The organism is Alcanivorax sp. (assembly GCF_002726155.1).
Taxonomy (GTDB): domain Bacteria; phylum Pseudomonadota; class Gammaproteobacteria; order Pseudomonadales; family Alcanivoracaceae; genus Alcanivorax.
On the sequence record NZ_PBSH01000005.1, the window covers coordinates 56452 to 113914 of the forward strand.

General features: G+C 57.3%; 57 protein-coding genes (1 of these 57 cut by a window edge). 33 read left to right on the plus strand and 24 right to left on the minus strand.

Features of this window, described 5'->3' with window-relative positions; genetic code table 11:
- Window positions 1-5: 5 nt before the first annotated feature.
- The 3 genes from CL546_RS01615 to uca all read left to right on the plus strand — a co-directional run bounded on the left by CL546_RS01615 (window position 6) and on the right by uca (window position 5090).
- Entirely contained in the window at window positions 6-737 is a 732-nt protein-coding gene (locus CL546_RS01615) for an urea amidolyase associated protein UAAP1 (protein WP_290492593.1), read from the plus strand.
- Between the two features lie 43 nt (window positions 738-780).
- A complete protein-coding gene (locus CL546_RS01620) occupies window positions 781-1422 on the plus strand; it encodes an urea amidolyase associated protein UAAP2 (RefSeq protein WP_290492595.1) in 642 nt (213 codons plus the stop codon).
- Between the two features lie 77 nt (window positions 1423-1499).
- The gene (uca, locus tag CL546_RS01625; RefSeq protein WP_290492597.1) at window positions 1500-5090 is read left to right on the plus strand and encodes an urea carboxylase; all 3591 of its coding nucleotides are present in this window, start codon (window positions 1500-1502) and stop codon (window positions 5088-5090) included.
- A gap of 99 nt (window positions 5091-5189) precedes the next feature.
- Here the strand turns inward: uca and CL546_RS01630 are convergent, their stop codons facing one another.
- The 7 genes from CL546_RS01630 to CL546_RS01660 form a co-directional block, all read right to left on the minus strand.
- Window positions 5190-8600 (minus strand): FG-GAP-like repeat-containing protein, encoded by a 3411-nt coding sequence (locus CL546_RS01630; RefSeq protein ID WP_290492599.1) that lies wholly within the window; start codon window positions 8598-8600, stop codon window positions 5190-5192.
- A 148-nt stretch (window positions 8601-8748) separates the two neighbouring features.
- Window positions 8749-9483, minus strand: coding sequence for a glutathione S-transferase family protein (locus tag CL546_RS01635; RefSeq protein WP_290492601.1), 735 nt, complete (start codon window positions 9481-9483; stop codon window positions 8749-8751).
- A gap of 80 nt (window positions 9484-9563) precedes the next feature.
- Entirely contained in the window at window positions 9564-10424 is an 861-nt protein-coding gene (locus tag CL546_RS01640) for an alpha/beta hydrolase family protein (RefSeq protein WP_290492602.1), read from the minus strand.
- Window positions 10411-10602 (minus strand): DUF1272 domain-containing protein, encoded by a 192-nt coding sequence (locus CL546_RS01645; RefSeq protein ID WP_290492604.1) that lies wholly within the window; start codon window positions 10600-10602, stop codon window positions 10411-10413. The genes CL546_RS01640 and CL546_RS01645 overlap by 14 nt, the downstream gene beginning before the upstream one ends.
- Window positions 10603-10615: 13 nt before the next feature.
- Entirely contained in the window at window positions 10616-10795 is a 180-nt protein-coding gene (locus tag CL546_RS01650) for a hypothetical protein (protein WP_290492606.1), read from the minus strand.
- Between the two features lie 59 nt (window positions 10796-10854).
- Window positions 10855-11202 (minus strand): DUF4345 domain-containing protein, encoded by a 348-nt coding sequence (locus CL546_RS01655; protein WP_290492608.1) that lies wholly within the window; start codon window positions 11200-11202, stop codon window positions 10855-10857.
- Window positions 11199-11606, minus strand: coding sequence for a hypothetical protein (locus tag CL546_RS01660; RefSeq protein WP_290492610.1), 408 nt, complete (start codon window positions 11604-11606; stop codon window positions 11199-11201). The genes CL546_RS01655 and CL546_RS01660 overlap by 4 nt, the downstream gene beginning before the upstream one ends.
- A 166-nt stretch (window positions 11607-11772) precedes the next feature.
- Between CL546_RS01660 and CL546_RS01665 the strand changes: the two genes are divergently transcribed.
- The 4 genes from CL546_RS01665 to CL546_RS01680 all read left to right on the plus strand — a co-directional run bounded on the left by CL546_RS01665 (window position 11773) and on the right by CL546_RS01680 (window position 16836).
- A complete protein-coding gene (locus CL546_RS01665) occupies window positions 11773-12558 on the plus strand; it encodes a helix-turn-helix domain-containing protein (RefSeq protein ID WP_290492611.1) in 786 nt (261 codons plus the stop codon).
- Between the two features lie 69 nt (window positions 12559-12627).
- Window positions 12628-15528 carry an RNA polymerase-associated protein RapA gene (gene rapA, locus CL546_RS01670; protein WP_290492612.1) on the plus strand — a complete coding sequence of 967 codons (2901 nt, stop codon included), beginning with the start codon at window positions 12628-12630 and terminating at the stop codon, window positions 15526-15528.
- Window positions 15529-15530: 2 nt separating this feature from the next.
- Complete coding sequence (locus tag CL546_RS01675) at window positions 15531-16190, plus strand: alpha/beta hydrolase (protein ID WP_290492613.1); 660 nt, start codon at window positions 15531-15533, stop codon at window positions 16188-16190.
- Between the two features lie 265 nt (window positions 16191-16455).
- The gene (locus tag CL546_RS01680) at window positions 16456-16836 is read left to right on the plus strand and encodes a hypothetical protein (protein ID WP_290492614.1); all 381 of its coding nucleotides are present in this window, start codon (window positions 16456-16458) and stop codon (window positions 16834-16836) included.
- 76 nt (window positions 16837-16912) lie between these two features.
- Here CL546_RS01680 and CL546_RS01685 read toward each other — a convergent pair whose 3' ends face one another.
- The 4 genes from CL546_RS01685 to coxB are packed head-to-tail and all read right to left on the minus strand — an operon-like array spanning window position 16913 to window position 21266.
- Entirely contained in the window at window positions 16913-17794 is an 882-nt protein-coding gene (locus CL546_RS01685) for a cytochrome c oxidase subunit 3 (RefSeq protein WP_290492615.1), read from the minus strand.
- Between the two features lie 28 nt (window positions 17795-17822).
- Entirely contained in the window at window positions 17823-18398 is a 576-nt protein-coding gene (locus CL546_RS01690; protein ID WP_290492616.1) for a cytochrome c oxidase assembly protein, read from the minus strand.
- 37 nt (window positions 18399-18435) lie between these two features.
- On the minus strand, window positions 18436-20043 hold the full coding sequence (ctaD, locus tag CL546_RS01695) for a cytochrome c oxidase subunit I (protein WP_007150287.1): 1608 nt from the start codon (window positions 20041-20043) through the stop codon (window positions 18436-18438).
- A 14-nt stretch (window positions 20044-20057) separates the two neighbouring features.
- Window positions 20058-21266, minus strand: coding sequence for a cytochrome c oxidase subunit II (coxB, locus tag CL546_RS01700; RefSeq protein WP_290492619.1), 1209 nt, complete (start codon window positions 21264-21266; stop codon window positions 20058-20060).
- Between the two features lie 397 nt (window positions 21267-21663).
- Between coxB and CL546_RS01705 the strand changes: the two genes are divergently transcribed.
- Window positions 21664-21999: a DUF1820 family protein gene (locus tag CL546_RS01705; RefSeq protein ID WP_007149300.1), complete on the plus strand. Its 336-nt coding sequence runs from the start codon at window positions 21664-21666 to the stop codon at window positions 21997-21999.
- Between the two features lie 600 nt (window positions 22000-22599).
- Here CL546_RS01705 and CL546_RS01710 read toward each other — a convergent pair.
- Window positions 22600-22875, minus strand: coding sequence for a twin transmembrane helix small protein (locus CL546_RS01710; protein ID WP_290492622.1), 276 nt, complete (start codon window positions 22873-22875; stop codon window positions 22600-22602).
- 260 nt (window positions 22876-23135) lie between these two features.
- Between CL546_RS01710 and CL546_RS01715 the strand changes: the two genes are divergently transcribed.
- The 8 genes from CL546_RS01715 to CL546_RS01750 all read left to right on the plus strand — a co-directional run bounded on the left by CL546_RS01715 (window position 23136) and on the right by CL546_RS01750 (window position 30543).
- A complete protein-coding gene (locus CL546_RS01715; RefSeq protein WP_290492624.1) occupies window positions 23136-23888 on the plus strand; it encodes an SURF1 family protein in 753 nt (250 codons plus the stop codon).
- Window positions 23888-24502, plus strand: coding sequence for a hypothetical protein (locus CL546_RS01720; RefSeq protein WP_290492626.1), 615 nt, complete (start codon window positions 23888-23890; stop codon window positions 24500-24502). The genes CL546_RS01715 and CL546_RS01720 overlap by 1 nt, the downstream gene beginning before the upstream one ends.
- Before the next feature lie 15 nt (window positions 24503-24517).
- On the plus strand, window positions 24518-25582 hold the full coding sequence (locus tag CL546_RS01725; RefSeq protein WP_290492627.1) for a COX15/CtaA family protein: 1065 nt from the start codon (window positions 24518-24520) through the stop codon (window positions 25580-25582).
- Entirely contained in the window at window positions 25579-26490 is a 912-nt protein-coding gene (cyoE, locus tag CL546_RS01730) for a heme o synthase (protein WP_290492628.1), read from the plus strand. The genes CL546_RS01725 and cyoE overlap by 4 nt, the downstream gene beginning before the upstream one ends.
- Window positions 26491-26640: 150 nt before the next feature.
- Window positions 26641-27096: an Mpo1 family 2-hydroxy fatty acid dioxygenase gene (locus tag CL546_RS01735; protein ID WP_290492629.1), complete on the plus strand. Its 456-nt coding sequence runs from the start codon at window positions 26641-26643 to the stop codon at window positions 27094-27096.
- Window positions 27097-27354: 258 nt separating this feature from the next.
- Complete coding sequence (locus CL546_RS01740) at window positions 27355-27942, plus strand: LemA family protein (RefSeq protein ID WP_290492631.1); 588 nt, start codon at window positions 27355-27357, stop codon at window positions 27940-27942.
- Window positions 27943-27954: 12 nt separating this feature from the next.
- Window positions 27955-29889: a M48 family metalloprotease gene (locus CL546_RS01745; protein ID WP_290492633.1), complete on the plus strand. Its 1935-nt coding sequence runs from the start codon at window positions 27955-27957 to the stop codon at window positions 29887-29889.
- Window positions 29890-30177: 288 nt separating this feature from the next.
- A complete protein-coding gene (locus tag CL546_RS01750; RefSeq protein WP_290492634.1) occupies window positions 30178-30543 on the plus strand; it encodes a hypothetical protein in 366 nt (121 codons plus the stop codon).
- A 22-nt stretch (window positions 30544-30565) separates the two neighbouring features.
- Here CL546_RS01750 and CL546_RS01755 read toward each other — a convergent pair whose 3' ends face one another.
- Window positions 30566-31615: a GNAT family N-acetyltransferase gene (locus tag CL546_RS01755; protein WP_290492636.1), complete on the minus strand. Its 1050-nt coding sequence runs from the start codon at window positions 31613-31615 to the stop codon at window positions 30566-30568.
- 213 nt (window positions 31616-31828) lie between these two features.
- Here CL546_RS01755 and CL546_RS01760 point away from each other — a divergent pair, with 213 nt between their 5' ends.
- On the plus strand, window positions 31829-32437 hold the full coding sequence (locus CL546_RS01760) for a cold-shock protein (RefSeq protein ID WP_082872292.1): 609 nt from the start codon (window positions 31829-31831) through the stop codon (window positions 32435-32437).
- Window positions 32438-32527: 90 nt separating this feature from the next.
- Window positions 32528-34081, plus strand: a complete 1554-nt coding sequence (locus CL546_RS01765; protein WP_290492639.1) for a sodium:solute symporter family protein — start codon at window positions 32528-32530, stop codon at window positions 34079-34081.
- Here the strand turns inward: CL546_RS01765 and CL546_RS01770 are convergent.
- Window positions 34009-34671 carry a hypothetical protein gene (locus CL546_RS01770; protein WP_290492641.1) on the minus strand — a complete coding sequence of 221 codons (663 nt, stop codon included), beginning with the start codon at window positions 34669-34671 and terminating at the stop codon, window positions 34009-34011. The two genes, CL546_RS01765 and CL546_RS01770, sit on opposite strands and share 73 nt — an antisense overlap.
- A complete protein-coding gene (locus CL546_RS01775; RefSeq protein WP_290492642.1) occupies window positions 34671-35972 on the minus strand; it encodes a sialidase family protein in 1302 nt (433 codons plus the stop codon). Before CL546_RS01775 ends, CL546_RS01770 begins: the two co-directional genes overlap by 1 nt.
- Before the next feature lie 388 nt (window positions 35973-36360).
- Here CL546_RS01775 and CL546_RS01780 point away from each other — a divergent pair, with 388 nt between their 5' ends.
- From CL546_RS01780 to CL546_RS01795, 4 genes are all read left to right on the plus strand, one after another.
- Window positions 36361-36987, plus strand: a complete 627-nt coding sequence (locus CL546_RS01780) for an START domain-containing protein (protein ID WP_366603354.1) — start codon at window positions 36361-36363, stop codon at window positions 36985-36987.
- A gap of 106 nt (window positions 36988-37093) precedes the next feature.
- On the plus strand, window positions 37094-37840 hold the full coding sequence (locus tag CL546_RS01785) for a lysophospholipid acyltransferase family protein (protein ID WP_290492731.1): 747 nt from the start codon (window positions 37094-37096) through the stop codon (window positions 37838-37840).
- A 326-nt stretch (window positions 37841-38166) separates the two neighbouring features.
- A complete protein-coding gene (locus tag CL546_RS01790) occupies window positions 38167-39006 on the plus strand; it encodes an SDR family NAD(P)-dependent oxidoreductase (RefSeq protein ID WP_290492644.1) in 840 nt (279 codons plus the stop codon).
- An 81-nt stretch (window positions 39007-39087) separates the two neighbouring features.
- The gene (locus CL546_RS01795; RefSeq protein ID WP_290492645.1) at window positions 39088-39678 is read left to right on the plus strand and encodes a DUF938 domain-containing protein; all 591 of its coding nucleotides are present in this window, start codon (window positions 39088-39090) and stop codon (window positions 39676-39678) included.
- Window positions 39679-39690: 12 nt separating this feature from the next.
- On the opposite strand, the gene CL546_RS01800 is transcribed toward CL546_RS01795, so the two are convergent.
- Window positions 39691-39954 carry a DUF1145 domain-containing protein gene (locus CL546_RS01800; protein WP_039926305.1) on the minus strand — a complete coding sequence of 88 codons (264 nt, stop codon included), beginning with the start codon at window positions 39952-39954 and terminating at the stop codon, window positions 39691-39693.
- A gap of 133 nt (window positions 39955-40087) precedes the next feature.
- Here CL546_RS01800 and rhlB point away from each other — a divergent pair, with 133 nt between their 5' ends.
- Together rhlB and glpE are read left to right on the plus strand one after the other, a co-directional pair.
- Window positions 40088-41374: an ATP-dependent RNA helicase RhlB gene (rhlB, locus tag CL546_RS01805; RefSeq protein WP_290492648.1), complete on the plus strand. Its 1287-nt coding sequence runs from the start codon at window positions 40088-40090 to the stop codon at window positions 41372-41374.
- Between the two features lie 2 nt (window positions 41375-41376).
- Window positions 41377-41697, plus strand: a complete 321-nt coding sequence (glpE, locus tag CL546_RS01810) for a thiosulfate sulfurtransferase GlpE (RefSeq protein WP_290492649.1) — start codon at window positions 41377-41379, stop codon at window positions 41695-41697.
- Window positions 41698-41864: 167 nt separating this feature from the next.
- Here glpE and CL546_RS01815 read toward each other — a convergent pair whose 3' ends face one another.
- On the minus strand, window positions 41865-42548 hold the full coding sequence (locus tag CL546_RS01815) for an OmpW/AlkL family protein (RefSeq protein WP_290492650.1): 684 nt from the start codon (window positions 42546-42548) through the stop codon (window positions 41865-41867).
- Between the two features lie 548 nt (window positions 42549-43096).
- On the opposite strand from CL546_RS01815, the gene CL546_RS01820 reads away from it, so the two are divergent.
- Window positions 43097-44101 (plus strand): hypothetical protein, encoded by a 1005-nt coding sequence (locus CL546_RS01820; protein WP_290492651.1) that lies wholly within the window; start codon window positions 43097-43099, stop codon window positions 44099-44101.
- A 128-nt stretch (window positions 44102-44229) separates the two neighbouring features.
- Here CL546_RS01820 and CL546_RS01825 read toward each other — a convergent pair whose 3' ends face one another.
- Window positions 44230-45696: a PhoH family protein gene (locus tag CL546_RS01825; protein ID WP_290492652.1), complete on the minus strand. Its 1467-nt coding sequence runs from the start codon at window positions 45694-45696 to the stop codon at window positions 44230-44232.
- Between the two features lie 395 nt (window positions 45697-46091).
- Here CL546_RS01825 and CL546_RS01830 point away from each other — a divergent pair, with 395 nt between their 5' ends.
- Window positions 46092-46553, plus strand: a complete 462-nt coding sequence (locus tag CL546_RS01830; protein ID WP_290492653.1) for a methyltransferase family protein — start codon at window positions 46092-46094, stop codon at window positions 46551-46553.
- On the opposite strand, the gene CL546_RS01835 is transcribed toward CL546_RS01830, so the two are convergent.
- Window positions 46453-47193, minus strand: coding sequence for a YiiX/YebB-like N1pC/P60 family cysteine hydrolase (locus tag CL546_RS01835; RefSeq protein ID WP_290492654.1), 741 nt, complete (start codon window positions 47191-47193; stop codon window positions 46453-46455). The two genes, CL546_RS01830 and CL546_RS01835, sit on opposite strands and share 101 nt — an antisense overlap.
- 295 nt (window positions 47194-47488) lie before the next feature.
- Between CL546_RS01835 and CL546_RS01840 the strand changes: the two genes are divergently transcribed.
- The 3 genes from CL546_RS01840 to CL546_RS01850 all read left to right on the plus strand — a co-directional run bounded on the left by CL546_RS01840 (window position 47489) and on the right by CL546_RS01850 (window position 50080).
- On the plus strand, window positions 47489-48535 hold the full coding sequence (locus CL546_RS01840) for a M14 family zinc carboxypeptidase (RefSeq protein WP_290492656.1): 1047 nt from the start codon (window positions 47489-47491) through the stop codon (window positions 48533-48535).
- 104 nt (window positions 48536-48639) lie between these two features.
- On the plus strand, window positions 48640-49122 hold the full coding sequence (locus CL546_RS01845) for a hypothetical protein (protein ID WP_290492657.1): 483 nt from the start codon (window positions 48640-48642) through the stop codon (window positions 49120-49122).
- Window positions 49123-49336: 214 nt separating this feature from the next.
- The gene (locus CL546_RS01850; protein ID WP_290492658.1) at window positions 49337-50080 is read left to right on the plus strand and encodes a TorF family putative porin; all 744 of its coding nucleotides are present in this window, start codon (window positions 49337-49339) and stop codon (window positions 50078-50080) included.
- A 148-nt stretch (window positions 50081-50228) separates the two neighbouring features.
- Here CL546_RS01850 and CL546_RS01855 read toward each other — a convergent pair whose 3' ends face one another.
- The 5 genes from CL546_RS01855 to CL546_RS01875 form a co-directional block, all read right to left on the minus strand.
- Window positions 50229-51167, minus strand: a complete 939-nt coding sequence (locus CL546_RS01855) for an endonuclease/exonuclease/phosphatase family protein (RefSeq protein ID WP_290492660.1) — start codon at window positions 51165-51167, stop codon at window positions 50229-50231.
- 128 nt (window positions 51168-51295) lie between these two features.
- Entirely contained in the window at window positions 51296-51703 is a 408-nt protein-coding gene (locus CL546_RS01860) for a hypothetical protein (protein ID WP_230457717.1), read from the minus strand.
- A 12-nt stretch (window positions 51704-51715) separates the two neighbouring features.
- On the minus strand, window positions 51716-52951 hold the full coding sequence (locus tag CL546_RS01865; protein WP_290492661.1) for a hypothetical protein: 1236 nt from the start codon (window positions 52949-52951) through the stop codon (window positions 51716-51718).
- An 83-nt stretch (window positions 52952-53034) separates the two neighbouring features.
- Window positions 53035-53490: a copper chaperone PCu(A)C gene (locus CL546_RS01870; protein WP_290492663.1), complete on the minus strand. Its 456-nt coding sequence runs from the start codon at window positions 53488-53490 to the stop codon at window positions 53035-53037.
- On the minus strand, window positions 53471-54043 hold the full coding sequence (locus CL546_RS01875) for an SCO family protein (RefSeq protein ID WP_290492665.1): 573 nt from the start codon (window positions 54041-54043) through the stop codon (window positions 53471-53473). Before CL546_RS01875 ends, CL546_RS01870 begins: the two co-directional genes overlap by 20 nt.
- An 80-nt stretch (window positions 54044-54123) precedes the next feature.
- On the opposite strand from CL546_RS01875, the gene miaB reads away from it, so the two are divergent.
- The 4 genes from miaB to cysW all read left to right on the plus strand — a co-directional run.
- The gene (gene miaB / locus CL546_RS01880; RefSeq protein ID WP_290492667.1) at window positions 54124-55461 is read left to right on the plus strand and encodes a tRNA (N6-isopentenyl adenosine(37)-C2)-methylthiotransferase MiaB; all 1338 of its coding nucleotides are present in this window, start codon (window positions 54124-54126) and stop codon (window positions 55459-55461) included.
- A 132-nt stretch (window positions 55462-55593) separates the two neighbouring features.
- The gene (gene cysP, locus CL546_RS01885; RefSeq protein ID WP_290492669.1) at window positions 55594-56595 is read left to right on the plus strand and encodes a thiosulfate ABC transporter substrate-binding protein CysP; all 1002 of its coding nucleotides are present in this window, start codon (window positions 55594-55596) and stop codon (window positions 56593-56595) included.
- Window positions 56596-56620: 25 nt separating this feature from the next.
- Window positions 56621-57448 carry a sulfate ABC transporter permease subunit CysT gene (cysT, locus tag CL546_RS01890; protein WP_290492733.1) on the plus strand — a complete coding sequence of 276 codons (828 nt, stop codon included), beginning with the start codon at window positions 56621-56623 and terminating at the stop codon, window positions 57446-57448.
- Window positions 57449-57450: 2 nt separating this feature from the next.
- Window positions 57451-57463, plus strand: the 5' end (the start) of a protein-coding gene (gene cysW / locus CL546_RS01895; protein ID WP_290492671.1) for a sulfate ABC transporter permease subunit CysW. 845 nt of this gene lie beyond the right edge of the window; 13 of the gene's 858 nt are visible here — the first part of the coding sequence; the start codon lies at window positions 57451-57453; its stop codon lies off the right edge, out of view.

Genomic DNA, 57463 nt, shown 5'->3' on the forward strand with positions numbered 1-57463 from the left:
CCACAATGAAAAATGTTGCTAACGAGGAAGCACTCTACACCACCACCCTGCCCGGCAGCGCTCACTGGTCGCTGCGGGTACGCCGTGGCATGCAATTGCGCTTCACCGACCTGGACGGCGGCGCCAACCTCGGCCTGCTGATGTACAACCCGGAAGACCTGCTGGAACGCTTCAACGCACCGGACACATTAAAAGGCCAACACACCTTCAAACTAACCCGGGGCAACTGCTTGTATTCGGACATGGGCCGGGTTTTCGCCTCCATTGTGGAGGACGACTTCGGCTGGCATGACTCCGTGTGCGGAACGCTCAGCGAAAAAGCGCTGCAAGAAAAGTACACCGCCCGCTCTTATCAGGATCACCACAATCAATGGACACTCAGTGGCGAACACAGCTTCCTCACTGAACTGGCCAAATACGGCCTCACCGAGCGGGACATGGCCGCCAACCTTAACCTGTTTTCCAAAGTCACCACCGATGACGAAGGCAACCTGATATTCGACGCCTCTGCGGCCAAAGCCGGGGCCAGCCTCACCCTGCGCTTTGAAATGGACACCCTGGTTATCTTGAGCAGCTCCCCACACCCACTGAATCCGGCGAAGGTTTATCCGATGAAGCCGGTAGGCATCGAGATGCTCAAAGCCCCCCCCGTGTCCGACGATGATTTCTGCAAGAATTTTCGTCCGGAAAACGCCCGTGCTTTTGAGAACAACCGACTTTACCACCTGGGCATGTAAGCCCCGCTGCACGTAACAGGCATCACGCAACAAGGGAACAGACATGATCAAAGAAAGCCAACGTGAACCGAACCAGGCCAGCTTGCGCGAAGTCGTGGCGGCAGGTGATTACTTCATCCATACCGTAAAGCAAGGCCAGACAGTACGCCTGCTGGATCTGGAAGGTAACCAGGCCGCCGACACCCTGTTCTACAGCGCCGCAGACCCGGCGGAGCGCTACAGCGCCATGGATACAATTCGCGAACAGGGCAACGTCTATCTCACGGCAGGCACCACACTGATGTCCAATCGGGTGAACCCGCTACTGGAAATCGTAGCTGATACCTGTGGACGTCACGACACCTTGGGCGGCGCTTGCGCCACGGAAAGCAACACCGTGCGGTATGACCTGGAAAAACGCTGTATGCATGCATGCCGCGACAGCTGGATGCTCGCCGTTAACCAGCACCCGGAATTTGCCCTGGGCAAACGCGACATCACCCACAACATCAATTTCTTCATGAACGTACCAGTCACCGCAGAAGGCGGGCTGACTTTTGAAGATGGCATTTCCGCCCCAGGAAAATATGTGGAGCTGACCGCCTGCATGGATGTAGTCATCCTGATTTCCAACTGCCCGCAATTGAACAACCCCTGCAACGGCTACAACCCGACACCGATCGAAGTACTGATCTGGAACGATTGATCGCGCCTGCCGGGACGACCCGGATATAGCGCAAGGATTCACAGCGGGACGGCCCGCTACCGTCGAGAGACACTCTCATGTTCAACAAAGTACTGATTGCCAACCGCGGCGCCATTGCCACCCGTGTTATCCGTACCCTGAAAAAAATGGGCGTCACCTCCGTGGCCGTTTTCGCCGAAGCCGACCGGGATTCCCTACACGTTACCCAGGCAGACGAAAGCTATTGCCTGGGCGATGGCAGTGCCCGGGATACCTACCTGAATCAGGACGCCCTGTTCGCCTTGATGGAAGAGCACAACGTGGATGCTGTGCATCCCGGCTACGGCTTTCTCAGTGAAAACCCGGACTTTGTGAAAGGCTGTGAAACGAGAGGCATCGCCTTTATCGGCCCCACACCGGAACAGATGAACACCTTCGGCCTGAAACATACCGCCCGTGCGCTGGCAGAAGATACCGGCGTCCCGCTGCTCTCTGGCACCGCACTGCTCACCGATAAAAACGCAGCGCTAAGCGCCGCCGACACCATCGGTTATCCGATCATGTTGAAGAGTACCGCTGGTGGTGGCGGCATTGGCATGCAGGTTTGTGACAATGCCGCCAGTCTGGACAAAGCCTGGGATACGGTACGGCGACTCAGTGCCAATAACTTTTCCAACGATGGTGTCTTCATCGAAAAATACATCGCCCGTGCCCGTCATATTGAAGTGCAGGTGTTCGGTGATGGACGGGGCAACGCCATCACCCTGGGTGAAAGGGATTGCTCCGCCCAGCGGCGTCACCAGAAAGTCCTGGAAGAAACCCCTGCGCCCAACCTGCCAGACACCGTACGCGCCGACTTGCACACCACCGCCAAAGTCCTGATGGAAGCCGTACAGTACCGTAACGCCGGTACCGTGGAATTTATCCTCGACCAGGACAGCAACGCCTTTTATTTTCTGGAAGTCAATACGCGCCTACAGGTCGAACACGGTGTTACCGAGCAAGTGTACGGCGTTGATCTGGTGGAGTGGATGGTACAGCTCGCCGCCGGGGAACTGCTTGCACTGGATCAGCTCGGCACTGACCTGACCGCTTGTGGGCACGCCATTCAGGCGCGCATTTACGCGGAAGACCCAAACAAGGATTTCCAGCCCAGTGCCGGGCTACTTACTGCCGTGCAGTTCCCCAGTGCTGACGGGCAATCGCGCCGCATTGATCACTGGGTAGAAGCCGGGCTCACCGTTTCTCCCCTGTTCGACCCCATGCTCGCCAAAGTCATCGTTCATGAAAACAGTCGCGATACAGCTCTGGCGGCATTGAACCGCACCCTCGCTGAAACCGGCATCGAAGGCATTGAAACCAACCGGGATTATATCCGCGCCATTCTGGCGGACCCGGTCTTTGCCCAAGGTGAAATGACTACCCGTTACCTCAACGATTTTCGCTATCAGCCGTTCACCATGGACGTGTTGTCCGGCGGCACCATGACCACCGTACAAGACTACCCTGGTCGCAGTGGCTACTGGCCCGTGGGCGTGCCGCCATCGGGGCCATTTGACGGCCTCAGCTTTCGCCTGGGCAACCGCCTGCTAGGAAATGAAGAAAACGCCGCCGGACTGGAATTTACCCTCAACGGCCCTACGCTGAAATTCAATCAGGCCACCCGTATCGCCCTTACCGGGGCGGACATGCAAGCCACACTGGATGATCAACCTGTTGCCCCCTATTGCGTCATCGCAATACAACCCGGGCAGACCCTCAAGCTGGGCAAGGTGAACGGTGAAGGTGCCCGCGCCTATCTGACCGTGGCCGGCGGCATTCAGTGCACTCCGTATCTCGGCTCGCGCAGCACCTTTACGCTGGGCCAGTTTGGCGGCCATGGTGGCCGCGCCCTGCGCACCGGTGATGTGCTGCATTTCCAGGAAGCCCCCCCTGCACCGGCACCTGCCTCCGTGCCGGATACCTTGAAGCCTTCACTCGGCAATCACTGGACCTTGCGCGTTATTTACGGTCCCCATGGCGCCCCGGACTTTTTCACCGACGACGACATGGCCATGTTCTTCAACACCGACTGGCAGGTGCATTACAACTCCAGCCGCACCGGCATTCGTCTGGTCGGCCCCAAGCCTGGCTGGGCGCGCAGTGACGGCGGCGAAGCCGGCATGCACCCCTCCAACATTCACGACAATGCCTACGCGGTGGGCACGGTGGATTTCACCGGTGACATGCCCGTTATCCTCGGCCCGGATGGTCCCTCCCTTGGGGGCTTCGTCTGCCCGGCCACGGTCATTCTGGCGGACCGCTGGAAGCTCGGGCAGCTAAAAGCCGGCGACACCTTGCGTTTCGACGCCATCAGTCTGGAAGACGCCGATGCCCTGGCAGAAGAACAGGATGCCTGTATAGACACCTTGAGCGACCCCGTGAAACAGGTGGAAAGTACGACCATTACTACTCCCATCCTCAACACTCTGTCGGCGGACGAGGCTGGGGTGGACGTGGTCTACCGCGCGGCGGGGGATCGCTATCTGCTGGTGGAATATGGGCCGCTGGTTCTGGACCTGCGTCTTCGTTTCCGTGCCCATGCCCTGATGCTATGGCTGGAAGAGCAGAAAATGGATGGCGTTATCGAACTGACACCGGGCATTCGCTCACTGCAAATTCATTTCGATCCACGGGTTCTGCCTCGTAACACATTGTTGAAAAAACTCGCTGACGCCGAACATGCCCTGCAACAGCAAGACGATCTGGAAGTCCCTTCCCGTATCGTGCATATCCCGCTTAGCTGGGACGACGAGGCCTGCCACCAGGCCATCGAAAAATACATGCAATCTGTGCGCAAAGATGCCCCTTGGTGCCCCTCCAACCTGGAATTCATTCGCCGCATTAACGGGCTGGGCAGCGTGGATGACGTGAAAGAGATTCTCTTCAGCGCCAGCTATGTGGTGATGGGGCTGGGCGATGTGTACCTGGGCGCGCCAGTGGCCACGCCCTATGATCCCCGCCATCGTCTGGTCACCACCAAGTACAACCCGGCCCGCACCTGGACCGCGGAAAACTCCGTAGGAATCGGTGGCGCCTACCTGTGCGTATACGGCATGGAAGGCCCTGGCGGCTATCAATTTGTCGGCCGTACCCTGCAAATGTGGAATCGCTATAGAACGACTGAGGCGTTTGATCAGCCCTGGTTATTACGCTTCTTCGACCAGATCCGCTTCTACGAAGTGAGCCACGAAGAACTCAACCAGATCCGCCGGGATTTCCCCAAGGGCCAATATCCCATTCAGGTAGAAGACACCACCTTCAGCCTGAACGCCTACCAGCAATTTCTCGATGACAACCAACAGGACATCACCTCCTTCACCGACTCCCGTAATAAGGCGTTCGACGAGGAGCTGCAACGCTGGGTGGAAAGCGGCCAAATCAATTTCCAGTCTGAACAGGACCTGGACGCCGACAATGGGGTTGACGATGTAGCAGGCACTCCGGTGGAGTCGCCAGTAGCCGGCAGCATCTGGAAACTGAACGTGCAGGAAGGGGATAAAGTGAACGAAGGGGATGTGGTAGCAGTGCTGGAGTCCATGAAAATGGAAATCGAGATTTACGCCCCGGCCACAGGTAAGGTTGCAGCCCTCACCCGCCAGGAAGGCCAACAGATCAATGCGGGTCAAGCCATCATGGTGTTGGACTGAAACCAGGAACTCACGAATTACGAGAAGCGAGAGTACCAAGCCCGAAGCGTATTCGGGCTAATACTTTCTATTATCTTTTTGTAACTCGTAACTCACAAATCATGGGGCTATCGCACAGGTCCCGGGCAGGCTGCGTTGGTCGAAAATCAGGAACCGGTTACTGGTCTGCTCTTCACACCGCCAACGTACTCCACCCGGCCAGGTTATTGTGATATCGGCCTGCTGCGCGCTGCCCAGACCAAAATGCAGATCCGGCGGATTCTGGCCATTGAAGTTTGTATTGGCCATGCTGAAACGGGTTTGCGTTTGCTCTCCCAATTCACCACCGACATCGGCAAACACCTGCACTTTTGCCCCCAACGCTTCCGTGTTTGGTGCAGCACCGACCAAACGCACCGACAGAAAACGGCTCGCAGGCCCATTACCCGTCTGATTACTAAAGAACTGCAATCCCTTGGAGTGATCCAGCAACGCCACATCCATGTCACCATCCCTGTCATAATCCAGGCAGGTGATTCCTCTTCCGTCACTGGGTAACATCAAGCCCCATTGCACAGCCTGATCCTGGAAGGTGCCATCACCCTGGTTAATAAAGAGCCGAGGCAAGGAGTCGAAATACTCCTGTGTAACCCTCTGGTAATAGTCTTTCGTGTTTTGCTCGCTTTCATTTCTTACAATGCCATCAGGAATCGTTCCAAAACCGTTCACATGGAATATATCCAAAAAACCATCGTTATTGAAATCAGCAAAACAGGCCCCCCAACCCCAGCCCCCATCAGCAACGCCAGCCTCACCAGTAATATTTTCAAGAACAACATCACCACCATGACTATTGTTACGATACAGTCTATTACCCGTAACCCCCCAATTACCTTCAGACTCACCATTTGGGTCGTATATGGAGGTCACAAACCAATCTAAATCGCCATCATTGTCGTAATCTCCCAACGCTGCCCCCATTCCATTCTCATCGGAAACAACCGCCCTATCGGTGACGTTACTGAAGCGACCACCACCCTCCCCTTGCATAACCACACTGGTGCCGAAATCAGATGCCAATAGCAAGTCAATTTCACCATCGCTATTCATGTCTGCAAACTGGGGCGAAAAATTGAAATCTTGAGACATACTGTCGCTAGACAGTCCAGACTCACCGTCAAAATGCATCAGTTCTTCACCACCGTTATTTTTCCAAAAAACAGGGGCAGTGAGGACATTTCCAGGAACCCAATGTGCCAGAAAAATTTCCGGGTAACCGTCATTATTAGTATCTGAGAACGACATTCCATAGGTATGCCTGCTCATGGAAATATTCGCAACACGGTAATATTTATTACTGCTATTACTTGAATAGACAGGCACATTTTTCTGCTTAATATTGCCAAATAACATTTCGCGCCGGTAATCTCCATTCAAATCTGCCATACCCACACCGGTAAACAGGCCTCCCGGATCATCATCAAGTAACTCCATTGAATCGAACCCCGCCTGACCGCCTCGATTACGATAAAAAATCATACCCGAGGCCTCCCCACCGGCATAAGCCAGATCCAACCAGCAATTATCATCTAGATAACCTGCGCTCACTCCACCGGAAACCATCGTAGGCTCAATTGAAAACACATCAGAAACATCCCATGTTTCCGCATTAAAGCCGTGTGGGTGACTAGGGCTGCCCATAAAACCATACAGTCCGAACGCCAAATCATGGCGAGGGAGAAATACATTTAACCCGCTATTAAGTGCCGATACAGAGGGGTCCTCATCGCAGTCTCCCAATTCTGCGAAAGTGGCCAACCCCGGAGCGGTAAAATTCAGCGCAACTGCTTTGGCATAATCCGAAGGCTCCGCCGGTGGATCTTCTTCATCCGGTTCAGGATCGACAATCACGTCTGGCTTTGCCACCGGATTTTCACCATTTACCAATAGGTTGCCATCCGGGTCCTCACTGAGAGCCGGCGTCCACTGATTGCGACAAATATAATTTTTCACACAATCATCGGTGAGCGAACGCAGAAATGCAGCCAGATCCGCGACTTCCGTGTCACTCAGTGGCCGGCCTGGCAATAACGATTCTGCCAACAGGAAACTGCTGGCCTCAAGCGCTTTTCGGGTATGGCTCTCTGAGTACTCATAGCCGCCAAGCCCCTGAAACTGGGCCAGACTCGCCAGCGAGAAATCATAGGTTTCAATTTCACCGCGGGGATCAGCATGGTAACGAATGGTTTCCTGAAGCAGATCAAAACTGCCCGCATGGCCATAAGGCTGTGTGGCGCCAATATTCAACAGGCTCGGCACACGAAAAGCGTAGCGATCCTCTTCCTTTCTCGTGCTCGCCCAACGCCCGATATCGTCTTTTTCGGCACGCATGAAGCCGCGCCCGATTTGCGGAAACGCTACATTGTAGAACTTTTCATTGGTAAAAAAGTCACCACTGTGGCAACTGGCACATCCTAAACCACCCTCATCCTTGCTGGCGAAGAAGCGTTGCGCCCCGCGTTTTGCGGACAGGGACAGCACGTTATTATTGCCTTCAACATAGCGCTTCCACGAGGATTCAATAAAGATCATGGATTGCATATAGGCCGCCAGTGCCCGCTGCACATTAACCAGCGTGATCACTTCCTCCGCGCTGGCCTCGGGCTGGGAAAATGCCTGCCTGAACAGAGCGAGCCAATTTTCCGGACCGTCATCCGACAACAATTCACTGTCTCGCTCACCTCGCAATCGTGCCACCAGGCGCTCCCGGTATTGCTGCTGGGATTCCGCACTGAAAAGGTAGGCACGCATTTCGTTGTGATTGGTCAACGGGAATTTGGAGAACACCTCCATCAACCCGTCCGCCTCTGAGGCATCGGATACATTGCCGCTTTCCGGGGTGCGAATGGCCTGCCCTTTGCCTCCGGCAGTCACAGTGTCATCCAGCACAAACACTCGCCCATCGAAAGTCATGCTGCGATCGAACAAGGCACTGTTGAACACCGTCTGGCTATTGCGGTGCATATTCGGTTTGCCGTCAGCAGCCGGGTCCAGATCGTTGTCAGGATTTAGCCTGCGTTCCGGGCCGACCAATGAAGCATCCACGGGGGACACACCAATGCCCAACGACAAGGCATCACTCCCACCGAAATCCGGATGATGGCACGAAGCACACGACGCAGTGAGATCGCCAGAGAGACTATGGGAGAAAAACAGTAACTGCCCGAGCTTGATCGTCGGGTCACTGTCGGGGATGGCTTGCGCTTGCTGACGCGGGGTCGCGGGGTCCCCGGTGAGCCCTTTAGTGGTAATCACAGTGCGCAACCACTGGTCCAGGGGTGACGCTTCAGGATCGGTATCCGGATCAGGGTCGCCACCGGTGTCCGGATCAGTGGGGGTATTCGTGTCTGGAGTGCTCGGTACAGCCCCACCACCAGAGGAGCCACCGCCTCCACAGGCCGAGAGCAAAGCCAGCAACCCCAGCGCAAGCAAATACCGCCCAGCAACAGCGGCCACTATCCGTAATGTCATCCTGATTATCCTGAAATCTTGTTATTATTCGGTATAGGCAAAAATGTGCTCACCGTCACATTTACAATGTGTGCGAATTATCTTACATAAGACAACATGGCCGCCAGCATCTTCCCGATAAACGGCAAAAATGAATTAAACCATTGATTTAAAGGGATCTTTTCTCATCATATAGCCGCCTGAACGGCTCGAGATACTCCGCCTGGCCGTTCACCCAGGTTTGCAGGGGCTCAGGCATCGAAGAAGGCCAGTCCAGGCCGTACGCCGGTGGCATAAACAGCGGCGCCAACAAGCTGGCTGCCGCCAGGTCTGCCTGTGAGAATTGTTCGCCCACCAGGTAGGTGCGCCCCTGGTAAGCCTGCACCAGGGTCTGGATAGCTTGCTCCAGCGCCACACGGCTTTCGCTTACATGGGGCTCGCGAATTTGCATGGCCTTGCGCATTACGCCCTGTAATTTCGGAAAAATAATGCGCAGGAACGTGCGGCCCCAGAAAGGCCCACCCTTGGCGAAAAAGGGAATCACCAGATCGGGATGATCCAGCAAGGTGTGATAACAATAGCGGCGCACATGGGGCCCGATGTTGTCATCGCAAAACGTTTCCCAACGTAAGGCCTCCTCCCGGTCCTCCGGTGCCTGCGGGGTTAGCGTGCGTGCCGGGAACTGCGTATCCAGATAGCTGATAATCGCCGCAGACCCTTGCACGTAGTGCCCGTCGTGCTCCAGCACCGGCACACTGCTGAACGGCGCCACCGCTTTCATTTTTTTGAGGTGCAAACCAGGAAGGTGGTTTTTCAGCCGGTATTGCAGCCCCTTGTAATCCAGGGCCCAACGGACTTTTTCGCAGTAGTGTGAAATGGGGAACTGATGCAACACGATGGCCATGAAGGCACCCTCTTATTCGGGTAAATGAAGATGAGACCAGAAGGGGGTCACGATTCGAATCCGCTGCCCGGCCTCCCCTCTTACTTCCCGCTCTGTTGTTTTTCGTGCCAGCGAACAATCTGCTGCACCGTGGCCACCGGAGAACGCACCCAGCGAAAGTGGTCTGCGCGGTCTCCCAGTGTTTGTGCATCCAGTAGCACGCTACTCACCGTGGCCGTGATGAATTTTTCCGTTACCGCATCCACGGACATTGGCGGCGCGAAGGCATCATCCGCCATACGCAGACTCAGCACTGGCCCTGTGTATTGCGCGATACCGCAATCCAGATCCTCACTGAAACCATTGGCCTGATAGCGATTGGTTTTCGCCAGGGCCAGCCAATCCTGCATCAAGGTCCTGGCTTCGCGACCACCGAACCCCAATCTGTCACCGGGGTAGTAACCCAGTAATGCCGAAGCCGGCGGGATCATGGCGCAGAGGAATTTGAGTTTGCGGCGGGTTGCACCGGCAAAACCGCCCAACCAGGGGCTGCCACAGGCCGCCAAAATAATGCCGTCAATTTGTGCACCATAGACGCCGGCCGCCATGGCCGCATAATGCCCACCCAACGAGTGCCCCATAAGATAAACCGGCACCCCCGAAGAACGGCTTTTCACCCAATCCAGGGCCACCGGAATCTCATTGACCAGGGGCTCACGAAAGCCCCAGTCACAGTCCCGCGATGGGCGCCAGGGGCTGTCGCCATGGCCGCGCTGCTCCACTAAGGCCACGTTCAGGCCAGCGGCCTGAAGTGCCTGAGCCAATGGCTGATAGAAGCGCGCGCCCATACCCAGCGCTGCCATTAAAATTACCGATCCACGAGCGCTTTCTGCCGGGTACCAGTTTACCGGCAGGGTATAACCTGCGCCGCCAGGCAGAGAAATTTGCTCAGCCGCTTTCATTACTGGCCTCCTGACGGCGCGGGCGTTTCACCAGCTCACCCTGACAATTGGGGCAACGGCTTGCGTGGATAGTGCAGCAGTCCACACAGTAGGTGCATTCATAGGAGCAGATATAGGCTTCTGCATCGGCCGCCAGCGGACACTGGCAGCTTTCACAACTGGATCGCATTTCAAGCATCAGGGTTACCCGGTTAGTGCGCTTTCACTTTCTCTTTGCCGCAGCGGTCACAACGATAAACCGTGACCAGCTTTCCCTGCTTCACGTCAAACTGCTTTTCCTTGCAGACCACCCACTTGTGAAAGTCATGCTGACACATGCCTTTTCTTGGCGTTTTCTTTTGCGGTTTTTTGAACAGCAGAATATCGCCCATTAGCTCAGCACCGTGACTACAACTGGTAACCAGAGCATACCGTAAATTAGCCCTTTCGGTTAAAGCGAGATCAGCAACCCCAGCCCGAGAACGATTTCTATTACCATGAACAAGGCGGGGTAACGATCCAGGCGGCGATCCACCAACCAGGACAGCAACCGGCCAACCGCCATGCCCAGCAAAGCCATCGACAGGGTCACCACCACCCCGTCACGCCATTGCGGCTGATCCCGGCACACCACCAACAGCACAGCCATGGCCACTCCATAACCGCCATACACAGCGCGGACCTCATTGCGGGCCGGCACGGGCAGCGTTGTTATCGCCACCCATCGCGTTATTGAATGGGGCGACACCAGAGCCACCACCCCCATCAACAGAAAAGCCAACGCGGTAATTTCAATCATGAGCCGGCCCCCTGCTGTTCCTGCAGCACTTGTCGCTGCAGCCCACGCCACTGTAACAGGGCGCAAAACGCCACCAGCAGTGCCACATCCAGCAGCAGAACATGCCCCCAGAATGACAACCACGGCGCGCCCATCAACATGACTACCGGGGTTGCCAGCACCCAGGCCAGATCCGCGACCGTGATCATCTTGGCCAGCCCCGGCGAAACAGGCTGGCGCGTCGCCACAAAGGCCACGTCCGCCGCAAAAAACAACAAGGTACCACCAAGGATTGTCAGTATAAGCGAACTAAATTCCCCCATAAGCGATGCCAGTACATCAGGAGCCAGCAATAACGCTGCCCCAAGCAGTGCCGAACAAGCAGCATTGAATAACAGGGCATTTTTGAGTGACGTCCAGGGCATGTTGCACCTCCAGGTTTCAGGCCCACCCGGCGGATTACCGTCGCGGACCGGTTAGTGATAGATTCAGCCTCTACCGAACAAGGAAGTGAAACAATTACCTCAGAGGTAATGGCGAACCCGGGCAGCCCTGCCCATGCTGCTCCGCCACTGAAAAGAGAGAATGCCGATGCGAACCGGTCAGATTCTTGCAGAACTGCGAAAAGCCCGCCGCCTCAGCCAACTGGACCTGGCATTACGGGCTGATGTCTCCAGCCGGCACCTGAGCTTTATCGAAACCGGACGTAGTCAGCCAAGCCCTGCCATGCTCAAGCGCCTGGCACTGGAAATGGCGCTGAACTGCCGGGATACCAATCGACTGCTGCTGGCGGCCGGTTACGCACCGGCCTTCACAGAGACAGACCTCCACAGTGAGAGCATGGCACCAGTGCGCGAAGCGCTGACCGTCATGCTCACAAACCACGATCCACTGCCTGCTGTCATCCTCGATGCCCACTGGAATGTGCTGATGGCCAATGAGGCCCAGCAGCGACTGATGGGCCTGATGATTCAGGAACGCGGCCCCTTTCCGCAAACCGCCAATGTGGTCGAACTGGTGTTCCATCCCCAGGGGTACCGGCCGTTTCTGCGCAACTGGGATGAGGTTGCCGCCTACCTGCTACGCCGCCTGCACCGTGACCAGCAAGCTCGACCGGATCCGGCACTGGCAGCATTGCTTGACCGGTTGGAGGAGCTGGCCGATGTACCCTCCTTGCTTCATCAGCCGACCAATCATGACCACAGCGCTCCCATGATGGCCCTGGACATCGAGCTTGCCGGCCAGCGGCTGCGGAGCTTCTCCACCCTGGCCAGTTTTGGCACCGCGCTGGATGTGGTCATGGAAGAACTGCGCATTGAACATTACTTCCCTGCCGATGAGGCCACCCGTCGCTGGTTCCGAAATCAGATTCAATAGGTTTCACCCATCGAAGGGGGGCGTACAAACCCGTATAATTCGCCCCCCAAGCAATCACCGGCAGCGACAATGACTGACTTTATCCCCGGCCAACGCTGGCTGAGCGAATCCGAAACCGAACTGGGCCTCGGCATCATCAAGGAATTGGATTACCGACTGGTCACCGTGGAATACCCGGCGGTAGAGGAAGAGCGCACCTACGCAAAAAACAATGCCCCGTTGTCCCGCGTCACCTTCGACAGCGGCGACACCATCCGCACCGCCGATGAAATGGAGCTGGTGGTCACCGAGGTCAACGAGCTCAACGGCCTCAAGGTCTACATGGCTCACCCCAAGGACGGCAGCCCGAACGATATTCAGCCAGTGCCGGAAACCAACCTGGGTCACACCCTGCGTCTGACGGCCGCACTGGATCGCCTGCTGTCCAATCAGCTGTCTTCCAATCGCTGGTTTGAGCTGCGTATCGACGCCCTCAATGCCCATTGCCGTCAGCAGCAATCCACCATCAAGGGATTGCGTGGCCCGCGCATCGACCTGATTGGGCACCAGCTGTATATCGCTGACCAGGTGGCCAACCGTTTTGCCCCGCGGGTATTGCTTGCCGATGAAGTGGGCCTGGGTAAAACCATCGAAGCCGGCCTGATCCTGCACCAACAATTGCTCACTGGCCGGGCCAAGCGGGTACTGGTGGTGGTGCCCTCCCCGCTGGTGCACCAATGGTTTGTGGAAATGGTGCGCCGCTTCAATCTGCATTTCTCTATCTTTGATGCCGAGCGCCTTAACGCCCTGCAGCCGGAAACCAGCATCAAGGACATGCTGGCGCAGATTATTGAAGAGGAAAACGCCCCCGCAGACGAAACGCCAGGCAATGTCAGCGCCGCCTCCGGTGACGACAACCCGTTCCTCAGCGAACAGCTGATTCTGTGCAGCACGGATTTCCTCAGCCAGTGCGATATCGATCAACTGGCCGCAGCCGACTGGGATTTGCTGGTGGTCGACGAAGCCCATCATCTGGAATGGTCCGCGCAGCAAGCCAGTGACGATTACCAGCGCGTGGAAACCATTGCCCAACAAGCGCGAGGCTTGCTGTTGCTGACAGCCACCCCCGAGCAGCTCGGTCTGGAAAGCCACTATGCCCGGCTGCGCCTGCTTGATCCGGAACGCTACCCCAGCCTGGAGGCCTTCAAGGAAGAGCAGGCCCATTATCAGGATGTGGCGGCATTGGCCGGGCGATTGCACGACGAACCCAGCTGGGATGCGGCACTGAAAAAAGAAGCCGCCGCCCTGCTGCCGGATATGGACATTGACGAAGTCAACCGCGAAGAGATTCAGGCTGAACTACTGGACCGCTCCGGCCCCGGCCGCGTCATGTTCCGTAATACCCGCCACAACATCGCCGGCTTTCCCGCCCGCCATGTGCACGGCATTCCGCTAACGCTGCCGGACGAATACAAGTACGACAGCGACGAAGAAATTGACGGCCACCTGCACCCGGAAACCCTGTTCCACGATGACCGCTGGTGCAGCCTGGACCCCCGCGTGAACTGGTTGGAAAACTTTTTCAAGCAGCATCGTCACGACAAGGTGCTGGTGATCTGCGCCAGCAGGCACACCGCCACCGACCTGCATGCCCACTGCAACTACAAGCTGGGCATGAACGTGGCGATGTTCCATGAAGACATGGACCTGATCGAACGGGACCGGGCCGCCGCCTTTTTCGCCGATGACTTCGACGGTGCCCAGGCCCTGATCTGCTCGGAAATCGGCTCCGAAGGCCGTAACTTCCAGTTTGCCCACCATCTGGTGCTGCTGGACCTGCCCCTGAACCCGGACCTGCTGGAACAGCGTATCGGTCGCCTGGACCGTATCGGCCAGACCGAAGATATCCAGATTCACGTGCCCTACTTCGAGCAGCACGCTCAGGAGGTGCTGTTCCGCTGGTATCACGACGGCATGAATGCCTTCGAGCACACCAACCCGGCCGGCCACGACATTTACCTGCGCAGCCGCGACGCTCTGGAGCCACTGCTGACCGGGGACCCGGAATACACCGCCATCGAAGCGCTGGTCGACGATACCCGCATCATCACCAATGAGCTGCATACGCTACTGGAGACCGGCCGCGATCGCCTGCTGGAACTGAGCTCCTTCGACAGCGAACGAGCCGAAACCTTGATCACCGGCCTGATCTCAGCCGATGACGACAGCCCTCTGCCGTTCATGCAGCGCATCTTTGATCGTTACGGGGTGGAGCAGGAAGAGCATTCCGACACGGCCATCATCCTCAAACCCGGCCCGCACATGCGTGATGCGTTCCCCGCCCTGCCCGAAGAAGGCGTGACCATGACCGACAACCGGGCCACTGCACTGGCCCGTGACGACATGCAATTTCTGACCTGGGAGCATCCCATGGTCACCGGCAGCCTGGAGATGATGCTCACCGAGCATCGTGGCAAAGCTGCCGTCAGCCTGCTCAAAAATCCCAAGATCAAGGCTGGCACCCTGCTGATCGAAGCCATCTATACTGTTGATGCGATCGCCCCCAAACAACTGCAGGCGGACCGTTTCCTGCCCACCACGGTGATTCGTCACCTGCTCGATGGCAATGGCAAGAACATCAGCCAGGCCATCAGCCACGACGGACTGAGCCAGCAATGCCACAAGATGGACAAGCCTCTCAGTCGCAAGATCGTTGGCAGCCAGAAACCCCTGCTGGAAAAATTGCTGAAAGCCGACGAAGCCAGCGCCAGCAAAGAAGCAGAAAGCATTATTGCCGCAGCCCAGGAGAAGATGCGTGCCGAACAGGCCCGTGAGTTAGCCCGCCTGAAGGCCCTGCAAGCCAAAAACCCGGCGGTCCGCCATGAAGAAGTGGAGGCCCTGGAAGCACAGACGCACGCCCTGGAAAAGTGCCTCGGCGAAGCCCGCTGCCAGCTTGAAGCCGTGCGAATTATTGTTTCGGGAGGAGACTGACCATGAGTGATCTATTGCGCTGCGTTGAAATTGAACCATCAGCCCAGGCCACCGCCAGTGTGATCTGGCTGCACGGCCTGGGCGCCAGCGGTCACGATTTTGAGCCCATTGTCCCCGAGCTTCAGCTGCCTGCTGACCTGCCCGTGCGGTTTATCTTCCCCCATGCCCCGCAGATCCCGGTTACCGTCAATGGCGGCATGGTCATGCCCGCCTGGTACGACATCCTCGCCATGGATATCGACCGCAAAGTGGACGAAGCCGGCGTGCTGGCCTCAGCGGACGCGGTAGATGCGCTCATCGAGCGGGAAATCGCCCGTGGCATTCCCAGCGAACGCATCATCATTGCGGGTTTCTCACAAGGTGGCGCTGTTGCCTACCAGGCCGCCCTGCGCCACCCCAAACCTCTGGCCGGCCTGCTCACCTTGTCCACCTATATGGCCATGCCGGTGAGCCCCAGCAACGCGAACGCCTCACTACCGGTAATGATCTGCCATGGCAGCATGGACCCGATGGTGCCGGAACAGCTTGGCCAGCGCGCCGTAGCCAGCCTCAAAGAAATGGGACTGGAACCCGAGTATCACAGCTACCCCATGGAACACATGGTCTGCCTGGAACAGATTCGTGAGATTGGCCAGTGGCTCAGTCGCCAACTGGGCGGATGATCTCACCATCAGAACGGGCGGCTTCCCGCTAGTTTCAGCAGCCCAATGCCCCGCCAAATAAGGCGGGGCTCAACGTTCCATCACCTCAAATAAGATTGCCGATCTCGGCGCATCAGCGCATCAGCGCAGCTGACACCGGCACAACAGCCCAGCCCCAGCTTTGGTGCGCCTTCCAATCTCTTACCTCGCTTTCACAATGCCTGCGCGTTGTTTGCACATTCTGCCCTTACGCTAAGACCTCTTAACCGGCTATTAGGAGGCCATCATGAAACAATGGATTGCTGCTGGCACATTTATTATCAGTAGCCTTTTGGCTAGCCAGGCCCTCGCCAACCCGCCACCCTGGGCTAAAAACCAGGTTCAGACCAAGCAAGCGCATAACCACAAGGCGTATACGCGACAGCATAAAAAACCAACTATCGTGGTTAAACAAGTTCATGTCACCCCTGTTCGCTATGGCACTGGTTGGCACCATTATGCTCAGGCAGGCCAAACGCTTCCTCGTGATTTACACCTTTATCGTTATCGCCTGCCTGCCCATGCCAGGATTCGTCATCCTGGCAACGGCATTACTGAATTAGTTATCGCCGAACAAGTTATCCGTATCGTCGATGCGACCCACACCATTATCAGCGTTAGTCGCTGAACCGTAGGCACAAAAAAACCGCGCTCCTTTCGGAGCGCGGTTTTTCATGTTGCCTCGTGACGCGCGAGCGCGTCTCTTACAACCAGTACACCGTGATAAACAGGAACAGCCACACCACGTCCACGAAGTGCCAGTACCAGGCACCCGCTTCCCAGGCGAAATTGTTCTCTTCATCAAAGTGCCCTTTGATCACACGCAGCAGGGTCACAAACAGGAAGATGGTCCCGATGGTCACGTGTGCACCGTGGAAACCGGTGAGCAGGAAGAACAGACTACCGTAGATACCCGCATCCAGGGTCAGACCCAGCTCGGTGTAGGCGTGGATGTATTCTTCCACCTGCAGGAACAGGAAGATGATACCCAACACCACCGTCGCCGCCTGGAAAGCGATCAGGGTACCGCGCTTACCTTCCAGCAAGGCGTGGTGAGCGATAGTCAGCGTGATTGACGACACCAGCAGGATAGCCGTGTTGATGGCCGGCAGTCCCCATGCGCCCATGGCCTGGGTCGTATCACCCGCCGGGGTCACGGTCAGCGGCCACATGGCCTGGAAGTTCGGCCACAGCAGTTCGTGGGTCATGGCGTTGCTGCCTTCCCCGGACAACCACGGCAGGATCAGCCAGCGAGTGTAGAACATGGCGCCAAAGAAGGCCGCAAAGAACATCACTTCGGAAAAGATGAACCACAGCATGCCCTGACGATAGGAACCGCCCAGCTGATTGCTGTGCAAACCACCAACGGATTCATTGACGGTGTCACGCCACCACAGGGCGATCACTACCAGCAACCAGGTCAGGCCCAGGAAGAACAGAGGCTTGCCAAAGAAACTGGGCTCCATGTCCGCCATGGTGCTCTGCTGAATAAAATTTGCACCGCCAATAGCGGTCATGAACAGGCCGATGGACGCGGTCAACGGCCAGGGGCTGCTCTCGGGAACGTAATACTTTTCAGTAGCCATTAAAAAATCTCCTCTACAACCGGCTGTTCTAGTTAGCAGCCACGCTGTTGTTTTTACCGGCGACCCGCTCTGTCACATCGAAGATCGTATACGACAGAGTGAATTGGTTAATGTGACTGGGAATTTCCGGGTCCAGATAGAAAATCATCGGCATGTCTTTACGCTCACCTGCCAGCAATGTTTGCTGATCAAAACAGAAACACTGCGTCTTGTGCAGATATCGAGCCGCTTCCCCCGGTGTTACCGACGGGATGCTCTGGGTAATCATGTCCGATGAAGTCGGGTTGCTTGCGAAAAAATGCACCAGCGTAATTTCCCCCGGATGCACTTTTACCCGCTTGGTCTCAGAGGTGAACTCCCCACTGATTCCGTCGCCCTTCTGGGTAATGAATTCCACTGTCACGGTACGATCTTCCACCACAGTCTCAGGCGCTTGAGTGGCAGCCGTACTCGATGTTTTTCCATTCAGTCCGGTGACATCACAGATAACGTTGTAAAAGGGCACCATGAGGAAGGCGAAGCCAAACATGGCCACCGCCCAAATCAACAGCTTTTTCAGCGTGCGCTTGTTGCGCTGTTCAACACTGAGCTGCTCGTCACTCATGGTGCTCCTCCGTCAGTCTCTGTTACTTCACTCTCTGTTACTTGACCACCGGCGGGGTGTCATAGGTGTGGAACGGCGCCGGTGACGGCACTTCCCATTCCAGGCCTTCCGCACCTTCCCACGGTTTGGCCGGGGCTTTCTCGCCTTTCTTCATGGCACACAGCACGGTCACTGCCAGGAACAGCAACTGTGACAGGCCGAACCAGAAGCCACCAATGGAAATCCAGAAGTTGTAGTCCGCAAACTGCAACGCGTAGTCAGCGTAACGACGCGGCATGCCGGCCAGGCCCACGAAGTGCATGGGGAAGAACAGCAGATTGGCGGAAATCAGGGAGTTCCAGAAGTGCAGTTCACCCAGGGTCTTGTTGGGCATGATGCCGGACCACTTCGGCAGCCAGTAGTAGGCAGCAGCGAAGATGGAGAAGATCGCACCGGTCACCAGCACGTAGTGGAAATGCGCCACCACGAAGTAGGTGTCATGGTACTGGAAGTCTACCGGGGTAATCGCCAGCATCAGGCCGGACAGACCACCACAGGTGAACAGCACCACAAAGGCGATCGCCCACTTCATTGGCAACTCGAAGGTCATAGACCCGCGCCACATGGTAGCGACCCAGTTGAACACCTTCACGCCGGTAGGCACGGAGATCAGCATGGTCATGTACATGAAGAACAGGGTACCGGCCAACGGCATGCCCACGGTGAACATGTGGTGAGCCCACACGACAAAGGACAGCAGCGCAATGGAAGCAGTCGCATACACCATGGAGGCGTAACCGAACAGCGGCTTGCGGGCAAAGGCCGGGATGATCGCTGACACGATACCGAAGCTCGGCAGGATCATGATGTACACCTCAGGATGACCGAAGAACCAGAACACATGCTGGAACAGTACCGGGTCACCACCACCGGCGGCATCGAAGAAGCTGGTGCCGAAGTGACGATCCGTCAGCATCATGGTTACCGCGCCGGCCAGTACCGGGATTACCGCGATCAGTAGGAAAGCGGTGATCAGCCAGGTCCAGACGAACAGCGGCATCTTCATCAGGGTCATGCCCGGGGCACGCATGTTGAAGACGGTAACGACCACGTTGATAGCACCCATGATGGAGGAGATACCCATCATGTGAACGGACAGAATGAACAGGTCAGTCGACGCAGGGCCGTACTTGGTCGACAGCGGCGCGTAGAAGGTCCAACCAAAGTTCGGGGCGCTGGGGTTGCCGGCACCGAACGCGCTCATCACTACCGAACCAATCAGGATGGTGAAAGCGAAAGGCAGGATCCAGAAGGACCAGTTATTCATCCGCGGCAGCGCCATGTCCGGCGCACCGATCATCAAGGGAATCATCCAGTTGGCCAGGCCAACCGTGGCGGGCATCACCGCACCAAATACCATGACCAGACCGTGCACGGTGGTCATCTGGTTGAAGAATTCCGGATCCACGAACTGCATGCCGGGCTCAAGCAGCTCGGCACGAATTACCATGGCAAGGAAACCGCCGGACAGGAACATGGCGAAGCTGAACCACAGGTACAGGGTACCGATATCTTTGTGGTTGGTGCTGAACAGCCAACGTTTCAGGCCGGTCGGGGCGTGGTGATGATCGTGATGATCATCATGGGTTGCAGCTGCAGTAGACATTGCTATCCCCTCCCTTATTCGTGGTCGTTAACGTCGGCGGGCTGAATCAGATCGCCGGTGTCGTTGCCGAAAGCATTACGCTCGTAGGTGATCACCGCCGCAATCTGGCGAGGTGTCAGCTGAGCCTTGAAGCTGGGCATGGCGGCACGGCCATTCACCAACACATCGATATGCTCGTTCAGGTGCTCTTTCTTGGTAGCGAATTCCGTACCGGCAAACGCCAGGCCGATACCGCCTTCACCATTGGCACCGTGACACAGGGCACAAGCGCTGTCGTAAACCTGCTTGCCTTCTTCCAGCGCCTGATCGATACCGGCAAACGGTGTCAGATCCGGGCCAGAGGCTGCTTTTTCTTTCTCTTCGGCAATCCAGGTCTTGAACTCGTCCTGGGTCACCACTTCTACAGCAATCGGCATGAAGGCGTGGTTCTTGCCACACAGTTCCGCACACTGGCCGTAGTAAGTGCCTTCCTTACCTTCCGGTACCAGCGCCCAGGTTTCGTTGACGAACCCGGGGATTGCATCTTTCTTGCCGCCGAAATCCGGCACCCAGAAAGAATGGATCACGTCGTCGGACGTCACCAGGAAGCGTACTTTCTGGCCCGACGGAATGATCAGTTTGTTATCCACTTCCAGGTTGTAGTTGTGGTCTTTCTCGGGAGCGTCCTTGCCGACCAGATCTTTCGCGGTGCCATAGGGGAACAGACCGCCGGACAGAACCGGGTTGTTGTACTGTTCCGGCGGCGTGGCCAGGTTGGAGAAGAAAGACACACCAATATCGTTGTCGTCTTCGTACGTCAGGTACTCGTAACTCCACTTCCAGCGATAGCCGGTCACCTTCACCGTCAGTTCTGACTCAGCGGTATCGTCCAGCTGAACCAGTACGCGGGTGGCCGGCACGGCCATGGCGATCAGGATAACGAAGGGGATCACTGTCCACAGCACCTCGAAAAACACGTTTTCGTGGAAGGTGGAAGGATTCGGGTTCTTGGAACGGCGGTGGCGGATCATCGAGAACAGAATCAGGCCACAGACCAGAAGACCGATGACGGTCACGATCCAGAGAACGGTGGTGTGAAGATTTTGAACTTCCTGACTGACCTGGGTTACCCCCGGTCGCAGGTCGAGATCGGAACGTTCGGTCCAGTCGCTAGCGAAGGTCATGCCACTGATCATCAGTGACGTCAGACCCGCCGCCGCGCGGTGGAACAGAGTTGACTGCATGCGTTTGCTCCCTGTTTTCCCCAGCGCTACCCCGTTACAGGCACGCTTGTTCTTTGCCGTTACCGGCGCCTGGAAAGCGAGTTTCAGGATTGATGCAGCGAAACGGTCACCAGACCTTCCCCAGTCACATCCACAGCCAAGGGGGCGGCCGTTTAACGTGTCACATGGGAGGCAAAACCCAATAAAATCAAATAGCTATTTACCGCTATGCTGATTTCATTGAATTGCCGGAGGTGTGGCAAATTGTCCCACTGCATTTATGGGCGCCAACTCTAGTCATTCGCATGGCTAAAGTCCAGCCGAAACGTAGGGTTTATCAAGCCTTTCAGGCAGATACGAAAGCCGAACGCTATGCTACACTCCGCCTCTATTCCCCTACCCAGCGTCCCTTTTTGCCATGTCAAAACGCCGTCCCATTTACCGCGTCATATTCCAGAATCAGGGGCAAACCTACGAAGTTTATGCCTCCGAGATATACCAAAGTGATCTGCATGGCTTTATCGAGGTCGAAGAATTCCTGTTTGATGAGCGCAGCGGTGTGCTGGTGGATCCGTCGGAAGAAAAGCTAAAAAGCGAGTTTTCAGGGGTTCTGCGGTCTTACATCCCCATGCATGCGGTCATTCGCATTGATGAGGTCGAAAAGGAAGGGGTCGGCAAGATCACTGAATCACGCACAGAGCCCCGCAACAGCAACGTTTCTCCTTTCCCCATGCCGCCAGGTCCGGGCAAATAGCGCACCGGTCTCTACAAAAGCACTGCCCCCAAAAAAAAGAAGGGCGCCGGTTAGACCGAGCGCCCAGAGGGTTGCCTGATGTTACTAAGAGGAGAAAACGTATTTTGCCTACTGAATTAGTCCGCGCGCGAATGCAAAGGTTCCCGCAAGACTGAAAAAACCTTCCCGTTAGCGAGGAACATCCCGGGAGGCATGATGACTGCCATGGAGGGGGCGACAGAAAGAGCGGCCAGCGGAAACGTCAGCGCGAGCACTGCGTGCCAGGAGCATTGCCTGCTCAGCCCGCGCAATCATGCGAACAAACAGAATCAGCGCAAACCGTGTCATCCATTCCATCGTCATTTCCTCTAATCGCCGCTCAACTTCTATCACCGCCTTATTAAGGCCGGCGATCGAATCCCGGCCAAAGCCTTGCCCGGGAATCCAATAAAGGAAGCGGGGAAGTGCATCCGTGCTCCCTGGCCATCCTTGCTGGCCCTTCTCCGCGTATCTCACTCAAGGCGAGTTACCCTATCAGAGGCGCCTTTTCCGTCTTCGTTCACCGGCCGGCTGCGTTTTTACCGCCCTTTTACAAGCGCCAGGCACTACCACGCCACAACCCTACTCTCCCTGATCCCGGGAAGGGGCGACCTCGCCGGACTGAATCGGCTCGCCATACCGCAGGGTCGGGTTTACATCGTGCGGCTGCACCCACCCCATATACATGCTGAGGATAATGAACAGAAACACCGCCACGGAAAAACCCACACGCCAGGCCAGCGCTCGCATGGTCTTGCCTTCCTTGCCCTGCCCCTTCACCAGCGACATGAGCGCACGCCCCAGAGAAATCACTGCCGCCAGCAGCAGAATGACTACAATCAGCTTTACCCACCACATACTCGTTATCTCCTTGAACGCATTACCAAGGCGTATAAACACACAGCCCGGATTCCCTGGATGAAAAGCCCGGCCAGCTATGTACAATGTGCCGCCATTACTGTGTGGACAACCCGGGATGATCTCGGGGCCGCCTTTATATGCGGCTATTGTAATGGCCGACTCTGCCAGTGCACGCACTATCTGGCCTGTGCTGGCCGTCCACGGACCGGGCAAGCCACCGTTTTGCTACGCCACTGCTGTCATGAGGGCAGACCGCCATGCCTCACACTCACCGCCGTGCCCCCTGGATCGCACTGATCGCCACCCTGATCGTCTCTGGAGTGTGCCTGCGACTGGCTTTCTGGCAGCTGGAGCGGGCCGATGAAAAGCGACAGTGGCTCACGGAGCAGAGTGAACGGGCCACCCTGCCACCGGCAGACCTGCCCACCCTGCAGGCCGCCGATGATCCCATGCACCGCCGCGCCTCCATTTCCGGCCACTTTGATAATGCCCATAACGTATTGCTGGACAATCGCACCCTGAACGGCGTGGCTGGCTACCACCTGCTAACCCCGTTTGAAACCCGCAAAGGGCGCTGGGTACTGGTCAACCGGGGCTGGCTCCCCCGGGGCAACGACCGCGCCAATCTGCCCACCATTGCCCCGATCACAGGAAACCTGACCGTCACCGGTGCCGTATACCGCCCGTCCCGTGATGTTTTTGTGCTCAAGGACATGCCATTGCCCGACAATCAGTGGCCATTACGGGTTCAGAAAGTGGATTTTGACGCTATTGGCGAACAACTTGGGGTAGAATTGGCGCCCTTTGAAATTCGGGTCACCCCGGAACTGGCGCTGGGCAGCAACGCACCGCTACCCCGGCACTGGCAGGACGTGACGGTGATGGGCCCGGAACGGCACAAGGCTTATGCATTGCAGTGGTTCGCACTGGCACTGGCCGCCCTGCTGATATATGTTGCCGCCGCACTCCGAAACTGGCGCAAAGCACGCAAGACGCGAGAGGAACAGTAATGTCCCCACGGACCAAAAACAGGGTCACCTTGTTAGCCATCATTGCTCCCTTTGTCCTGTTTTTCCTGGCCGGGCGCTTCCTGATTGATGTCCAGGAGCTGCCCAAGGTCAACAAGGGCCAACTGCTGGTTCCACACATTGACATGGCGAGCCTGAACGCCACTGACAGCAAGCAGCAGCCCTACGACGGCAATGATATGAGCACGCAGTGGACCTTGCTCTATGTGGCCGGGGAAGACTGCGACACTCGCTGCAAGAACGGCCTCTATTATCAAGTACAGCAAGTGCGCCTGACCCTGGGCGAAGACATTCAGCGAGTGCGTCGGGTCATTTTGCATACAGCCCCGGCCGGCGCGGAATTGCAGACGTTCCTCACCGACAAGGTGGACGGCATGATTTCTATCCATGCCGCTTCCGCCGATGTCACCCAGGCACTGGCCCCGGTGTATGCCCCCGATGCCAGCCAGCCCATTGGCGATATTTTTCTGGTCAGCCCGGACGGCCAGATCTTCATGCGTTATCCCACGCACGAAAACATGGATGCCACCCTCGAAGAGGCGGAGAACATCCGCGTCGATCTCAAACGGACCCTAAAAGGGTCACTGATCGGTTAAGGCAGGCTCTTGATTATGCAAACCCCCACCACCGCATCGCAGCGCTGGCTGCGCCGTTTCTGCATTCTGGCCGTCATTCTGGCCGCTGGCGTGATCACCCTGGGCGCCTGGACCCGGCTATCCGATGCGGGCCTGGGCTGCCCGGACTGGCCTGGCTGTTACGGTCACCTGGACGTACGCAAGGCCATTGAACATGTGGCCACCACCAACGAAACCACCCCCGGCGCCCTGCGCGAGGCGCACAAGACCGTGCCGGAAATGGTGCACCGCTATTTCGCCTCAACCCTGGGCCTGGTGATTATCATCATCGCCGCGCTGTCCTTTGTTAACCGCAAGCGGGAAAAGCAGCCTCTGAAGCTGCCTTTATTCCTGGTAGCACTGGTTATCTTCCAGGGTATTCTCGGCATGTGGACGGTGACCATGGGGCTGCAGCCCACTATCGTGATGCTGCATTTACTCGGTGGTTTTACCACCTTCACCCTGCTGGTTCTTCTCACCGCCCGGGTGTTCCGTTGGCCCAGCTTCCTCAACGACTGTGATGTGCTGACCCTCAAACCGCTGGCATCGGTGACTCTGGCCGCCGTTATCCTGCAAATCGCCCTGGGCGGCTGGACCGCCAGCAACTATGCAGCCGTGGCCTGCACCGATCTACCGGTGTGCGAAGAAGGCTGGCAGGACCGGCTGAATTTCGAGGAAGCGTTTATTTTCTGGGGGCACGAGCATGACAAACCGGATTACGAGTACGGCGTCCTCGACAACGACGCGCGCACGACCATTCACGTGATGCACCGCTTCGGCGCCCTGGTAGTCACCCTGCTGATGCTGCTGTTGGTGGGCAAGATTCTGCTGCGTGCCCGTAGTGTGTTCTTCCGCAATTTCGCACTGGTGATGCTTGGCATCCTCAGCCTGCAGATCGGTCTGGGCCTGAGTAATGTGATGTTCGCGGTGCCGCTGGATGTGGCCGTGGCCCATAACTTCGTGGCAGTGATACTGTTGGCCAGCCTGGTGCTGTTCATCCGCGCCATTAACGTGAAATGCGGCAAGCGCCAGCCCCCCAAACAGCAAGGAGCCCCGTCATGAGTGAGTCTGCCCACTGGCGCGACTATCTCGCCCTCACCAAGCCCGGCGTGGTCATGCTGCTCATGGTCACCGCCGTGGCCGGCATGTTCCTGGCCACCGAGCCGGCGGGCATGGTGCCGCTGGGCACTTTCATACCGGCTTTTGTGGGGCTGTCCCTGGCCATGATGGCGTCTGCCGCCATTAACCAGATTATGGATCAGAAAATCGATGCCATCATGAAGCGCACCGAAAAGCGCCCGCTGGTGGCCGGCAAGCTGACCCCGAAAGCGGCCATCACCTTTGCCGTGCTGCTGGCTGCAGCCTCCATGGTCATGCTGTACTTCCTGGTGAACCCGATCACCGCCTGGCTCACCCTGTTCGGCTTTGTCGGTTACGCCTTCATTTATACCCTGTACCTGAAACGCGCTACGCCACAGAACATCGTGATTGGTGGCATTGCTGGCGCCATCCCGCCACTGCTGGGCTGGACCGCCGTCACCGGCGAAGCCCACCCCTACGCCTGGCTGCTGGTGCTGATCATCTTCGTCTGGACGCCGCCGCACTTCTGGGCGCTAGCCATTCACCGTCGCGACGAGTACGCCAAGGCCGACATTCCCATGCTACCGGTGACCCACGGCATCCCGTTCACCCGCGAGTCGGTGCTGTACTACACCATCCTGCTGTTTATCTGCACCCTGTTGCCGTATCTCACCGGAATGAGCGACCTGATCTATTTGCTCAGCGCCCTGATTCTCGGCCTGGTGTTTCTTTACCACGCGGTGCGGCTGCGTTTTTCCGAAGATCCAAAGCTACCGATGAAAACCTTCGGTTACTCGATCACCTACCTGTTCGCCCTGTTTACCGCCCTGCTGGTGGATCACTATCTGCCGGTGACGCCACTCAACGTGGCCGCCTGGCTGGGGGCATAAACAGCACAGTTTCGAGATACGAGTTGCGAAAATCAAAAGGCACCAGCGCATCTGGTTTTCGAAACTCGTTACTCGCACCTCGCGACAAACCTTCACGATCTGAACCAGCGGTGCAATACTCTCCTTAACGGCCAAAAAAGGGAGAGAAACATGACAACCCGCAGCATGGATGACTGGCTCAACGCCTACGGCGAAAGCCACCAGAACCCCACCAACAAGAAAGTGCATTTTGTCTGTGTGCCAGTAATTTTCTTCACCATCATCGGCTTTCTCTGGGCCATTCCGGCACCCTTTTTTACCAGCTTCTGGGCCTGCCTGGCGCTGGTCTTCGTGACCCTCTACTACGCCCGCCTGTCCTTGCCCATCGCCGCCGGCATGCTGGTTTTCAGCCTGCTCTGCCTTGCCGGCCTCAGCCTGATCGCCTCCGCCGGCATCAGTGTCTGGCTGTTTTCGCTGGTGGTCTTCATTCTTGCCTGGATTGGCCAGTTCTGGGGACACAAGGTGGAGGGCCAGAAACCCTCCTTCTTCGAAGACATCCAGTACCTGATGATCGGCCCTGCCTGGATCATGGGTTTTCTGTACCGCAAATGGGGAATTAAATACTGAGGCATTCTTGCAGAGTCGCTGTAGGAGCCCCTCCTGAGGTGCGAACCGAGCGACAGCGAGGATGAATTCCAGGCCTGTGTCGACAGTTTTATCTGATAACGCTTTGGAGCAGGCATTATTGCCATTCCTTCGCCCAGGCTCAGGTTCGCACCTCGAGAGGTGCTCCTACAGTAACTTCTCCGTACCGCCTTTCCCCATTAACACTTTTGCAGTAGCTTATAGGCCTACAACAACACCGCTTGGGGAAGGATTACCTGCATGGGCACTCTGATTTTTTTCGGCATCATCATTGCCGTCATTATTTACATCATTGCCGTCTACAACCGGCTTATCGCCCTGAAGAACCGCTTCAAGAACGGCTTCGCCCAGATTGATGTACAACTGCAGCGCCGTCACGACCTGATTCCCAATCTGGTAGAAACCGCCAAAGGCTACATGAGCCACGAGAAGGAAACGCTCACCCAGGTGATCGAAGCCCGCAACCAGGCGGTTAGTGCCAAACAGGCCGCCGCCGCCCACCCGGACGACGCCAGCGCCGTGACGCAACTTGGCAAGGCGGAGTCGCTGCTGTCCGGCTCACTGGCCAACTTCTTTGCGCTGAGTGAAAACTACCCTGACCTGAAAGCCAACGACACCATGGCTCAGCTGATGGAAGAACTGAGCAGCACGGAAAACCGCATCGGCTTTGCCCGCCAGGCATTCAATGACGCCGTCATGAACTACAACACCTACCGCGAACAATTCCCGCAGAACTTCATTGGCGGTTTGTTTGGCCGCTTCAGCGAAGCCAAGCTGCTACAAATCGAAAGCGAGCAGGCACGCAAGGCCGTGAACGTCAGCTTCTAACCCGGCCTCCCCATGGATTTTTTCCAACACCAGGAACGGGCCCGGCGCAAAACCGGGCTTTTGGTTCTGTATTTTATTCTCGCGGTCATCGCCATTGTGGTGTGCGTGAATCTGGCGGTATTGCTGACGCTCTTCTGGGGCGATTTTCAGTCAGCCTCGCCCAGCCAGTGGTTTACCCACCCGTTCATTCATTGGATTACCGGACTCACGCTCGCCGTGATGGTGTTCGGTTGCCTGCTCAAACTCTGGCAACTACGCAACGGTGGCCAGGGCCTGGCCGAGATGCTCGGGGCGCGCCACATCACCATGGACAGCACCGCCACCCAGGAAAAGCAGCTGATCAATGTGGTCGAGGAAATGAGCATCGCCTCGGGCATACCCGCACCACAGCTCTATGTGCTGGATAACGAAACCGCCATTAACGCTTTCGTGGCCGGGTTCCGGCCATCGGAGACCGTGCTGGTGGTCACCCAGGGCACACTCAACGAGCTGAACCGGGATGAATTGCAGGGCGTCATCGCCCACGAATTCAGCCATATTTTCAACGCGGACATGCGCCTGAACCTGCGTTTGCTAGCCGTGCTGGCGGGGATTCTTGCACTGGGCAAAGTAGGCGAATACCTGATTCGTGGGCAACGCCGCTCCTCCTTCAGCCGCTCTTCATCCAGCCGCAAGGGCGGTGGCGGGCTGGTGTTTGCCGGGCTGGCCCTGATGGTGATCGGTTATGTGGGCCTGTTCTTCGGTCGCCTGATCAAGGCCGCCATTTCCCGGCAACGGGAACTGCTGGCCGACGCCTCCGCGGTACAATTCACCCGCAACCCGGCCGGGCTCGGCGGCGCGCTGATCAAAATCCGCAACGGCAATGGTTCCCACCTGGCCACACCTCACGCGGAAGACATGAGTCACATGTGCTTCGGAGAGACGCTGCACTTTCGCCTGCGCAACCTGCTCGGCACCCATCCGCCACTGGACGAGCGACTGTCCGCCATAGGCAGCGACTGGGTGGCCCGTGCCCGCAGCCGCGCCCGGGACACCGGGAGTGGCCCGGCGAGCCCAGCAACGCCAAGGCCTGCTGCGCCACAGGGCGCCGCCGCCTTTGCCGGTGGTAGCAGGGTACCAGAAGACACCAAACCGCCCGTGGCAGCCACACCATCACCCCCCCCTTCACAGCGGGTCGGCACCGTCAGCGAACCGGATATGGGCTATGCCCGCAGCCTCTTGGAGGCGATTCCCGACGACCTTCGGCGCCAGATACGCTCGCCTCAATCAGCGGAAAGCGTGCTGTACGCCTTGATCCTCAGCACCTCGACCAGCGACACCGAATCACTGCTGGATGCACTGGACGTCAACGACCAACGCCAGGCCCTGATAACACTCAGCGAGACAATCAGGGCACTGGGATCCCGTCTGCGCCTGCCGCTCATTGATCTGGCCCTGCCCGTTCTCAAGCCATTGCCCGCCGATAGCCGTGCCCGCATCCTTTCGCACCTGACGGCACTGATTGAGGTCGATAACCGCTACACCTTTTTCGAATGGGCGCTGGTGGGGCTCGCCCACCAGCAACTGGGCGAGCAATCCGGCAAGAACCGGCGCACCCGTTTCCGCCGCTACGGCGCTCTGGCTGCGGAGCTGCAACTGCTGTTTTCCGTCTTGACCTGGGCCAGCGGCGCTGAAAATGAAGAGGCCCGGACACTGTTTCAGCGTAGTACCCACGGACTATTGCCCGCCGGCCGCACCTTACTCCCTCTGACTCACTGCGGCAGCCACAAGCTCGGCCATGCCGTGGACCGGCTGGCCGACCTGTCCCCCCTGCTCAAGGGGCCAGTCATTGATGCCGCCGCCGACCTGGTGCTGGCCGACGGCAAGGTGCAAGTGCAGGAAGCCGAACTACTGCGAACCATCGCCGCCCTGCTCGAGTGCCCGCTACCACCGCTGTTCGCCAGCTGAGCCTCGCTGGTCTACAACAGACGCAGGCCATAGCCCATTGCTCCCGATAGCGCCCAACAAGCGCCACCGTCCGCTGTAATGGTCGGCGAACCGCTCTGTTATGCAAAACACTGAATTGGCTTCAAATTGTCAGTTTTAACTTACAACTATCAGAGCCTCCTCCCTATGCATTGGCACAAAAGTACGGGCAGAATACGAACATCTCCGAAACACTGCCGTTGATCGGCATAACTGTGATAGGCGTCACGCTTTCAAGGACGATCAACCTCATAGGACGAGGACGAAGCAATGGAATTCAGTAAAGCCAGCACCCGCAATACTTGGGAATTTGTGGCCCACGCCACCGAGCAGGTCCGTAACGGTAGCCTGGACCCGGCACTATCCGCCTGGGTCGACGCGCAAGGCTTTGCGCTGGATGAAACTGTCTTTTCTTCTATATGCCGTTTCGATGACGGCATCTACACCGGCACCCTGGTGGACAATCGCGGCCATGCCTGGGAGTTCTTTGCCGACCTGAACGACCCGCAGAACTGCGACCTCGAAGACGTGACAGACACCCTGGGCCCGAAATCCCCGGATCATCCCCAGGCAGATCTGTGCGACAAGGTCACCATGGCGCTGCTGTACCAGCGTGAAAAGCAGCTAGCCGCCTGACTCAGACTGCCGATTCCCGGCGCTATATGCCGTCGCGCCGAAAAGGCAGCAAAGTCCGCGCTTCGTCCTGATAGCGCTGCACATGCAGCGCCTCTTCCTCACAGAAATCCCCGATCGCCCGCTGAAACGCCGGTTCGCGCAAATAGTGCATTGACCAGGTAATCACCGGCTCGAAGCCGCGCAGAATCTTGTGCTCACCCTGCACGCCCGGATCAAATTCCTGCAACTGCTGCTCAATGGCAAACTCGATGCCCTGGTAGTAGCACATTTCGAAATGCAGACAATCACGCTCCTGCAGGCAGCCCCAGTAACGGCCGTAAAGCTGGGTATCGTCGAAGAAATACAGGGCCGCCGCGATGGGTGCCTGGGTATTGTCATCCCGGGCCAGCACCATCATCAGCTGCTCTCCTTGCTGTTCTGCCACCGTCGCAAAAAAGGCCTCGTTCAGATACGGCATCTGCCCGCGCTTGTGATAGGTGCTGGCATAGCAACGGTAGAACAAGGCCCAGTCATCCGGCTGGATTTCAGCCCCCCGGCGCCGTTCGACCTGGATGCCCTGCTCCTGAATTCGCCGCCGCTCCTTGCGTAGATTCTTGCGTTTGCGGGACTGAAACCGGGCCAGAAACCCCTCGAAATCGACATAGTTACGATTGAACCAGCGAAAATGGCAGGCCTGACGAGACACCAACGGCAGCTCTGCCAGCGTCTCACGGCTGGCCTGGTCCGGAAACAGCAGATGCCAGCCGCTGGCCTGCCGCTCTGTCAGTTGCTCATTCACTGCCTGCCAAAGCGCGTCCGGGCTCCAGTCGCCCAGCCAGCGTGGCCCCACGACCGGCGTGAACGGTACCGAGGTCACCAGTTTGGGGTAATAAGCCAGCCCATGGCGTTGATAGGCGTCCGCCCAGCTGAAATCGAATACGTACTCGCCACGGGAATGATCACGCTCGTACAGGGGCAGCCACGCCCCTTCACGCTCCACATGGCAGGGCGACCAGCCAGTCTCAGGTGTGGTGGCGCCGCACTGCTGCAACGCCTGAAAAAAAGCCGGGTTCAGGAATGGATATGACGTCAAAATGACTCCAACATGAGTTTCACCGCCAGCTTGGGTACAATGCCCGGATTGTGTGGCGCCTGACAGTCATTACCGGCAAGCCCTGCCAACAAAAAGGGCAACGGTAACGGGGGTTTTACCCGGGCACATTAACCGCGCAATACCGCCTCGTCATCTGGCGGTTTTTATCCTTACTTTTATCACTCATTGCTTAAACAAGGTAACGTCAATTCCATGAATGTCTCTAAATCGCTGACTATTTTTTACGTCATCGTCACCCTGTTGCTGGCCATCCCTGGCGCCTGGCTTCTGTTTGCGCCGGAAATGGCCCTGGTGACCATCCACGAAAACCTGGCCATGATTCAGGTTTCCAACATCCACAGTCAACAAACCGGCCTGGGCCTGTTGCTGGCCGCTGCCGTGAATCTGGTCTGCCTGCTTGGCGGTCGCCAGCGGCTGCCGCTGCATGTGGCGGTGTTCTTCTACCTGGCCGGCCTGGTAGCCAGCCATGGCAACACCGTGTTCACCCACCAGGCGTGGCTGTGGATCCCGGTCCTCGCCTACCTGCTGCCGCTGATTCCCTTCAGCAAGCTGGTGCCAGCCAACCTGCCCCTGCCCTCTTTGCCCGGCAGCAATGGCCAGCAGCGTGGTGAAGTGAAGTGGTTCAACCCCAACAAGGGCTTCGGCTTCATTCTTACTGACAGCGGCGAAGAGCTATTCGTGCACTTCAAAGCGGTACAGAACGGCGGCCGTCGCAGCCTGCGCACCGGCACCAAGGTGCGTTTCGATACCCGCATGTCCGACCGTGGGGAACAGGCCGATAACGTTTATATCGAGCAATAAAGCAACATAAGTCGCATCACGCGGCACGCGACAGGCTGCACGCGGCGGCGTGTTGCGTGCCACCTGATTGCCTGCAGCGGAATAACAATAATGACACTAGCAACGGCTGATTGGGTGGTCCTCGCCGGCTACCTGTGTGTGGTGCTGGGTATCGGCTTCTACTTTTCCCGCCGTAACACCAACACCGAAGAATATTTTGTTGGCGGTCGCCGCTTCCGTGGCTGGGTGATCGGCCTGTCTCTGGTGGGCACGTCCATCAGCTCCATCACGTTCCTGGCCTACCCCGCCGACGCCTTCAAGACCGACTGGCTTCGTTATCTCCCCAACCTGGCCTTGCTACCCGCCATGCTGGTGGCCGCTTTCGTGTTTCTGCCGTTTTTCCGGCGCGGCAATATGACCAGCGCTTACGAATTTCTCGAACAACGCTACGGCCCGTCCATTCGTGTGTATGGCGCCGTGGCATTCCTGGTGGCACAACTGGTGCGCCTGGCCATGATTCTGTGGCTGCTGTCGCTGTTGATTCAGCAGGTCACGGATCTGTCACCGGCCACCGCCATTGTGCTGGGCGGTCTCTTTGTGGGTCTGTACACCGTGATCGGCGGCATCGATGCGGTAATCTGGACTGATGTACTGCAGACTGTGATTCTGCTGCTCGGCGGCATTATCTGCCTGTGGGTAATACTGGATGCACTGCCCGGCGGCCTGAATCAGGTCTTCGAGCAGGCCGGCAATGCCGGCAAATTTGCGCTGGCACCGTGGGAAAACGGCGCACCGGGTGACACCTCCTGGTCGTTCTCCCTGAGCGAAAAAACCGCCACCATGATGCTGCTGATCGGGCTGACCAACTGGCTCACCGAATACTCCAGCAACCAGAACACCGTGCAGCGTTATTGCGCCTCCCAATCGACGCTGGAAGCGCGACGCGGGCTCTGGGTCTACCTGTTCACCGCACTGCCAATCTGGGCATTTTATATGTTGTTGGGCACCGCGCTCTGGGTGTTCTTTCAGGCATACCCGGACCCGCACGCCAGCGCCATTCTGGCCGGCGACGCCCGGGCGGAAACCCTGATGCCGCATTTCATTACCGGTTACCTGCCCGCCGGCGTAGCCGGGTTGGTGATCGCCGCAGCCCTGGCGGCAGCCATGAGCTCTCTGGATTCCAGCATCAACTCGATAACCACGGTCAGCGTGGTGGATCTCTATCGACGCCACCTGCGCCCCGGCCGCGATGATCGCCACTATCTGAAGGTGGCCTGGACTATTGCCATCGCGGTCACCGGACTAATGATTCTCGGCGCGCTGTGGCTCCATCAGGCGGACACGAAAACGCTGCAGGACACCTCCACCATTCTGGTCTCCCTGCTCGGTGGCGGCATGTTGGGGTTGTATCTACTGGGGTTCTTCAGCAAGAGAGGGAATGCGCGAGCCGCCTGGTGTGGCATCGGCTGCACACTGGTGTTCACTGGCTGGACAATCCTGACCAATAACCAACTGCTGCCGGAGGCGCTGAGCGCCCCCTTCGACCTGTATTACACCGGCCTTATCGGCAACGTATTGATGTTCCTGGTCGGCTACCTGGCGGCGTTGTTCTGGCCCGCCGCCTCAGCAGCACCGTCTGCGCCCCTGCCTTCCTCCGAAGGCTGAACCGATGACTGCGGCGCGGGCATGGCCCGTGCACGCAGTAATCGATCTCGCAACAGCCAGCCAGCCGCCCAGCACACCAGCCAGGGGTCGATCAGGTAATCCCACAGGTTGTCACTGGTCAGCAAACCGGCACCAAAGGCGCACTGAGCCGCCACCAGAATCAGGCAGGACGCATAGGCCCTCGTAATCCAGGCCAGCAGGCCGATCAACAACAGAGCCGTACTAAACTCAAAACTGCCAAAACCCAACGAGTAAGGATCCGCATAGCTGGAGCCCATGCTCATCGGGTAGAACCACAGCGCCATCAATACCAGCATCAAGCAGGCGGTGCGTAACTCCCGCACGGGTAGCCAGTAATGGCCGGCGACACGGTGCTGAATCGCCAGCACCGCCAGCAGGCCGGAAGAAATACTAAAACCCGCCAGATAACTCAGCACCCAGGCCCCCGGCCCCCACGGGTAGGGCAACAGTGACCAGACAAAAACCAGAACGGCCAGCACCACACGCCCACGCAAGGACAGCAGGTTGGCGCTGATACGCAACTGCACCGCCACCAGCACCAGTGCACAAATCACCAGATCAAGTGACATTATCGAGCTCCCTGTTCTGGTTGTTGTTGCGCCGCGCGCCCCTCCACGGCATCCGCTTTCAGCCAGGCATGGCGGATCGCCGTCTTGTTCCAGGTGTAGAGCAGGTGCAGGTCCCCGTTGCGGGTACGCACCATGTACGGGTAATCGTACTGAAACTCACACCCTCGGTGGGGTTGGCACTTGTTGGCTTTTACCCGCTCCAGGAACAGGCGCTGATCTTCAGGGATCGCTTTACCAACAAATTCATCATCAATCAGGTCGGCAAACGCATCCGGTTTCAATGCGTTGCCCCGCCACTGCTCACGATTATGGAAAAACCAGCGATCTTCCCAATGCTGCCCCGCGTCACGGGTTTCACGAATACACAGGTCATCGCGCTCTTCACGATTGCAGTTGGTCGCCACCAGCCAATGCCCCGGCCCCATGGCCACACCGCCCACGGCTGAGCTGGGATTGTCCACCGGCGCATATTCCAGCGGTGACCAGCGCCAGCCACCATCGCTGCTGGAGGACTGATACAAATACCCGTTGTTCGGTTCATTCTCATTGCGCAGGAAAGAGACCGCATGGTTGCTGTCATCCACCAACACCAGCGGCTGAATGGCCTTGCGCCCATGTCCGATGCGGGCTTTGCCAAGGATACGGTTATCCCGGTCCAGGCGCAGAATCTCACCGAACTTGCCGATCATCTCGTGATACACAGGCAAGCCGATGGAGCCATCGCTGTAATGGATTGGCGGGGTCTTGACCAGCGTGCTGATATTCAGGAACGGGGTCGCCACCAATGTCGTATCGAAGTCCCAGTTGGCGCCCAGGTCTGATGATTCCATCACCACCAGACGGCTGGCCGCCCAACCACCGAAACTGACGGCCACCACAAATAACCGCATGTGGCCATCATCATCCAGCACCGGTACCGCATTGCCGAGTTTACGGATGTGGCGCCCCCAGCCCCGGGAAATTTGTTCGCGGGTGACAGACACCGTCTCGTCGGACCAGGCACCTGACTCGGGATCAAAGATCGCGGAATTAATGGACACATCCGCCGCCCCTTCACGGGTACCGGCAAACCAGAAAGCCCGCAAACGGCCGTCGGGCAGTTCCACCATGGAGGCGGCATGCACCATGCTGGTATCCGCATCGGACGCAAACCGGGTTTGCCACTGGGAAGCAGAAGGCACCGGGGCGGGATCTGCCGCCAGCAACTGCGGGGCCGGCTGCCAGAGCCGAGCCGGGGTGGCCGCAAAATAGCCAGCCACCAAGGCAGCACCGACCAAAAGATGAAACGCTCGTTTAAGCATAGGGAATCGTCACAACAGAAATATGCAAATGCTTGTTATTGAGTACTCAATCAGCGCAAAACGCGCCGGGCGACAGTCTAGCAGCCGTTCACAAAATTGCCTGCCGTTAATACATATTTGCCGCACCGACTGTCAGTTAGCGCGGAGAAACCACAGGGCAAAGCGGTCAAAATGTGTTCAGCCCTATAATGATAATGTCATAATGACGTCGCGTTATATGCCCAAACCAATTCCAAGAATAGCGAACAAGGACTCTTCGCCCCCTATGGACAGGCTTCGACCTTTTTGCCTCAGTTGGCTTCTGCTTGCACTTTCTGCATTGTTCTCTGCCTTTTCCCCGGCATGGTCTGCACCGGCATCCAGCAATGAGGACCCCGACTGGACCCTGGTGAGTGACCGCAATGACATTCAGGTGTACATGAAACACCGGGATGAATCCCGCTTGAAAACGTTTCGCGGCATCACCCGTTTTACCCTGAACGACGAGTACTCCCTGGTCGCCCTGCTCAACGATTACCCCGCGTTCCCCAAGTGGCTTCACTTTGTCGACAGCGCAGAAGAATTCGGCCGCACCAGCCCCCTAGACCGACAGCTGCGCTTTACCACCCAGCTGCCCTGGCCTCTGGCCGACCGGGAAGCAGTGCTGCGCGCCAAAGTAACGCAGACCCTGAACACCGAGCAGGAATCGGTGATGATCACACTGATTAATCAGCCCGATGCCTTACCCCCCAACAATAACTACATCCGCTTCCCGGAAATGACCGGGCTACTGGGCTTTACCCGGCTGGGTAACCACGAAGTGGAAATGACCTATGAGCTAATTCTGGATCCTGGCGGCTACATCCCTGCCTGGATTGCCAATATTCTGCTCCGCGATGCCCCTTACTTCACGCTTGAACGCCTTCGCCGCATCGTCAACAAGCCGGAATACCAGAACCATTATTACGACTACATTGATCTGCATGGCCCCGGCCGGCCCGCCGACGCCAGCCCGCAGGCCGCTCCCGGCCCGTAAAGGAGCATCACCAAAACGTAACAAAGTGCTTATCTGCCTGTCACTTTCGGCCAACCCTCCGCTACCATAGGGGCTCGTCTGCGCACAATCCGGAGAGCGGCACGTGATGATGAGGCTGTTTTTCTTTCTCTATAGCTGGTTGGTCTTTGTGCCACTCATGGTGGCCACGACTCTACTGGCCGGTCTGACCTGTTTACTGCTGATTCCTTTTCTTCCCGCCGACAAGGTCGCCAAACTCAGCGCCATTCCCTGGGCAAGACTCTGCCTGCTTTATAGCGGCGTACGGGTCGACGTGCACGGCCGCCACAATCTTCAACCCGGGCAAAGCTACGTTATCGTCGCCAATCACCTCAGTCAGTTCGACATCTTTGTGTTGTACGGCTACCTGGGAGTGGATTTTCGCTGGGTGATGAAACACGAGCTGCGCAAAGTCCCGGTTATCGGCATCTGCTGTGAAAGGCTCGGCCACGTTTTTATCAACCGCGCCAACACCGAGGCGGCCATTGCATCACTCAACGAGGCCCGGGCACGGCTGGCCAACGGGGCCAGCGTCTTGTTTTTCCCCGAAGGCACCCGCAGCCGCGACGGCCAGCTCAAACCGTTCAAGAAAGGCGCTTTCAAGATGGCCCAGGAGCTGCAGCTGCCGGTGTTACCCGTGACCGTGTCCGGTACCTTCGACATTCTTCCTGCCGGCACCTTAAGGCTTCACCCCGGCGCCACAACTCGCCTCATGCTGCACCCACCGCTCGCCGTGAATGGCAACAGCGAAGAAGAACTGCGAGTTCTGATACAGCAAAGTCAGGCCGCCATTGCCACACCGCTCGACGACAGCTGCCCGCAGCCTTCACTTTAGCCGCATTCCGGACAAGCTTTACCCCAGCGCCAGCCCACCGTGGCGCCAATGCCACGGCCCGGGCATGTTGTCCGACAAGATTGGCCCATTCTGCAGTGACAAAGTGTCTACACTCGATCGCCTGAATCGAGCTGAAAGTGCAAAGTCCAGCGCTGAAAGACGCCGGATGGCTTATCAAAACCTGAAAGCTGTGCCGCAAATTCAGATAACGATGCGACACGGATGCCCGGGTTTTCGTTTCCCACTGCTATGGCTCGCGCTTTTGAACTCAGCACTTTCAACTCAACAACGCAGCCGCCCCTGCGGGAGTGGACACAGGAGTGATCATGAAGAATTTCAAAGACAAAGTGGCTGTCATCACCGGTGCCGGCTCGGGCATCGGCCGTGCCCTGGCTCAGGAACTGGCGGCATCCGGCGCAAAGCTTGCGCTCTCCGACATCAATGAAGCCGGCCTGAAAGAAACCGCCAACAGCCTGAATCTCGGCGAAGACCGCGTGATGACCAAGGTACTGGACGTGGCAAACCGTCAGGCGTTTTATGATTTCGCCGACGATGTGGTCAACCATTTTGGCCAGGCCAACATGATCTTCAACAACGCCGGTGTGGCACTGGGCGCCACCGTGGAAGACATGAACTACGACGACTTCGAATGGTTGATGAACATCAACTTCTGGGGTGTGGTCTATGGCACCAAGGCCTTCCTGCCCTACCTGAAGCAATCCGGCGAAGGCCACATCATCAACATCTCCTCCATCTTCGGTCTGGTTGGCATTCCCACACAGTCCGCCTACAACGCCGCCAAGTTCGCCGTACGCGGCTTCACTGAATCCCTGCGTATCGAACTGGAAATGGAAGGCAGCCCGGTGTCCTGTACCTCTATCCACCCGGGCGGCATCAAGACCAATATTGCCAAAGCTGCGCGCATGAGCGAAGGCGTTGAGCGCATCACTGGTGCCAGCAAGGAACAATCCATCCAGGACTTCGAGAAGATGTTCCGCACCACCCCGGAAGAGGCCGCCAGCACCATCCTCAAGGGCGTGCGCAGTAACAAACGCCGCGTCCTGATCGGCTCGGACGCGGTTGCCGTGGACGCCATGCAGCGCCTGCTGCCCACCAGCTACCAGAAGCTGGTGGCCATGGGCCAGAAGTACATGAGCAAAAAGTAACAACCGGCCAGGGAATCACGCTTTTCCCTTGCCAGAAAAAGCCTTTGATGGTGCCATGGCTGCTCACTCACAGGAGTAGCCATGACATCCTCAGAGGTTCCTTTCTCCCAGGCGGCCGAAAACAACAAAGGCCCCATTCTTCAGGTTTTACAGCAACACTGTCAGGCCCCCGGCGCCTTGCTGGAAATCGGCGCTGGCACCGGACAGCACGCAGCCTGGTTATCTGCACAGCTGCCCCATCTGCAATGGCAACCCTCGGACGTCCCTGAAAATCTGCCCACCATTCGCCACTGGCTGAGCCAGAGCCCTAATCCGGCAAAAACACCGTTGGCGCTGGATGTGGCGGGCCAATGGCCCACTGGACCATTTGATTATCTGTTCACCGCCAATACGTTCCACATCATGGCGCAATCGCTGGTCGCTCACTGCATTGCTGAAGGCTGCCAACGACTCAGCACAACAGGGTTATTCTTGGTCTACGGCCCCTTCAACTATGATGGGCAGTTCACCAGCGATTCAAATCGACAGTTTGAAGATTGGCTGAAAGCCACTGATCCGCAGCGGGGCATCCGCGACAAGGAATGGATAGAGCAGGAATTTGCCCGCCACGGCCGCCAATGTCTGACAGACCATGCCATGCCTGCCAATAACCGGGTACTGGTGTTTGGGTAAGAAGCGACGGTTTCAGGCGCGAGCGCGGCGAACCCCGCGCATTCTCGGCTTAAGGTAAATCACGCCGAATATCATGGTCATCAAGGCATCACGCCAGTGAAACAGGCCTTTGCCCCGCAACCACAGGGCAAAGCCCAGGCATTCCAGCGCATGCAGAATCGCCACCACCGAGCCGGCGATAATGAGCAGGCGGTCAAAGGGAGCGGGTAAATCCATGAAAATGGCTAACAGTACCCCCACCCAAAACACTACAATAACGCCGCGAAGTAAGCCCATAACAAACATCCTCTGACAGCGCTGGCTATTTTTTCTACACTGTGATGTTTGGAGACGCCTTCAAAGCCCTGCCAGACAGGAACACAAGGCGACTGCACTCACAAAATCTCTCGCATTCAGACTGAGCGAATACATGCAAAAAGACAAGGCAAGCTCCTGGAGCCTGGAGCAATTTCAGGTCCCGGAAAAGGAAGGCGAGAGCCGCTTTCACGATTTCGACCTGCACCTGGACCTGATGCACGGTATCGCTGATTCCGGTTTTCAGTACTGCACCCCCATTCAGGCTGAAGTACTGACCCACACCCTTGCTGGCGCCGATGCCATCGGCCGGGCCCAGACCGGCACCGGGAAAACCGCCGCCTTTCTGATCACCGTGATCAACGACCTGCTCAAGCACCCTATCGACGTGCAACGCTTTGCCGGTGAACCCCGTGCCCTGATCGTGGCCCCCACCCGGGAGCTGGCCATGCAGATCGAAAAAGACGCCAAGGTTCTGGCCAAGCACACCGACCTGCAGGTGATGAGTGTGGTCGGCGGCATGAACTTCAATCGTCAGCAGGAACGTCTGCAAAACAAGCTGATTGATATTCTGGTCGCGACTCCCGGGCGGTTGCTCGACTTCGCCAAGCGCCGCGACCTGTGGCTCGACCGGGTGGAGTTCCTGGTGCTGGACGAAGCCGACCGCATGCTGGACATGGGCTTTATCCCCGATGTGAAACGCATTGTCGGCATGACTCCGAAAAGCCAGTACCGCCAGACCCAGCTGTTCTCGGCCACCTTCAACGACGATGTGATGAACCTGTCCCGTCGCTGGACCCAGGACGCAGAAGTAGTGGAGATCGAGCCCACTCAGGTCACCACCGACACCGTCGAGCAGAAGGTCTACATCACCAATACCGACGACAAGTTCAAGCTGCTCTATAACCTGATCACCGGCATGAACATGGACAAGGTGATCGTGTTTGCCAACCGCCGGGATATTACCCGCCGGGTCAGCGACCGGTTACACAAGAAAGGGCTGAAAGTCTCTCTGATTTCCGGCGACGTGCCGCAGACCCAGCGCAGCAAGACTCTGGAACGTTTCCGAGCCGGTGATCTGCAGGTACTGATCGCCACCGACGTGGCAGGCCGAGGCATCCACATCGACGGCGTCTCCCATGTGGTGAACTACAATCTGCCGGAAGACCCGGAAGATTACGTACACCGCATCGGCCGCACCGGCCGCGCCGGCGCCAGCGGCATGTCAATCAGCTTCGCCTGTGAAGACGATGCCTTCCTGTTGCCGGAACTGGAAAACGCCATCGGCATGAAGCTGGAATGCGAATACCCGCCCGCCGATCTGCTGGCCGAGAAAGAAACGGCTGCCCCAGTGAAAACGCCGGGCAACGACACCACGCAAAACGCAGAAAAGAAGGACTGACCATGGCAACGCGAATCAGCCCTACGGATGGAAAAAACCTGTTTGATCGGGGTGATACTCTGTTTGTCGATATCCGCGACCCTGCCAGCTTTGCCGCCGGACACCTACAAGGTGCGGTGCATTTAAGCCAGGCCAACGTGGATCAGTTTCTCGCCAACACCGCTGCAGACCAAGCCTTGGTGGTGTACTGCTACCACGGCAACAGCAGTCAGAATGCTGCGGACTGGCTGGGCGAACAAGGCTTCAGCAATGCCGTCAGCCTGGACGGCGGCTACGAGGTGTTTCGCCAGCAATTCCCGGAATGCCTGGAAGAAATGGCTTAGGGCCTGTTCACACTAGCTAAATCCGCTGGAAGCAACACGCCGCACGCTACACGCCAAGCCGGAAGACACAGGGCGGAGATCGTTCACCATACTCTCCGCCCTGTCGTCCAAGTTCACCGTGACTTTACGACAGCGTTCAAGGTGCTGCGTGAAGCGTGTAATACCCCCTAAAAACGATAGCCCACGCCGACCATGTAGACCCAAGGGTCAATTTCAACATCGATTTTATCCACCCGAGCGTCGTTCACATACAGCCGCGCTTCGGTATCGATATCGATATTCCAGACGCTAGCATTGAGCAGCCAGTTTTCATTGATGAGGAAATCCGCCCCCACTTCCCAGGCAAAGCCCACGGAATTGCTCAGCTTCACATCCACATCAGCACCGCCCAGCAAAGGACTCACTACGGCATCATCAATGCTGTCATCGAAAAACAGCGTGTAGTTCACCCCGGCTCCAAGATACCCGCGTACAGGACCCAACTGGGGAGCATAAAACTGCGCCAGCAACGTCGGTGGCAAATGGCTGGTTTCGCCAATCACCACCCCACTTCCCCCGGTATCCAGAATGATGTCATGGGTGAACGGCGTTGCCCCAACCAGTTCAACACCGATGTTGTCTGTCACCATATAAGCGAACGTCAACCCCAACTGGGTATCATCGTCCACATCGACCTCCAGCCCGCCAACTACTGGCAATGCCGAATCGAAAGCATCACTGCCCACATCAGGAGCAACCTTGATCCCCCCCATGCGTACGATGAAGTCACCGGATTGATGAGCCACGACAGGCCCGGCCAACAAGACGGTGGACAACATCAACACACTTTTTCCCTGTCCGCGCAGTTTCATACCCTTCCCCTTATTCATTCAAAAACCCGGAGTGAATCCCCTGATGGGTCAACACGGCACCATTGAACGCCACACTCGGATACCAAGCATTGCGCTGCATCAATAAAAAATCAGGCGTCCGCCAAATGCTGTCGCGGTTCAAACTTGATACCTGACCTCACAGGCCTGCCCGCACACTGACTACCAGACTGGATGTCCAGACATATTGGCGCCCCGCTCGATTCAGAATAGGCGCCTCTAATTATGCAGACCCATGCATACCGACCGAAACCGCATAAATTTTGACCAACGGTGCAAAACATACCGCACGCCGATGCCAATCCATTCTGGTAGCAAACCGTACCCGGCATACACACCACCGCACTGCGTCTGTAACGTTTGCACTAGCGCCTCCGGCAGCAGTCTTCCCGGTTACATACAGCGTGGTGCGAATGCCGCAAGATAGCTTTCGGAGCCATGCGCTCTACCGCGAAGCGGGGGTCTGCGTCCCATCGCCAGGCCCGGGATCTTCAATACCCAGAACCGAATAACAACGAGGTTGTATCACCATGTCCTCCAATACCCTGGTCAGCGCCCTGCGCGATGCTCACAAGGCACATCTGAGTCAACAGCTTCAGGACCCGGAACACTGGCAGAGCCTCATGGCTCAAGCGAGCAACCTGCTTACTGACATTCCGCTCGGCAACCTGGTGGATCAGGACAGTCTTGTACAGGTGGTCGATCAGTGGTTGCAGGAAGCGCTCAGTGCCCGCGGATTGCAGGACGTCATCAACGATGTGAGCCTTGCCGTGTGGGACGCTGCGGAGCAGGATGACGCCACCATCGGTGAGCTGCTTCGCGAGGAACACTTCGAGGCCATTCTCGAACAAGTACTAAAACTGCAAAGCCTGCGGGAAAAAGCCATCCACGCAGCCATGAACCATCCACTGGTCAGCGAAATGGTCAGTGAAATGCTCTATACCGGCATCAAGAATTTCCTGCTGGAAGAAAATGCGCTGGCGAAACTGCCCGGCGTTAGCAGCATGATGAAGATAGGCCGCAAGAGTGTGGTCGGCAAAGCCATGGGCGGCATGGAAGAATCCATTCGCACCTACCTGCAAAAAAATATTCGCGTCACCCTGAAAACCGGTGAGCAATGGCTGAACAAACAATTAACCAACGAGCGAATTCAGCAACTGGCCCGCGATGGCTACCACCGCATCGCCCCGCTTAAACCGGCAAATCACATGAAAATGGTGCCCGACGGCGCCGTGACGGAAGTGGTGGCGCAAAGTTGCGCGATTACCGATGAAAGTGCCCGTCTGGCGTACACCCGCCGTCTGGTCAGCGTGGGCATCCAGGCAGCCGTGGCATCGCTGATGGAGAAACCACTGAAAAGCGTCCTGGAGGGCATGCAGATCAGTGAAGAACGGATCCGCGAGATCGCCACGCCGGCACTGGCCCGAGGCGCCAGTGTTCTGGTTGAACAAGGCGTACTGGAACCCTTTATCGAGTGGGTGCTGGACGATTTCTATCAGTCCGAGGCGTGCAGGAACATAATTAATAATGAATAGTTAACAATTAATAACTGACCCCAACCAGGTCATATTGTTTTAAAAAAAGAGGCCGCACCCAAACAGGGCGCGGCCTCTTACATTTCAGGCTAAAGCTGAAGTGGCTCGCGAAGTTATTAATTATAAATTCAGAGAAACGATTCCGCGTATTCCGCCAACTTGGACCTGGGCACCCCGTTCAGCTGCACCGAGCCACCATGCTCGAACCGTTTGAAGCGTTCGGTCATGTAAGTCAGCCCGGAGCTGGTGGGCGACAGGTAGGGCGTGTCGATTTGTGCCAGGTTGCCCAGGCACACCACCTTGGAACCTTCCCCTGCCCGGGTAATGATCGCCTTCATCTGGTGGGGGGTCAGATTCTGGCTCTCATCAATCAGGATCAGGGATTTCTGGAAACTGCGCCCACGGATATAGTTCATCGCCTTGAACTGGATATTAGCGCGTTCTTTCACATACTGGATGCTCCCGGACGGGTTCTCATCATTCAGGTGTAACGCCTCGATATTGTCATTGATGGCCCCCAGCCACGGGTCCATCTTTTCCTCTTCCGTGCCGGGCAAAAAGCCATGATCTTCCGCCAGTGGTGGCGTGGAGCGGGTGGCAATAATCTTGTTAAAGCTTTTCTGCTCCACGGTCATTTCGATGGCCGCCGCCAGCGCCAGAATGGTTTTCCCTGACCCGGCCGCCCCGGTCAGCGTGACAATGTGCACATCCGGGTCCAGTAACATCTGCAGGGCAATAGCCTGCTGAATGTTCATCGGTTTCAGGCCCCAGGCTTCCTGCTCCATCAGGCTGTCCGCCTTATAATGACGAAGCGTCACCACCCCGTTTTCCACCGTCATCACCCGGCCAATAAACCCCTGTTCATCAACGATATACTGATTGGGATAGACCTCTTCACCCAGAATTTCACTGACCAGCAAGCCGTGGGACAGATGGTGCAGGGTGTCCACGCCCACCTGTTCGGTCTCTACCTGGGTGACCTGGTCCCAGAACGAGCCGGGCACTTCAAAATAACCCCGGGTCAGCTGCTTGATGTCTGACACCAATTGGTCGTTGTGATAATCCTCCGATTCGATACCGCATGCCCGCGCCTTGAGGCGCATGTTGATGTCCTTGGTCACCAGAATATAACGGCGGTCCGGGAACTGGTCTTTCATGGCAACCACATCATTGATAATACGGTTGTCATTCAGATCATTGGGCAGCGGCGCAGAGGCCTTGTTCTGTTCCGCCATCAAGACGGTAAGGGTGCCCTGGGGCGCATTATCGCCACCACGGGGAATGGGAATCCCTTCTTCCACCTGCTCCGGTGTCGCACTACCCAACACCTTGTCGATCTGCCGAATCGCGGCACGGCAATCCGCCGCCGTGTGTGACTTTCCACTCTTGAGCTTGTCCAGTTCCTCCAGCACCGTCATGGGAATCACGACCCGATGTTCCTCGAAATTCAGTAACGAGTTGGGATCGTGAATCAGCACATTGGTATCGATAACGTAGGTTTTTTTCTGGTCTTCTTCGAAGGTCGAACTGTCGTTCTGACTGGCGCTTGCGTGGTTGACGGAAAGGGTGTGGAGTCTGGCCGCGCGCTCTTCCATGCGTATCCCCTATACAGGTTAGACGGTACGGTTGCTTCGTTTTGGCGGCTGAGGCTTGACGTCAAATCTGGGACTGCGAGAGTGACGCCTGCGCCTGCCGCCACGGTTTAAGCCCTTTGGCGGTTCAGTTGCATTAAGCTTTTTCAGCTTTTGATCGCGATCACTCCCACAAAGGCGGGATTGGAATTACCATAACCCAGCTTTTCACAAACGATCAATAGTGCATTGCTCAATCTTTTGCCTCTCCTTGCGTTCGCTGTGTGCAACGCGGTCCGGTGCAGTGTTGACCTGGCCGACATTGGCCCGGTATTTCTCGTGATAAAAACGGCCTGAGGCAGATACAATCAGACCTTGGCCCCGCATACCGACAAACAAACATCACAGAAGGAAATCCCATGTCGCTCGAACATCCCCAGGTCATGATGCCGCCGCCTGCTCTCTTTCTGGGCGGGCTGCTGATGGGATACGGGCTGGACCGTGCACTGTCCCTTCCGGCGGTACACTTTCCGGGCCAACAATGGGTCACCGTGGTGCTCGCGCTTATCGGGATCGGGCTTGCCGCCAGTGCGGTGATTCAACTGCGCCGGGCCCACACCACCCTGATGCCCCACCGGGCAGCCAATGCCCTGCTCACCGGCGGCGTGTTTTCGCTCAGCCGTAATCCCATCTACCTGGGCTTTGCCTGTCTGCATCTGGCCATGGCAATGGCTCAACACAGCACCGGCATGCTGGTGATGTGGGTGCCTGTCATCTGGGTTATCCAGCAACATGTGATCGCGGCGGAAGAAACGTTTCATGCCCAACAGTTTGGTGAGCAGTGGCAGGCATACAGGAAGAAGGTGCGGCGCTGGCTGTAAGCGCATCATCGGCCTCACCGCGCATCGGGCGCCATGGCAATTCAGGTTTGAGCCATTCCACGGGGCCCAGCTTGCCATGCTGCAGACGCATATGACGCGAACCAAAATGGCCGGGCACCAGGGTACTTGGACGGGTATCCAGGGGTAACCAGCCAAGGCGACGATAGAGCTCGGCCACCAGCTCAGAACAGAACCAGCCACGCTGGTCTGGCCGGCGGGTAAACCCGGTCAGCACATCCAACGCATTACAGAACACATAATTTTTATAGGGGCGATGCAGCAGTCGGCGCGCCATGCGAGCCACCATGCGCTGCTGGCGCTCTGACAGCTTGGGTCCGTGCCGGCGACGTACCGCTACCGCCCCCGGGTAATCCCGGATTTTTCTGTGTAACGGAACCAGCGCCACGCCGGCAATCGGATGGCCGAGGGTCACATCCGGGGATTCACTGAGAGTAGTGGATTCCAGCACCAGCGGCTCCGGCTGGCCAGGCAGGTGAAGCACCATGCCTATATGACTCCAGGGGCTGCGGGTAAATACCCGAATCACATCGCTGGTAAACCCCCGACCGGAAAACAGCAGCAGATCACCGGTGCGCAATGTATCAACAGAATCGTGAGGCTGAATGTCTGGCTTGGCCACAGTCGCCCTTCCGTTGTGATGACATCCGAACGAAGCACTCCGCCCGTCATGCGATGAAACCCTTGCTCTTCACGCTAGAAACCCGTCATGACACTCTGCTGACAGCACCATCACACTTTGGTGAAAGAGAAGAGAGAGCCACAAGCTTGAAGCGACAAGAGGTAACACGGGAAACCCCATCAGCCCCAACCCGTGCTGCCGCCGAAGGCAGTGGCTTATCGCCCGCCGCTCATATCGTCACATTTCTGTTATCCATTGCCGTTAAGGTAAGCGTCACCGTGGACGAAAGTGACCTATGGAAGAAAAGCTCTACCTGCTGCAACGCCACCTGCCGGAACTGCTGGAACTGGATGCATTGATCCGCCACGGGGAACGGCATTTACGCGTGACCACGGTGCATCAGGTGCCCATGGGTCAAATCTCCCTGCCGATTCATGTGATCGAGCTGGGCAGCCAATCGCCCAACGCACCGGTGATAGGTTTTTTCGGCGGCGTACATGGCGTCGAACGCATTGGCAGCCAAGTGTTGATGTCATGGTTACATAGCCTGATTCACCGCCTGCAATGGGATGATCAGCTTCACCGGCGCCTGGAAAAGGTACGTCTGGTTTTCATGCCCATGATCAATCCAGGCGGGATCTGGCGGCGTACACGTAGCAATCCCAACGGGGTGGATCTGATGCGCAACGCCCCGATTGACGCCATGGGCAAGGTCCCTTTTCTGGTCGGCGGCCATCGCATCAGCCGACATTTGCCCTGGTATCGGGGAAAAAGGGGTGAGCCCATGGAGCCCGAGGCCCAGGCGGTGATCCGCACCGTGCGAGAAAAATTGTTTTCTTCACCGTTCTCCATGAGCCTGGATTGCCACAGCGGCTTTGGCCGCCGGGACCGGGTCTGGTGTTGCTACGCGCGAAGTCATCGGCCCATTCCACATATTGCCGAGGTATACCGGCTCAAACAGGTCTTTGAGCAAACCTACCCGAATCACCATCCCTACCTGATCGAGCCGCAGTCGATTAACTACACCACCCACGGGGATCTCTGGGATTACCTGTACGACGACGCCCAGGAACAGCAGCCGGATCACACCTTTCTGCCCTTCACCCTGGAAATGGGGTCCTGGCTCTGGGTGCGCAAAAACCCACGCCAGATGCTGGATTTCTTCGGTTACTTCAATCCAATGATCAGCCACCGCCATCACCGGGTTTTGCGCCAGCACCTGCCCTTCTTTGAATTCCTCACCGCCATGGCCAGTAACGCCGGCAACTGGCTACCCTCAGCCAGTGAGCGCAACCACCTGACCCAACAAGCCATCCAGCACTGGTTTCTGGACAATCACTGAACTAAACGGGAATTGGCCCTGCAATTGCATTGTTTGTGCACAAGGTTGGGTCACAACCCCCACTGCCTTACACTTGCCCAAACTCGACTTTCAGGAAACCCGGTATGAAACCTCTGCTTGTTCCGGCTCTCGCCTTGCTATTCAGCGGCTGTCACCACTTCAGCGGCTACCAGCAACCCTATGGTGATGACACCGCCGAGATCACCTTTACCAGCAACGATACGGCCGCCCAGCCCGTGATCTGTGTCCCCGGCGAGGGCTTCCAGTCCACGGATTACTCGATTGCCCAACAGCCAATTGGCGGCGACAGCATGAATGAGCTGATGGAAGCCATGAAGAAAAGCCCGGAAGTCACGACCGTCCTGCAGGCATCCCCGCAAGCCCGGATTGGCATTATCTACAACCAGAAAAGCACTAATAGCACCAAGCGGAATCGCTGCAAGGTAGCCCTTCAATTTGAAGCGCTTGCCGGCGAGCACTACCAGGCACAATTTAACTACACCCAGACGCAATGTGGCCTGTCATTGACCGATAGCAACGGCCACTCCGCTGACGCCGTGCAAATCGACTGGAAATGCCCGCAATAAAAATCCTTTTTGGTGCACTGCACTATTGCGGTGCACCCCCTTTTACATTGCAGCTCTGTTACCCCCTTCGCCTTCCCTCCTGATAATCTCAACCCACTGTTAAATAAAGAAAAATAAAAACTGGCACACTCTCTGCATTATCTCTTTCGAGCCTGATAGGCGGTGCGCCACCTGCGCACACTTGAAAAAATTAGACTTGTTAAGAGGGTTGCACATGAAAAACGTATTTGGTCTGAAGAAAACGCTTATTGCTTCCACTATTGCGGCAGCAAGCGTGGTGGCTCCGTCTATGGCAGCTGCAGAAGTCAGCGGTAGCCTGGGTATCGCCAGCATGTACTTGTGGCGTGGTCAGGACGTGTCCGCAGGTACCGCCAACGTTTCCGGCAGCCTGGACTTCACCACCGAAATGGGCTTCTACGCAGGTTCCTGGGTTTCTTCTGCTGGCACCCCGGTTAGCTTCACCGGTGAAGCTAACGTTGTAGCTCCTGGTGTCACTCCGGTTGAGGGCTCTGGCACAACCTCCACTGAAACGGACTTCTACGCTGGTTTCGGTGGCGAAGCAGGCGGCCTGAGCTACGACATTTCCTACTGGACTTATGTGTATCCGGAAGATGATGTTGGTGCTGGCGAACTGGCTGAACTGATTGCCAGTGTTGGCATGGCCGGCTTCACCTTCACCGGTTACGTGAGCGCCAACAACCTGAGCAACTCGGATAAAGAGAACTTTGGTGACGACCTTTACCTGACCCTGGGCTACGAATACGACGCGTTTGGTCTGACCGTAGGTACCTGGGATCTGGATGCGGACGACGCCAACTATACCCACGTGGATCTTAGCTACTCTCCTATCGAAAACCTGACCTTTACCGTGTCCAAGGTTGTAGATAGCGACGAGTTTGCTGCGGTATCCGATGAGCAAGATCCGCTCTTCGTTGTCGGCTACAGCTTCCCGCTCTAAGCCACAAGGTTACCTGGGCGACTCCGCTCGCCCACTGTTTACGCCGCAGGGCTCTCCCTGGTCCTCGCAAGCACGCAAGCAACCCTGCGGCGCTTTTTTCATTGACGCTACATGCCTCACGCTTCACGCAACACGCCCTCACTTTTCTTTATCTCTTAATTGAAAAATAAACCACCAGTGCATCATGGTCTGAAATTGGGTCCACACCCTGGCTGCCATACAGGCTGTCGTAACGCCCCGCATTGCCACGACTCACCGCAACCTTGCTAACAGTGGTTTTCAATCCAGGTGACACCCAGATATGGTCCAGCGCTTGCGGGCGACAGCGGTGACGAAAACTGTAACGCTCCTTTTCAGGCAAGAACGACCAGAGATTCAGCAAGCCCGATTGCTCAAACCGTTCATAGCTGTCAGAGAAACGACCTGCGTTCCAGGTCGTATTGAAATCCCCCGCCACGATCAATGGCGAGGTCTGCATCGTTAGCCAGTTAGCCAACAAGGCCGCCTGAGTCTGTCTTTTTTCATGAACCCAGGCTTTCTTCAAATTCCGCGCGCTACGCCAATGCACCACCACGACCTTAGCAGCAAGCGGCGCTTCAAGCGTAACGACCAACGGAGGGCGTGAGTACAGCGCGTGGCCATGGAATTGCTGGTCTGAAAAAAGAATGCTCACCAACCCAATATTGATCGGTGAGCGATACATCACCGCCACATCCATACCGGAAGGGTCATTGCCTTCGCGCAGCACTGAACGATACCGGTAACCACGCTGCGCCAACCGCTCCGCCAGCCGATCCAGCACGGCCCGGTTTTCCACTTCCTGAAGCGCCAGAACATGCGGCGCGTTCAGGTCTTCCACAATAAAGCCCGCGACGGCCTTTATCCGTGCCCTCAACAACACAGACGACACAGGGTCATCCAGCTCGCTGTTCTTGTGGTCATCGCGCAGGCGCCACAGGTTCAGGGTTGCCAGCGTCCATGTCTGGTCAGACGCAGCAGGCACACCACGGGCAGGCGCAAGCTGCGCACAATCGGCCAGGGCCCACAGCGGGAAAATAGTGAGGGCAATCAGAATGAGTAAACGCATGCGGGCAGTGTATGCCTGCGGGCATCGCCACAACAGAGCAGCAGACGCAACGGCCTGTAAGCCAACGCGCCCAGGCAATCCGTAAAGACCAAAAAAAACCCGCCGGAGAGGCGGGTCAAAAAACACATTCAGGGGCGATACACCACTTTTAACTGTGGTGAGACCTTGGTCTCATCCACGTAACCGATAAAGTTTCGATTACTGCCGACCAGCATGACCATTTCCCGGTCGCTGGACACTTCCCGTGGCGGCATTCCTCGGCCGGTGAAAATCATTCTGGCCCAATAGCTTTTCATCTGCTCCGCGCTTTTTCCCATCACCCGCTGATAAAAGCCCGTGCGCTCAGCGCTTTTAGCCGGCAAATCCAACGGTTTCAAGGCAACGCCAGACGCCCGGCGAGTCAACCCATTAAATAACTGGCGCACTTCGTCCTGAGTCAGCATGGTCAATTCGCTACTGGCTGAAACCACCACAACCGGCTCGGCGTGCAGAGTGGCGGACAGGGTCAGGAGCAATGAAATTATCCATTTCTTCATTATCATTCTCCCTTAAAAGACCAAATCGGCGCTGAGACGCACAATGGTGGCATGATCATCTTCCATCTCCGCCCCCGGGTCGGTGACAAAGAACCCTGTGGTGGAAACCTCATCATCAGAGAAGTCGTAGTAGTAACTGAACTCCCCTTTCAGGGCGATGGAATCGGTGAGCGAGTAACGTAATCCTGCCGTCCAGCTTTTCTGCTGTTCGGCCAGGCCATTATTGATCGGGCCAGGTAAAGAGGAATCCAGATCACGGGGGTCCACTTCCGCCCAGGTCACCAACGGCATCCACTTGCCCATATACTTACCCAGGCTCACATAGGCACTTTGGCTGCTGGGGTACCAGTTCCCAAAGTCCAGACGCGCCACCTCGCCAGACATGAACCAGCTACCGTCATCATATTGCAGGCCCAGGCCTGCGAAGTAGGTGTACACCTCGTCAAAGGACAATCCCAATGCGGTAGCAGGAATCAGTGCATCCAGATCATCCTGTCCCACGGACACATCCGCCGCAGAGTAGGCCGCACGCACGGTCCAGTCACGCCAGCGACTGGTCAGATTCATGCCGGCGAGATCGTCAGCCTGATATTGCGCATTGTTGGTACGCGGCCCACCATCCACGGTGCTGGAACCCCAGAAACCGCTAACCCGGTGGCTGACCGGGCCGGTATTGAAGCCCCAGGTCGCTTCCAGTGCTTCCATGGTTTTGATGGGCGCCAGCTGATACACCTCGGAAGGCAGTGACACCCAGGGATAGGCATAACCCACATCCACATACTGCGAGTGCAGATAAAACGGCGCCACAATACGCCCCGCCTTGACGCTGACGCTCTCGGTAACGTCGTAGTCCAGGTAGGCCCACTGCACTTCCGCATTGAAATCATCGGCACCGGAGGCAAACAGCTGAACAACAGCCTCGGCCTTATCGGTGAGCTGGGCGTTGAACTGTACGCCGGCACGGGTAAGGGAATCATGACTCCACTTGTCACCGGAGCCATCAATGTAGCTGCCGTCGTCACCCAAGGTGGTGTCCGCCTCGGCACGGCTCATGCCGGCGGAGAGGAATCCGTTGATACGCAGCCGCTCAGGCTGTGTCAGGCTGCTTTCAACCTGTTGCTGTTCCAGCTTTTCAAGCCGCTGCTGGTAATCACGCAGCGTCTGTTCCACATCGCTTTCAGCAGCAGTCGCCCATAAAGGGCTGATGCCCAGCGACGCACCGAGCACGACAGATAATGCCTTTCCCATAGCTCCCCCACAGAAAATTCGTCTTTTTCATTAAAGTTTAACTAAGACGAAAGGATGGCATTATCCGTGATTGTGATCGGGAATCAAGCGCCAGAGGGCGCTTCACGCAAAACCGGCAACCCGGCACAAATCGCCTCCCCTTCAGCCTGCGTCAGGCAGACCGTGACCGACTCACCAGGCTGCGGAACCCGCTGCAGTTTCATCAGCATCAAATGGTCGCCGCCCGGTGAAAAGGAAAACGATTCCCCCGGCGCCAACATGACGTGATGCAGATGGCCCATCTTGCGCGTCCCGTCCTCCAGGGTTTTCATACTGTGCAACATGGCATGCCCCGCAATTTCACTATGAGCACCGGTAATTTTTACGCTGCTGTCACCCTCATTGGTCACCGTAAGGTAGCCTGCCATGGTCGGCGACACCGGCGGCACGGCCCGCAGCCAGCCATCACTGATTCGTACATCCGCGTTGGCAGCTCCCGCGCACAGCGCGGCAGCCAGTGCCACGCCCTGACAAACGGGCTTACAAAAGTGATTCAACATCCGTTACCACCTCATCAATCTTGAAATCTGCCGGGTACAACTTGCGCACACGCGCCTGGTCATCCAGCAGGTAAATATAGTCGCTATGGGTAAACAGGTAGCCCTGCTCCCCGGCATCCTTATCCTTGATGAAAACCACACCGTACTGCTCGGCCACCTCACGGATCTGTTCCAGGCTGCCCGTCAAACCGATGATGTCTGCCTTGAACCAGGGCAGATATTCTTTCAGGTGGGCAGCCGTGTCCCGCTCAGGATCAAACGTAATGAACACCGGTTGCACCTGATCGGCCACCCCCTCCTCTTCCAGGTGACGGTAAACCTGTGCCACCTGGGCCAGCACTGCCGGGCAGATATCCGGGCAATGGGTGTAGCCAAAGAACAGAATCGACACCTGCCCCTTCAGCTTATCCGCTTGAAAAGGCGCACCATTTTGATCGGTCAGGGTGAAATCCCCCCCCAGCCGGGAGTTCACCGGCAGGTCACTTTCCTGCTTGCCACAGCTGGCCAGCACCAACGCTGCCAGTAATGGCAACACATACAGCAGTTTTCGCATGAATTCTCCGGTTCGCAGTTTGCGGCAGTCAGCGCTATAATCCGCGCCCATTTTCCCTCTATTTGACGGTTAGGCAACCCATGGCACGTAAGCTGTTTATCCAGACCCACGGCTGCCAGATGAACGAGTACGATTCTACCCGCATGGTGGATCTGCTCGAATCCAGCCACGGCCTGGAGCCCACCGACAACCCGGAAGAAGCGGATGTGTTGCTTCTCAACACCTGCTCTATCCGGGAAAAAGCCCAGGAAAAGGTCTTCCATCAATTGGGCCGCTGGAAAAAGCTGAAAGACGCCAAGCCCGACATGATCATCGGCGTGGGCGGCTGTGTGGCCAGCCAGGAAGGCGATGCCATCCGCGACCGCGCACCCTATGTGGACGTGGTTTTCGGCCCCCAGACCCTGCATCGCCTGCCCGGGCTGATCACCCAGGCCGCCAGCACCCGCGAGCTGGCCATTGATGTGACCTTCCCGGAAATCGAAAAGTTCGACAATCTGCCGGAACCCAGTGTGGACGGCCCGTCCGCCTTCGTATCCATCATGGAAGGCTGCTCCAAGTACTGCACGTTCTGCGTGGTCCCCTACACCCGCGGGGAAGAAGTCAGTCGCCCGGTTCAGCCAGTGCTCAAGGAAATCCAGCACCTGGCCGACATGGGCGTTCGCGAGGTCAACTTATTAGGTCAGAACGTGAATGCCTACCAGGGTGTAGGTGCCGACGGTGATACGCTGGATCTGGCCGACCTGATCCGCCTGATCCGCGACATCGACGGCATCGACCGCATTCGCTACACCACCAGCCATCCGGTGGAATTCTCCGATGCACTGATTCAGGTGTACGAAGAAGTCCCTGAGCTGGTCAGCCACCTGCCCCTGCCGGTGCAGTCCGGCTCGGACCGCATTCTGGCCATGATGAAGCGCAACCACATGGTGCTCGAATACAAGAGCAAGCTGCGCAAGCTCCAGCGCATTCGCCCGGACATTTCCTTCAGCTCGGATTTCATCATCGGTTTCCCCGGCGAAACCGACCGGGATTTCGAAGACACCATGAACCTGATCCATGACATCGGCTTCGACATGTCGTTCAGCTTTATCTACAGCGCCCGCCCCGGCACCCCGGCGGCAGACCTGCCCGATGACGTGGACATGGACGTAAAGAAGCAGCGCCTGGCCATTCTCCAGCAGCGCATCAACCAGAACGCCCAGGACATCTCCCGCAAAATGGTGGGCAGCACCCAGCGCATTCTGGTGGACGGCTTTTCCAAAAAAGACCCGGGCCAGCTCAAGGGCCGTACCGAAAACAACCGGGTGGTGAACTTCCAGTGCGATGACACCGACCTGATCGGTAAATTCGTAGACGTGACCATCGCCCAGGCCTACAGCAACTCCCTGCTGGGCACCGATCCGCGCAACCCGGGCTAAACGCCCGGGCCCGGACGGCTCATATCGTTATAGCGATTCGTTCCAGGCGAACCGCTTTTAATTAGCGTCTGGTTATATAGACTTGAACCTCGTTCGTGTTGACCAACGCCGACCCATTTGTGAGGACAAACCATGCGTGTATGGATTTCCGCCCTGTTGCTGGCCATTGCCGGCACCGCCAGTGCCCAGCAGACCCTGCTGAACAGCTCCTACGATATTGCCCGTGAGCTGTTTGCCGCCGTGAACCCCAAGTTCCAGGCCCACTGGCAGGAAATGAGCGGCGAAAAGGTCTCCATTCAGCAGTCCCACTCCGGCTCCTCCAAGCAAGCCCGCGCTATCCTGCAGGGCCTGAAAGCGGACGTAGTCACCTTTAATCAGGTCACCGACGTCAATGTACTGCATGACAAGGGCAACCTGATTCCGGCGGACTGGAATACCCGCCTGCCCAACAACTCCAGCCCTTACTATTCCACCACCGCGTTCCTGGTGCGCAAGGGCAACCCAAAAAATATTCAGGGCTGGGCGGACCTGGTGAAAGAAGACGTCAGTGTGGTCTTCCCCAACCCGAAGACCTCCGGCAACGGCCGCTACACCTACCTGGCCGCCTGGATGGCAACCAGTGATCGTCTAGGCGGAGACGAAGAAAAAGTCCGGGACTACATGGCCCACTTTCTCGCCAACGTCGCCGTATTCGATTCCGGTGGCCGCGCGGCCACCGTCACCTTTGCCGAGCGTGAAATTGGCGACGTGCTGATCAGCTTCGAGTCGGAGGTGAACAATATCCGCAAGCAGTACGGTAGTGACGACTACGACGTGGTAGTGCCGAAAACCTCCGTGCTGGCCGAATTCCCGGTTACCGTGGTGGACAAGGTGGTGGACAAGAAAGGCACCCGTAAAGTCGCCACTGAATACTTGAACTTCCTCTACAGTGAAGACATTCAGCGACTGCTGGCCGGCTTCAATTACCGGGTGCATAACGACACCGTAGTGAAGGAAACCGCCGACCAGTTCCCGCCAGTAAAACTGCTGGAAGTGGCTGACTACTTTGGCTCCTGGGCGGACGCCCAGAAGACCCACTTTGCGTCTGGTGGCGAGCTGGATCGCTTGCAAGCCAAGGCCCGGAGCCTGCGCTAAACCGCGCCAATAGACAGTGCCCCTACTGCGAACCCAACACTCCGTTTTACCCGGCTTCACGCTCAGCTTCGCGCTGAGCGTGTTGTTTATCTGTCTGGTGATTCTGGTGCCCCTGTCCGGGCTCGCCATTCATGTGTCACAGATGAGCTGGGCCCAATACTGGGGCGTGATTACCGACCCCCGCTCACTGGCCAGCTTCCGCGTGACCCTGCTAGCCGCCGCCGGCGCCAGTGGCATTAACGCTGTAGTCGGTTTGTTGCTGGCCTGGGTGATCACCCGCTACCGCTTCCCCGGCCGGCGCCTGATGGATGCATTGGTGGACTTGCCCTTTGCCCTGCCCACCGCCGTGGCTGGGCTCACCCTGTCAGCCCTGTTTGCCGCCAACGGCTGGCTGGGGCAATGGTTTGAAGCAGTGGGCATCAGCGTGGCCTACACGCCGCTGGGCATCATGATCGCCATGAGCTTCACCAGCCTGCCTTTCGTGGTACGCGCCGTGCAGCCAGTACTGGAAGACTTGACCCCGGACGTGGAAGAAGCCGCCGCCACCCTGGGCGCCACGCCCATGGCCACCTTTACCCGGGTGATTCTCGCGCAGCTGATGCCGGCACTACTCACCGGCACCGCCCTGGCCTTTACCCGCAGCCTGGGCGAATACGGTGCAGTGATTTTTATCGCCGGCAACATGCCCTTCGAAACCGAAATCCTCTCGCTGCTGGTCAACATCCGCCTGGATGAATTCGACTACGGCGCCGCCAGTGCACTGGCCTCGGTCATCCTGATTGCGTCACTGGTGCTGTTGTTCGGCATCCAGCTGGTACAGTCCCGCCTCACTCGCCGCTGGAAGGGGCATTAACCATGCATGAACGCC

Bases quoted from the DNA above. Each gene is read 5' to 3' on its own strand.
- CL546_RS01615 (WP_290492593.1), top strand. From the start codon at position 6: ATGAAAAATGTTGCTAACGAGGAAGCACTCTACACCACCACCCTGCCC.
- CL546_RS01620 (WP_290492595.1), top strand. From the start codon at position 781: ATGATCAAAGAAAGCCAACGTGAACCGAACCAGGCCAGCTTGCGCGAA.
- uca (WP_290492597.1), top strand. From the start codon at position 1,500: ATGTTCAACAAAGTACTGATTGCCAACCGCGGCGCCATTGCCACCCGT.
- CL546_RS01630 (WP_290492599.1), bottom strand. From the start codon at position 8,600: ATGACATTACGGATAGTGGCCGCTGTTGCTGGGCGGTATTTGCTTGCG.
- CL546_RS01635 (WP_290492601.1), bottom strand. From the start codon at position 9,483: ATGGCCATCGTGTTGCATCAGTTCCCCATTTCACACTACTGCGAAAAA.
- CL546_RS01640 (WP_290492602.1), bottom strand. From the start codon at position 10,424: ATGAAAGCGGCTGAGCAAATTTCTCTGCCTGGCGGCGCAGGTTATACC.
- CL546_RS01645 (WP_290492604.1), bottom strand. From the start codon at position 10,602: ATGCTTGAAATGCGATCCAGTTGTGAAAGCTGCCAGTGTCCGCTGGCG.
- CL546_RS01650 (WP_290492606.1), bottom strand. From the start codon at position 10,795: ATGGGCGATATTCTGCTGTTCAAAAAACCGCAAAAGAAAACGCCAAGA.
- CL546_RS01655 (WP_290492608.1), bottom strand. From the start codon at position 11,202: ATGATTGAAATTACCGCGTTGGCTTTTCTGTTGATGGGGGTGGTGGCT.
- CL546_RS01660 (WP_290492610.1), bottom strand. From the start codon at position 11,606: ATGCCCTGGACGTCACTCAAAAATGCCCTGTTATTCAATGCTGCTTGT.
- CL546_RS01665 (WP_290492611.1), top strand. From the start codon at position 11,773: ATGCGAACCGGTCAGATTCTTGCAGAACTGCGAAAAGCCCGCCGCCTC.
- rapA (WP_290492612.1), top strand. From the start codon at position 12,628: ATGACTGACTTTATCCCCGGCCAACGCTGGCTGAGCGAATCCGAAACC.
- CL546_RS01675 (WP_290492613.1), top strand. From the start codon at position 15,531: ATGAGTGATCTATTGCGCTGCGTTGAAATTGAACCATCAGCCCAGGCC.
- CL546_RS01680 (WP_290492614.1), top strand. From the start codon at position 16,456: ATGAAACAATGGATTGCTGCTGGCACATTTATTATCAGTAGCCTTTTG.
- CL546_RS01685 (WP_290492615.1), bottom strand. From the start codon at position 17,794: ATGGCTACTGAAAAGTATTACGTTCCCGAGAGCAGCCCCTGGCCGTTG.
- CL546_RS01690 (WP_290492616.1), bottom strand. From the start codon at position 18,398: ATGAGTGACGAGCAGCTCAGTGTTGAACAGCGCAACAAGCGCACGCTG.
- ctaD (WP_007150287.1), bottom strand. From the start codon at position 20,043: ATGTCTACTGCAGCTGCAACCCATGATGATCATCACGATCATCACCAC.
- coxB (WP_290492619.1), bottom strand. From the start codon at position 21,266: ATGCAGTCAACTCTGTTCCACCGCGCGGCGGCGGGTCTGACGTCACTG.
- CL546_RS01705 (WP_007149300.1), top strand. From the start codon at position 21,664: ATGTCAAAACGCCGTCCCATTTACCGCGTCATATTCCAGAATCAGGGG.
- CL546_RS01710 (WP_290492622.1), bottom strand. From the start codon at position 22,875: ATGTGGTGGGTAAAGCTGATTGTAGTCATTCTGCTGCTGGCGGCAGTG.
- CL546_RS01715 (WP_290492624.1), top strand. From the start codon at position 23,136: ATGCCTCACACTCACCGCCGTGCCCCCTGGATCGCACTGATCGCCACC.
- CL546_RS01720 (WP_290492626.1), top strand. From the start codon at position 23,888: ATGTCCCCACGGACCAAAAACAGGGTCACCTTGTTAGCCATCATTGCT.
- CL546_RS01725 (WP_290492627.1), top strand. From the start codon at position 24,518: ATGCAAACCCCCACCACCGCATCGCAGCGCTGGCTGCGCCGTTTCTGC.
- cyoE (WP_290492628.1), top strand. From the start codon at position 25,579: ATGAGTGAGTCTGCCCACTGGCGCGACTATCTCGCCCTCACCAAGCCC.
- CL546_RS01735 (WP_290492629.1), top strand. From the start codon at position 26,641: ATGACAACCCGCAGCATGGATGACTGGCTCAACGCCTACGGCGAAAGC.
- CL546_RS01740 (WP_290492631.1), top strand. From the start codon at position 27,355: ATGGGCACTCTGATTTTTTTCGGCATCATCATTGCCGTCATTATTTAC.
- CL546_RS01745 (WP_290492633.1), top strand. From the start codon at position 27,955: ATGGATTTTTTCCAACACCAGGAACGGGCCCGGCGCAAAACCGGGCTT.
- CL546_RS01750 (WP_290492634.1), top strand. From the start codon at position 30,178: ATGGAATTCAGTAAAGCCAGCACCCGCAATACTTGGGAATTTGTGGCC.
- CL546_RS01760 (WP_082872292.1), top strand. From the start codon at position 31,829: ATGAATGTCTCTAAATCGCTGACTATTTTTTACGTCATCGTCACCCTG.
- CL546_RS01765 (WP_290492639.1), top strand. From the start codon at position 32,528: ATGACACTAGCAACGGCTGATTGGGTGGTCCTCGCCGGCTACCTGTGT.
- CL546_RS01770 (WP_290492641.1), bottom strand. From the start codon at position 34,671: ATGTCACTTGATCTGGTGATTTGTGCACTGGTGCTGGTGGCGGTGCAG.
- CL546_RS01775 (WP_290492642.1), bottom strand. From the start codon at position 35,972: ATGCTTAAACGAGCGTTTCATCTTTTGGTCGGTGCTGCCTTGGTGGCT.
- CL546_RS01785 (WP_290492731.1), top strand. From the start codon at position 37,094: ATGATGAGGCTGTTTTTCTTTCTCTATAGCTGGTTGGTCTTTGTGCCA.
- CL546_RS01790 (WP_290492644.1), top strand. From the start codon at position 38,167: ATGAAGAATTTCAAAGACAAAGTGGCTGTCATCACCGGTGCCGGCTCG.
- CL546_RS01795 (WP_290492645.1), top strand. From the start codon at position 39,088: ATGACATCCTCAGAGGTTCCTTTCTCCCAGGCGGCCGAAAACAACAAA.
- CL546_RS01800 (WP_039926305.1), bottom strand. From the start codon at position 39,954: ATGGGCTTACTTCGCGGCGTTATTGTAGTGTTTTGGGTGGGGGTACTG.
- rhlB (WP_290492648.1), top strand. From the start codon at position 40,088: ATGCAAAAAGACAAGGCAAGCTCCTGGAGCCTGGAGCAATTTCAGGTC.
- glpE (WP_290492649.1), top strand. From the start codon at position 41,377: ATGGCAACGCGAATCAGCCCTACGGATGGAAAAAACCTGTTTGATCGG.
- CL546_RS01815 (WP_290492650.1), bottom strand. From the start codon at position 42,548: ATGAAACTGCGCGGACAGGGAAAAAGTGTGTTGATGTTGTCCACCGTC.
- CL546_RS01820 (WP_290492651.1), top strand. From the start codon at position 43,097: ATGTCCTCCAATACCCTGGTCAGCGCCCTGCGCGATGCTCACAAGGCA.
- CL546_RS01825 (WP_290492652.1), bottom strand. From the start codon at position 45,696: ATGGAAGAGCGCGCGGCCAGACTCCACACCCTTTCCGTCAACCACGCA.
- CL546_RS01830 (WP_290492653.1), top strand. From the start codon at position 46,092: ATGTCGCTCGAACATCCCCAGGTCATGATGCCGCCGCCTGCTCTCTTT.
- CL546_RS01840 (WP_290492656.1), top strand. From the start codon at position 47,489: ATGGAAGAAAAGCTCTACCTGCTGCAACGCCACCTGCCGGAACTGCTG.
- CL546_RS01845 (WP_290492657.1), top strand. From the start codon at position 48,640: ATGAAACCTCTGCTTGTTCCGGCTCTCGCCTTGCTATTCAGCGGCTGT.
- CL546_RS01850 (WP_290492658.1), top strand. From the start codon at position 49,337: ATGAAAAACGTATTTGGTCTGAAGAAAACGCTTATTGCTTCCACTATT.
- CL546_RS01855 (WP_290492660.1), bottom strand. From the start codon at position 51,167: ATGCGTTTACTCATTCTGATTGCCCTCACTATTTTCCCGCTGTGGGCC.
- CL546_RS01860 (WP_230457717.1), bottom strand. From the start codon at position 51,703: ATGAAGAAATGGATAATTTCATTGCTCCTGACCCTGTCCGCCACTCTG.
- CL546_RS01865 (WP_290492661.1), bottom strand. From the start codon at position 52,951: ATGGGAAAGGCATTATCTGTCGTGCTCGGTGCGTCGCTGGGCATCAGC.
- CL546_RS01870 (WP_290492663.1), bottom strand. From the start codon at position 53,490: ATGTTGAATCACTTTTGTAAGCCCGTTTGTCAGGGCGTGGCACTGGCT.
- CL546_RS01875 (WP_290492665.1), bottom strand. From the start codon at position 54,043: ATGCGAAAACTGCTGTATGTGTTGCCATTACTGGCAGCGTTGGTGCTG.
- miaB (WP_290492667.1), top strand. From the start codon at position 54,124: ATGGCACGTAAGCTGTTTATCCAGACCCACGGCTGCCAGATGAACGAG.
- cysP (WP_290492669.1), top strand. From the start codon at position 55,594: ATGCGTGTATGGATTTCCGCCCTGTTGCTGGCCATTGCCGGCACCGCC.